Annotated in this window: 45 protein-coding genes and 5 pseudogenes (1 of these 50 cut by a window edge); 26 read left to right on the plus strand and 24 right to left on the minus strand. The window is 55.8% G+C overall.

The genetic code is table 11. The annotated features are described in order from the left end of the window. From C6A40_RS03765 to C6A40_RS03795, 7 genes and pseudogenes are all read right to left on the minus strand, one after another. Positions 1-287, minus strand: the beginning of a protein-coding gene (locus tag C6A40_RS03765) for a DUF2955 domain-containing protein (protein ID WP_045335580.1). It extends 790 nt beyond the left edge of the window; the window shows 287 of its 1,077 coding nt (coding positions 1-287); it begins with the start codon at positions 285-287; its stop codon lies beyond the left edge, outside the window. Beyond that, on the minus strand, positions 277-1,344 hold the full coding sequence (locus C6A40_RS03770; protein WP_102135182.1) for an HlyD family secretion protein: 1,068 nt from the start codon (positions 1,342-1,344) through the stop codon (positions 277-279). The genes C6A40_RS03765 and C6A40_RS03770 overlap by 11 nt, the downstream gene beginning before the upstream one ends. Further along, positions 1,341-1,811 carry a MarR family winged helix-turn-helix transcriptional regulator gene (locus C6A40_RS03775; RefSeq protein ID WP_008501325.1) on the minus strand — a complete coding sequence of 157 codons (471 nt, stop codon included), beginning with the start codon at positions 1,809-1,811 and terminating at the stop codon, positions 1,341-1,343. Before C6A40_RS03775 ends, C6A40_RS03770 begins: the two co-directional genes overlap by 4 nt. Positions 1,812-1,957: 146 nt before the next feature. Beyond that, entirely contained in the window at positions 1,958-2,653 is a 696-nt protein-coding gene (locus tag C6A40_RS03780) for an ArsR/SmtB family transcription factor (protein WP_045335574.1), read from the minus strand. Continuing rightward, a pseudogene (locus C6A40_RS03785) lies at positions 2,646-2,762 on the minus strand (amino acid-binding protein); the annotation flags it as partial. The pseudogene C6A40_RS03785 and the gene C6A40_RS03780, both read right to left, overlap by 8 nt. Next, entirely contained in the window at positions 2,741-3,070 is a 330-nt protein-coding gene (locus C6A40_RS03790; protein ID WP_008501327.1) for an antibiotic biosynthesis monooxygenase family protein, read from the minus strand. The gene C6A40_RS03790 and the pseudogene C6A40_RS03785, both read right to left, overlap by 22 nt. A 151-nt stretch (positions 3,071-3,221) precedes the next feature. After that, the gene (locus C6A40_RS03795; protein ID WP_058657710.1) at positions 3,222-4,637 is read right to left on the minus strand and encodes an aldehyde dehydrogenase family protein; all 1,416 of its coding nucleotides are present in this window, start codon (positions 4,635-4,637) and stop codon (positions 3,222-3,224) included. A 100-nt stretch (positions 4,638-4,737) separates the two neighbouring features. On the opposite strand from C6A40_RS03795, the pseudogene C6A40_RS03800 reads away from it, so the two are divergent. Beyond that, positions 4,738-5,623, plus strand: a pseudogene (locus tag C6A40_RS03800) (LysR family transcriptional regulator). Here C6A40_RS03800 and C6A40_RS03805 read toward each other — a convergent pair. Further along, positions 5,610-6,089, minus strand: a complete 480-nt coding sequence (locus tag C6A40_RS03805; RefSeq protein ID WP_008501331.1) for a carboxymuconolactone decarboxylase family protein — start codon at positions 6,087-6,089, stop codon at positions 5,610-5,612. The pseudogene C6A40_RS03800 and the gene C6A40_RS03805 sit on opposite strands and share 14 nt — an antisense overlap. 101 nt (positions 6,090-6,190) lie before the next feature. Here C6A40_RS03805 and pdxR point away from each other — a divergent pair. Next, positions 6,191-7,578, plus strand: a pseudogene (gene pdxR / locus C6A40_RS03810) (MocR-like pyridoxine biosynthesis transcription factor PdxR). Between the two features lie 86 nt (positions 7,579-7,664). Here the strand turns inward: pdxR and C6A40_RS03815 are convergent. Further along, positions 7,665-7,826, minus strand: coding sequence for a DUF1127 domain-containing protein (locus tag C6A40_RS03815; RefSeq protein ID WP_008501333.1), 162 nt, complete (start codon positions 7,824-7,826; stop codon positions 7,665-7,667). 176 nt (positions 7,827-8,002) lie between these two features. On the opposite strand from C6A40_RS03815, the gene C6A40_RS03820 reads away from it, so the two are divergent. Further along, complete coding sequence (locus tag C6A40_RS03820; RefSeq protein ID WP_021240629.1) at positions 8,003-9,418, plus strand: aminotransferase-like domain-containing protein; 1,416 nt, start codon at positions 8,003-8,005, stop codon at positions 9,416-9,418. Between the two features lie 90 nt (positions 9,419-9,508). Here C6A40_RS03820 and C6A40_RS03825 read toward each other — a convergent pair whose 3' ends face one another. Further along, a complete protein-coding gene (locus C6A40_RS03825; RefSeq protein WP_021240630.1) occupies positions 9,509-10,630 on the minus strand; it encodes a ribosomal protein uL16 3-hydroxylase in 1,122 nt (373 codons plus the stop codon). Between the two features lie 136 nt (positions 10,631-10,766). Then, positions 10,767-11,375 (minus strand): annotated as a pseudogene (locus tag C6A40_RS03830) (ATP-dependent Clp protease proteolytic subunit); the annotation flags it as partial. A gap of 82 nt (positions 11,376-11,457) precedes the next feature. Here C6A40_RS03830 and C6A40_RS03835 point away from each other — a divergent pair. Beyond that, positions 11,458-11,844, plus strand: coding sequence for a VOC family protein (locus C6A40_RS03835; protein ID WP_023293372.1), 387 nt, complete (start codon positions 11,458-11,460; stop codon positions 11,842-11,844). A gap of 179 nt (positions 11,845-12,023) precedes the next feature. After that, complete coding sequence (locus tag C6A40_RS03840; protein WP_008501344.1) at positions 12,024-12,641, plus strand: response regulator transcription factor; 618 nt, start codon at positions 12,024-12,026, stop codon at positions 12,639-12,641. Between the two features lie 3 nt (positions 12,642-12,644). Here the strand turns inward: C6A40_RS03840 and C6A40_RS03845 are convergent, their stop codons facing one another. The 5 genes from C6A40_RS03845 to C6A40_RS03865 form a co-directional block, all read right to left on the minus strand. Continuing rightward, the gene (locus C6A40_RS03845) at positions 12,645-18,227 is read right to left on the minus strand and encodes a trifunctional serine/threonine-protein kinase/ATP-binding protein/sensor histidine kinase (RefSeq protein WP_058657711.1); all 5,583 of its coding nucleotides are present in this window, start codon (positions 18,225-18,227) and stop codon (positions 12,645-12,647) included. Between the two features lie 9 nt (positions 18,228-18,236). After that, the gene (locus tag C6A40_RS03850; protein ID WP_008501346.1) at positions 18,237-18,617 is read right to left on the minus strand and encodes a response regulator transcription factor; all 381 of its coding nucleotides are present in this window, start codon (positions 18,615-18,617) and stop codon (positions 18,237-18,239) included. A gap of 20 nt (positions 18,618-18,637) precedes the next feature. Next, positions 18,638-18,901 (minus strand): XapX domain-containing protein, encoded by a 264-nt coding sequence (locus C6A40_RS03855; RefSeq protein ID WP_008501347.1) that lies wholly within the window; start codon positions 18,899-18,901, stop codon positions 18,638-18,640. Then, positions 18,898-19,119, minus strand: a complete 222-nt coding sequence (locus tag C6A40_RS03860) for a DUF1427 family protein (protein ID WP_023326631.1) — start codon at positions 19,117-19,119, stop codon at positions 18,898-18,900. Before C6A40_RS03860 ends, C6A40_RS03855 begins: the two co-directional genes overlap by 4 nt. Before the next feature lie 61 nt (positions 19,120-19,180). Further along, on the minus strand, positions 19,181-19,867 hold the full coding sequence (locus tag C6A40_RS03865; protein ID WP_045335563.1) for a hydrolase: 687 nt from the start codon (positions 19,865-19,867) through the stop codon (positions 19,181-19,183). Between the two features lie 218 nt (positions 19,868-20,085). Between C6A40_RS03865 and C6A40_RS03870 the strand changes: the two genes are divergently transcribed. The 4 genes from C6A40_RS03870 to C6A40_RS03885 are packed head-to-tail and all read left to right on the plus strand — an operon-like array spanning position 20,086 to position 24,832. Continuing rightward, the gene (locus C6A40_RS03870; protein ID WP_045335561.1) at positions 20,086-21,957 is read left to right on the plus strand and encodes an amidohydrolase; all 1,872 of its coding nucleotides are present in this window, start codon (positions 20,086-20,088) and stop codon (positions 21,955-21,957) included. Continuing rightward, positions 21,957-22,364, plus strand: coding sequence for a DoxX family protein (locus C6A40_RS03875; protein ID WP_045335559.1), 408 nt, complete (start codon positions 21,957-21,959; stop codon positions 22,362-22,364). Before C6A40_RS03870 ends, C6A40_RS03875 begins: the two co-directional genes overlap by 1 nt. Further along, a complete protein-coding gene (locus C6A40_RS03880) occupies positions 22,361-23,980 on the plus strand; it encodes an MFS transporter (RefSeq protein ID WP_045335557.1) in 1,620 nt (539 codons plus the stop codon). The genes C6A40_RS03875 and C6A40_RS03880 overlap by 4 nt, the downstream gene beginning before the upstream one ends. A 30-nt stretch (positions 23,981-24,010) precedes the next feature. Beyond that, positions 24,011-24,832: an alpha/beta fold hydrolase gene (locus C6A40_RS03885; RefSeq protein ID WP_045335555.1), complete on the plus strand. Its 822-nt coding sequence runs from the start codon at positions 24,011-24,013 to the stop codon at positions 24,830-24,832. A 39-nt stretch (positions 24,833-24,871) separates the two neighbouring features. Here the strand turns inward: C6A40_RS03885 and C6A40_RS03890 are convergent, their stop codons facing one another. Both C6A40_RS03890 and C6A40_RS03895 read right to left on the minus strand, forming a co-directional pair. Then, the gene (locus C6A40_RS03890) at positions 24,872-26,266 is read right to left on the minus strand and encodes an MFS transporter (protein ID WP_058657712.1); all 1,395 of its coding nucleotides are present in this window, start codon (positions 26,264-26,266) and stop codon (positions 24,872-24,874) included. Between the two features lie 50 nt (positions 26,267-26,316). Next, positions 26,317-27,405: a cellulase family glycosylhydrolase gene (locus tag C6A40_RS03895; protein ID WP_045335551.1), complete on the minus strand. Its 1,089-nt coding sequence runs from the start codon at positions 27,403-27,405 to the stop codon at positions 26,317-26,319. A 185-nt stretch (positions 27,406-27,590) separates the two neighbouring features. Between C6A40_RS03895 and C6A40_RS03900 the strand changes: the two genes are divergently transcribed. Continuing rightward, positions 27,591-28,598 carry a LacI family DNA-binding transcriptional regulator gene (locus tag C6A40_RS03900; protein ID WP_045335549.1) on the plus strand — a complete coding sequence of 336 codons (1,008 nt, stop codon included), beginning with the start codon at positions 27,591-27,593 and terminating at the stop codon, positions 28,596-28,598. On the opposite strand, the gene fosA is transcribed toward C6A40_RS03900, so the two are convergent. Beyond that, positions 28,584-29,009, minus strand: coding sequence for a FosA/FosA2 family fosfomycin resistance glutathione transferase (fosA, locus tag C6A40_RS03905; protein WP_028015351.1), 426 nt, complete (start codon positions 29,007-29,009; stop codon positions 28,584-28,586). The genes C6A40_RS03900 and fosA overlap by 15 nt on opposite strands. A gap of 199 nt (positions 29,010-29,208) precedes the next feature. Between fosA and trpS the strand changes: the two genes are divergently transcribed. The 7 genes from trpS to C6A40_RS03940 all read left to right on the plus strand — a co-directional run bounded on the left by trpS (position 29,209) and on the right by C6A40_RS03940 (position 33,829). Beyond that, positions 29,209-30,210 (plus strand): tryptophan--tRNA ligase, encoded by a 1,002-nt coding sequence (gene trpS, locus C6A40_RS03910; protein WP_045335546.1) that lies wholly within the window; start codon positions 29,209-29,211, stop codon positions 30,208-30,210. Between the two features lie 251 nt (positions 30,211-30,461). Further along, positions 30,462-30,944, plus strand: coding sequence for a hypothetical protein (locus tag C6A40_RS03915; RefSeq protein WP_045335544.1), 483 nt, complete (start codon positions 30,462-30,464; stop codon positions 30,942-30,944). Between the two features lie 3 nt (positions 30,945-30,947). Next, the gene (locus C6A40_RS03920) at positions 30,948-32,489 is read left to right on the plus strand and encodes a colicin E3/pyocin S6 family cytotoxin (protein WP_021240644.1); all 1,542 of its coding nucleotides are present in this window, start codon (positions 30,948-30,950) and stop codon (positions 32,487-32,489) included. After that, complete coding sequence (locus C6A40_RS03925; RefSeq protein ID WP_021240645.1) at positions 32,489-32,740, plus strand: DUF7683 domain-containing protein; 252 nt, start codon at positions 32,489-32,491, stop codon at positions 32,738-32,740. Before C6A40_RS03920 ends, C6A40_RS03925 begins: the two co-directional genes overlap by 1 nt. Before the next feature lie 38 nt (positions 32,741-32,778). Then, complete coding sequence (locus C6A40_RS03930; protein WP_072050934.1) at positions 32,779-33,036, plus strand: colicin E3-like toxin immunity protein; 258 nt, start codon at positions 32,779-32,781, stop codon at positions 33,034-33,036. 50 nt (positions 33,037-33,086) lie between these two features. Continuing rightward, positions 33,087-33,344 (plus strand): bacteriocin immunity protein, encoded by a 258-nt coding sequence (locus tag C6A40_RS03935; RefSeq protein WP_391522971.1) that lies wholly within the window; start codon positions 33,087-33,089, stop codon positions 33,342-33,344. A gap of 113 nt (positions 33,345-33,457) precedes the next feature. Next, on the plus strand, positions 33,458-33,829 hold the full coding sequence (locus tag C6A40_RS03940; RefSeq protein WP_021240648.1) for a hypothetical protein: 372 nt from the start codon (positions 33,458-33,460) through the stop codon (positions 33,827-33,829). Between the two features lie 80 nt (positions 33,830-33,909). Here the strand turns inward: C6A40_RS03940 and C6A40_RS03945 are convergent, their stop codons facing one another. The 4 genes from C6A40_RS03945 to C6A40_RS03960 form a co-directional block, all read right to left on the minus strand. Continuing rightward, positions 33,910-34,383: a SymE family type I addiction module toxin gene (locus C6A40_RS03945; RefSeq protein WP_021240649.1), complete on the minus strand. Its 474-nt coding sequence runs from the start codon at positions 34,381-34,383 to the stop codon at positions 33,910-33,912. Between the two features lie 443 nt (positions 34,384-34,826). Further along, complete coding sequence (locus C6A40_RS03950) at positions 34,827-35,312, minus strand: Hcp family type VI secretion system effector (RefSeq protein ID WP_008501360.1); 486 nt, start codon at positions 35,310-35,312, stop codon at positions 34,827-34,829. A gap of 1 nt (position 35,313) precedes the next feature. Further along, positions 35,314-35,832, minus strand: a complete 519-nt coding sequence (locus C6A40_RS03955) for a hypothetical protein (RefSeq protein WP_021240650.1) — start codon at positions 35,830-35,832, stop codon at positions 35,314-35,316. Further along, complete coding sequence (locus tag C6A40_RS03960; RefSeq protein ID WP_071788967.1) at positions 35,813-36,328, minus strand: DUF2778 domain-containing protein; 516 nt, start codon at positions 36,326-36,328, stop codon at positions 35,813-35,815. The genes C6A40_RS03955 and C6A40_RS03960 overlap by 20 nt, the downstream gene beginning before the upstream one ends. A gap of 637 nt (positions 36,329-36,965) precedes the next feature. Between C6A40_RS03960 and C6A40_RS03965 the strand changes: the two genes are divergently transcribed. From C6A40_RS03965 to C6A40_RS04005, 9 genes are all read left to right on the plus strand, one after another. Then, positions 36,966-37,979, plus strand: a complete 1,014-nt coding sequence (locus C6A40_RS03965; RefSeq protein WP_021240651.1) for an HNH endonuclease domain-containing protein — start codon at positions 36,966-36,968, stop codon at positions 37,977-37,979. After that, positions 37,979-38,569: a class I SAM-dependent methyltransferase gene (locus tag C6A40_RS03970; protein ID WP_021240652.1), complete on the plus strand. Its 591-nt coding sequence runs from the start codon at positions 37,979-37,981 to the stop codon at positions 38,567-38,569. The genes C6A40_RS03965 and C6A40_RS03970 overlap by 1 nt, the downstream gene beginning before the upstream one ends. Positions 38,570-38,866: 297 nt before the next feature. Continuing rightward, entirely contained in the window at positions 38,867-39,469 is a 603-nt protein-coding gene (brxA, locus tag C6A40_RS03975) for a BREX-1 system protein BrxA (RefSeq protein WP_102135186.1), read from the plus strand. Next, entirely contained in the window at positions 39,466-40,068 is a 603-nt protein-coding gene (gene brxB / locus C6A40_RS03980) for a BREX-1 system protein BrxB (RefSeq protein WP_045335537.1), read from the plus strand. Before brxA ends, brxB begins: the two co-directional genes overlap by 4 nt. A gap of 11 nt (positions 40,069-40,079) precedes the next feature. Next, the gene (gene brxC / locus C6A40_RS03985) at positions 40,080-43,721 is read left to right on the plus strand and encodes a BREX system P-loop protein BrxC (protein WP_008501367.1); all 3,642 of its coding nucleotides are present in this window, start codon (positions 40,080-40,082) and stop codon (positions 43,719-43,721) included. A 45-nt stretch (positions 43,722-43,766) separates the two neighbouring features. After that, positions 43,767-47,348 carry a BREX-1 system adenine-specific DNA-methyltransferase PglX gene (gene pglX, locus C6A40_RS03990; RefSeq protein ID WP_045335534.1) on the plus strand — a complete coding sequence of 1,194 codons (3,582 nt, stop codon included), beginning with the start codon at positions 43,767-43,769 and terminating at the stop codon, positions 47,346-47,348. A gap of 189 nt (positions 47,349-47,537) precedes the next feature. After that, complete coding sequence (gene pglZ, locus C6A40_RS03995; protein ID WP_084832317.1) at positions 47,538-50,135, plus strand: BREX-1 system phosphatase PglZ type A; 2,598 nt, start codon at positions 47,538-47,540, stop codon at positions 50,133-50,135. 10 nt (positions 50,136-50,145) lie between these two features. Further along, entirely contained in the window at positions 50,146-52,230 is a 2,085-nt protein-coding gene (gene brxL, locus C6A40_RS04000; protein ID WP_045335530.1) for a protease Lon-related BREX system protein BrxL, read from the plus strand. A 121-nt stretch (positions 52,231-52,351) separates the two neighbouring features. Continuing rightward, a complete protein-coding gene (locus tag C6A40_RS04005) occupies positions 52,352-53,701 on the plus strand; it encodes a phospholipase D-like domain-containing protein (RefSeq protein WP_045335528.1) in 1,350 nt (449 codons plus the stop codon). Positions 53,702-53,762: 61 nt separating this feature from the next. Here the strand turns inward: C6A40_RS04005 and C6A40_RS04010 are convergent. Then, positions 53,763-54,077: pseudogene (locus tag C6A40_RS04010) on the minus strand (restriction endonuclease); the annotation flags it as partial. Between the last annotated feature and the right edge of the window lie 73 nt (positions 54,078-54,150).

Below are 54,150 nucleotides of genomic sequence, written 5' to 3' on the forward strand. Positions count from 1 at the left end.
GCCGGCCATTGCGACAAATAGCCGATGATAATTACCATTTCGACGCAGTTAAGCGATGCGCTGAAGATAAACTGCTTCGCCACGTGGCGGTTAAACACCGGCACCAGCGACAGCAGCATGATCGGGTAGACCACGAAGAACACGCCGTAGCGGGTGTTGTAGAAGCTCGAGATGCTCAGCGCAATCATCCCGGCAAAGACGATGCGCAGGGTCTGGCGAAAGTCGTTTGCCGTGTAGACGATGTTACCGTGCGGGGTAAATACTCGCGCCAGGGTGCTAATAGACATAGTGAAGCAGGCTCACCAGGTGGATCTGCATCCCGGAGAAGAAGCGCGCAAACGGCCCTTCGCTGTTGTAGAGCTGCACGGTCGCGCGGGCGCCGGTCGGCAGATGCTTCGGCAGCGGCTCGTCCAGCGAGACGTGAATGCGCATGCGCTGGGCATCGCGCACCCAGCGGTTGGAGGTTTCCGGCTCGGAGAGCTGGCCATTAACGGCCTCCTGACCGGCCAGGATCCCCGCGTCGCTGCTGGTGACGTGGGCGCGGAAAACGTGTCCCGGGAAGGCGTCAAACACCACGGCCGCATCGGTGCCCTGATGGGTATGGCGCAGGCTCTTCTCACGGAAATCGGCCACGATATCGGTCTGGTTGTTTACCAGCGCCAGCGCGGCCGAACCGGAGGAAGCGTAGAAGCCCGGGCTCAGCTGCAGGTTACTGACCGTGCCGTCCGCCTGGGCGTAGACCTTCGTCCAGCCGAGGTTCAGCTCCGCGTCATCGAGCGCGTTACGGTATTTTTGCAGCGTCACGTTGTGCTGCTCATCCCGCTCGCCGCGCTGGATGCGCAGGTTGCGGATGTTGGCCTGAATCGTGCTGACGGACTGCTCGCTGCTCTGCCAGGTGGTGCGAACCTTATCCAGATCCGCCTGCGAGACGTTCTGCAGGGTGCTCAGTTTCTGGTAGCGATCAAAGGTCACTTTGTCGTTACGCGCGGTCAGCACGGCGGTTTTCAGGCTGGCCTGCGCGGCGGCGATCTGCGCATCCAGCTGTTCGTTGGACAGGCGTGCCTGCTCGAGCGCGATTTGCGCCGCCTCTACTTTATTGCGAAACGGCGTGTCGTCGAGTTCAAACAGCAGATCGCCTTTCTTCACCTGGCTGTTGTTATGGACATGTACCGCCGCCACGTAGCCGGAGACGCGCGGAGACACCGGCGTCACCACGCGCATCACGGTGGAGTCCGGCGTCAGCGGGATCCAGATATCCGCGACGATAAAGTAGACAAACATCAGCAGGAAAGAGGCAATACTCACCCTTACCCAGCGGGCAAACTTTTGTTCAGGGGTCATTATTTTTCGGTCTTGTTATCTTCTTCGCGGATTGTCCGCAAATTGCAGGCGATTTGGTTCAACGTGGCGCTGAAAATGTCGAGATGTTCCGGCGCGATGTTTTGCGATACGCGCGCCTGATACGTCTCAATCACCTGAGTGAGCCTTTTTAATATGGCTTTTCCCTCAGGCGTCAGCGTCAGAAGCCGGATGCGCTTGTCATAAGGCGATGTGGTGCGCAGCAGGTAACCCTGTTTTTCCAGCTGTGTGAGGGTGCGCATCAGCGGCGGCAGTTCAATGCCCTGCACCTCCGCAAGCTCACTCATTGAGACGTTATCCCCGAGCTGATGAAGCTGCATCATCACCGTCCAGCTCGACTGGGTTAACCCGGTATCGAGAATGGCGTCGTCGATGACGGCACGCCACTGGCGCACGATCATCGCCATCCGCATGCCCATCGGCCTGCGGCAGAACAGTTCTTCTTCACTCATGGGGAAACCTCTCATTACACGCGGTCAAGATAATAGTTATCAGGGTAACTATCAAGAAACGAGAAGTTAAAGCGCAGGAATTGCGAAAGGTGTTACTGGAGGAAATGTACACGTAGGCCCGGTAAGCGCAGCGCCACCGGGCATTTTTAGCGGCTAAAAAGTCTTTTTACAGCGGCCTTCCCCGACGCCGTCACCACCACCTCCCGATACCCCGCCACCCGCTGGATCCAGCCTTTACTTTCCAGATGGTCGAGCAACAACGCACCGGCTTCTCCGCCCAGGTGAAACCGTCGCTCGCTCCAGTCCAGGCAGGCGCAGCAGGCCTTCCGGCGGGGATGCGCGCTTAACGGAATACCGAGCGCCAGGAACTGCTCCCGGCCATAGAGTGTCAATGCGGAACCGTCAGCCTCCAGCCAGCCTTCCGCCTGTATGAAATCATAGATATGCACCGCCACGGCGCCTGCGAGGTGGTCGTAGCAGGTCCGGGCTTCACGCATGGCTTTCGGCGCGCTGGTTTCCGGCGGGGTAATGCGGCTCCACGAAAGCCCCATCATCTGTTCCACCAGCGCCGCCACGTCGTGCCCGGCAAGACGATAATAGCGATGCCGCCCTTGCGACAGGCAGGTAATTAGCTGCCCTTCAACCAGCCGGGCAAGATGCCCGCTGGCGGTCGACGGCGCAACGTCTGCCGCCGCACTCAGTTCGGTGGCCGTCCATGCCCGCCCGTCCATTAGCGCACAGAGCATCTTCACGCGCGACGGATCGGCCATGGCAGCCGCCACCGCGGCAATCGCCTTTTCCAGCATCGCGCTGTTATCGGGGGGTAAACTCGTCTTAAGCATGGGCCGCCCAGGGTTCGGTGATCTCTGCGGCCAGCTTATCATCATCCGTCAGCAGAATAAGGTGATTCGCATGGTCGCTGTACTGAGTCAGGATAGACACGCCGCGTGCCCTCCGGTTTCGGAACTGTATTCCCGCACCAGCTGCGCCACCCGAATACGGTAGAAAGAAAAAATCGACGCCCGCCCTTCGGCCTGCGCCGCCTGATGAAAGACGTTCTGCTTCCAGCGGCGGACGGCCTCTTCATCCCGCCACCAGGAAAGGGACAGGATTTTGCCGTCGGTGGTCAGGCTCTGGAACCGTTCGATATCAATAAAGCCGTCGATGTCCGCCAGCAGCGGCTTAAGCTCTGCGGCAAGCTGAAGATAGCGCGCCTGATGGGCAGGCGCGGCTTTGGCTTCGAAAAGGACTGCGATCATGGTTTTCTCTCCGTTGTGATGTTGGGGAGAGAATGCAGGAGGGAAAAGCACAATGCTTCGGCAAGGAGCGAAGCGTTGTGCCGGATGGCGCTGCGCTTATCCGGCCTACGGCTCATGTAGGCCCGGTAAGCGCAGCGCCACCGGGCGGGTTTTAGCCCACCATCGACCTCGGCTCCATAAACGCCCGAATTCCCCACTCGCCCATCTCGCGCCCCACGCCGGAGTGTTTGAAGCCACCAAATGGCGCTTTCGGTTCATGAGTCAGGGTGTTCACCAGTACGCGACCGGAAACAATCTGCTGTGCCACGCGTCGCGCGCGGTCCACATCGCCGCCCAGCACCATCGCGCTCAGGCCGTACTCGGTGTCGTTGGCAATGGCGATCGCCTCCGCCTCGTCACGATAGGGGATCACGCACAGCACCGGGCCGAAAATCTCGTCACGGGCAATCGTCATCCGGTTGTTCACGTCGGCAAACAGCGTCGGACGCACAAACCAGCCGTCCCGCGTGCCGTCCGGTCGTCCTTCGCCGCCCGCCAGCAGGCGCGCCCCTTCTTCGATTCCTTTGCGGATATAGCCCTGCACCCGCAGCCACTGCTTTTCGCTGACCATCGGGCCGACGTCTGTCGCACTGTTGCGCGGGTCGCCGGATTTCACCGCCGCCACGGCCTGCGCCAACGCGGTTTCGATCTCCGCCTTGCGCGAGTAAGGCACCAGAATGCGCGTCCCGGCCACGCACGCCTGCCCGCTGTTCATAAACCCGGCCTGGATCACCAGCGGGATCGCCTGCGCCAGATCCACATCATCCAGCAGGATCGTCGGCGATTTACCGCCCAACTCCAGCGTTACGCGCTTAAAGCTTTCCGCCGCGTTGCGCAGGATCGCCTTGCCGGTATTCGTGGAACCGGTGAACGAGATTTTTGCCACGTCCGGATGACGGCTGATGGTCTCGCCCACCGTCTCGCCGCGTCCGGTGACGATATTAAATACCCCTGGCGGTAATTCAGCATCGCGCAACGCTTCAGTGACAATCTGCGTTTGCAGGGCGCTCATTTCGCTCGGCTTGATCACCGCCGTGCAGCCCGCGGCGAGCGCGGCCGCCAGTTTGCCGCAGATAAACCCGGCATCGCTGTTCCACGGCGTAATCAGCCCGGCCACGCCAAGCGGCGTCATCTGCACCGTTGCGGCACCTGCGGGGGTGACAAACTCAAACGCCTCCAGCGCCTCGATGGCCTGAGCAATCACCTCTGCCGGATAGCTGGCCATCCATGCCGAGCGCGAGGCGGGCGCGCCGTACTCCTCGACAATGGCGTCCAGCAGCGCATCGTGACGGGCGGCCACGGCGGCGTGCATGCGCTTCAGCGCGGCGATGCGTTCCTGCTTTGTGGTCTGCGACCACGCCGGAAACGCCGCTTTCGCCGCCGCGATAGCGCGTTCAGCGTCAACCTCATCCGCCAGGCGAACCTGACCCATAACCTGCGCCGTCGCCGGGTTGTACAAATCAAACCACTCGGTACCGTGCGGGGTAACAAATTCGCCGTTAATAAAGATCTGTTCGATAGTGTGCATATAAACCTCCTCAGGCTGCGTGAGACCAGTCTGTCACGGCTTCTCCGTTGCGATAATCCACGCTATGCTGCAATGGTTGTTTCGATTTTCAGGATAATCTATGCATCGTTCAGGTCTGACAGAGCTGGAAGTGGTGATGGCGGTGGTGCGGCGCGGCGCAGGAGCTGGGGATGTCCGCCACGGCGGTCAGCAACGCCATCGCCGGGCTGGAGAGCCGCCTTGAGACGCGACTTTTCAACCGCACGACCCGCAGCGTGGCGCTCACCGACGCCGGGCAGCGCTACGTGGCGCGCATTGGTCCGGCGCTGCAGGAGATCCGTCTCGCCGGGGAAGAGATCCACAGCGAAACCGGGGAACCCGCCGGCACGCTGCGCCTCAACGTGCCGAACCATATCGGCACGCTGTTTCTGGACCAGCTGCTGATCGACTTCATGATCCGCTACCCGAAAATGCGCGTGGAAACGGTGAGCGAAGCGAGGATGATCGACATCGTCGCCGAAGGCTATGACGCGGGGATCCGCCTCGAAGAGTCCGTTCCGCAGGACATGATCGCCGTGCCGCTGACCGGTGAGATCCGCCAGCTCGTCACCGCCACGCCGGACTATTTCGCCCGTCACGGCATACCCGAGACGCCGGACGATCTGCTTTCACATCAGGGGATCGGCATGCGTATGGCCCAAGGCGGGATCTACCGCTGGGAACTGGCACGTCGGGGTGAAACGTACGCGCTTGCCGTGCCGCCGCGCTTTGCGACGTCCGATCTTTTTGCCTCGATCCGCGCCGTAAAAGCGGGGTTAGGGGTGGGATTTTTACCGGAACTCTATATTCAGGACGAGCTGAAAAGCGGGGAGCTGGTGAGCGTCTTAAACGACTGGACGCAGCCGTTTGCCGGGCTGCGCCTGTACTACCCCGGCCATCGCCACGTCCCGCCAGGGCTGCGGGCGCTGGTGGCGATGATCCGCGAGCGCGGAATTATTCCAGGTTAGCTTTATTCAGCCCGTACGCCGCATCCAGCGAACCGGGCGCCATGCGGGAGGTGATCCCCAGACGGTTCCAGGCGTTGATCGCCACGATAGCGAAGTTCAGCTCTGAAATCTCCACGTCGGAGAAATGTTCCGCCACGCTGCGGTAGAGGGCGTCGCTGACACCGTGAACGCCAATCTGGGTCAGCGCTTCGGTGAACGCCAGCGCCGCTTTTTCGCGGGCGCTAAACAGCGGGGACTCGCGCCAGGCCGCCAGATGGTACAGGCGCAGCTCGCGCTCGCCGGCGATTTTCGCCTCTTTTGAGTGCATATCCAGACAGAACGTACAGCCGTTCAGCTGCGACACGCGAATGTCGATCAGGTGCTTCAGCGCCGGGTCGATGGAGGTTTTTGCCACCTCCATGCTCAGGGCAGACAGCGCGTTGGCGAGGGCAGGTGTAGCTTTATGGTGGTTAACGCGAGTGCTCATGGTCTTTCCTCTTTTTGTGCGGCATGTGTCATGCGATGAGGCAAATCTACGCCGTTCATGACATAGTAAAAAGATACAAAAAGCGTGAAACGAGGTAGGACATGAAGCCGGGCTATCACGAGATTTATTCCCGCTATCGCGACAACATTATGCGCGGCGTGCTGAAGCCGGGCGATAAGGTACCTGCCATCCGCGTGCTGGCGGAAGAGCTGAAGGTGGCGCGTAAAACCGTCGAAACGGCGTATGCCATTCTGACGGGTGAAGGGTATCTGGTGAGCCAGGGGCGCGCGGCACGCGGGTTAACCCGGACTTACTGTTGCCGGACAAGCATGCCCCGGCGGAGCAGCCCACCGGTACGCTTCCGGCCTCGCTCATCAGCCAGCGCGAGCGGGCGGGGTTTCTGCGCCCCGGCATCCCCGCCCTCGACAGCTTCCCGTATAAAAAGTGGCTGCTGCTGGCGGGCCAGGCGACGCGGGCCATGCGTCAGGAGGAGATGCTCAACCCGCCGGTGCTGGGCTGGTATCCGCTGCGCCAGGCCATCGCCAGCTACCTCAACATCTCGCGCGGCTTGTCCTGCACCGCTGAACAGGTGTTGATCACCAGCGGCTACAGCGGCAGCCTGCGGCTGATCCTCGATACCCTCGCCAGCCGCAGCGACAAGGTGGTGTTTGAGGATCCGGGTTATTTTATGGGCCAGCAGCTGCTGAAGCGGATCGTGCCGCGCCTGCACACGGTGCCGGTCGATCGCTGCGGCATCGACACGGACTACCTGCTCCGCCACCATCGCGACGCCCGTTTTGCCATCGTCACCCCGTCGCACCAGAGTCCACTGGCGGTCACGCTCTCGCTGCCGCGTAAACAGCAGCTGCTCGACTGGGCCAGCCAGAACGAGGCGTGGATTATCGAAGACGATTACGACGGAGAGTTTCACTACACCCGCAAGGTGCTGCCGTCGCTGAAAAGCCTCGACCAGCACGACCGGGTGATTTTTATGGGCTCCTTCAGTAAAACCATTATGCCGTCGCTGCGCATGGGCTACGTGGTGATGCCCGCCAGCACCGTCGGGGCCTTTACCGACTGCGCGGACATCACCACCAGCGGCCAGCCGGTGCTGACGCAAAAGATCCTCACCGCGTTTCTCAACGAAGGGCATTTTTTCCGTCACCTGAAAAAGATGCGCGCGCTGTATCAGACCCGCCGCGACTGGATGATTGCCGCCCTGCAGGAGGTATATGGCGATCTGTTTTTCACCGAGCAAAACGACGGCGGGATGCATATCGTGGCGTTCCTGACCAAAGGAAGTCGTGACCGGGAAATCGCGCGCTGCTGGCAGGAACAGCAGCTGCAGGTCAATGCGCTCTCGGAGTGGTATCGCGGGTCGGGCAAACGTTACGGGCTGGTGATGGGCTATAACAACGTGCGTTCGTATCAGAAGGCGCTGGATTTGCTGGAAAGGCCGAAGCGGCAGACGCTTGCGCTGTTGCGCTGAAAATCGCCCGGTGGCGCTACACTTACCGGGCCTACGGGATCGAGTAGGCCGGGTAAGGCGCAGCCGCCACCCGGCGACGACGTGGATCACACATCATATCGCGACAACCCGACGTCCTTGAGCTGCTCGTCGCTCATCTGGCTCAGGATGCGGCGGGTGCGGTTGATGCGATACCAGTTACGCAGCGTTTTCGCGATCCAGACAAACACAACAAACGGACGTTTTGAACGATTCTCGTAGAATTCCATGATGCTCTCCTCACTGTGTCAGTGGGGTTATCATCCCGGAAATCGGCCTGTGCAATACAGATGCAAAAACAACTTTTGTTTAACATACAGATCCGCTAAAACAGTATCTGCATGGCCATTTTCGCAGCAATCTGTACTGGTTTTATAATCTGTATGGTGAAAACAGAGGATACAGCATGACGCGCTATCAACATCTCGCCAACCTTCTGGCAGAACGCATTGAACAAGGGCTGTATCGCAGCGGCGAACGTCTGCCGTCGGTGCGCGCGCTGAGCCAGGAGCACGGCGTGAGCATCAGCACCATACAGCAGGCCTATCAGATCCTCGAGAACCTCCAGCTGATCACGCCTCAGCCGCGCTCCGGCTATTTTGTCTCGCCTCGCAAGGCCCAGCCGCCCGTCCCGGCGATGACGCGCCCGGTGCAGCGCCCGGTGGACGTTACCCAGTGGGATGAGGTGATGATGCTGCTGGACGCCCGCGCCGACAAAGAGATGATCTCCTTTGGCGGCGGTTCGCCGGACATTAACCAGCCGAGCCTGAAGCCCCTGTGGCGCGAGATGAGCCGCATCGCGCAGCATAACCCCGGCGAGATGCTGAGCTATGACGTGCTTGACGGGCGCCTGGAGCTGCGCGAGCAGATCGCCCGCCTGATGCTGGACGGCGGCTCCACCGTCTCGGCAAGCGACATTGTGATCACCAACGGCTGCCACGGCGCGCTGTCGATCGCCCTGCTGTCGGTGTGCAAACCGGGGGATATCGTGGCGGTGGAATCACCGTCGTTTCACGGCACGATGCAGATGCTGCGCGGGTTTGACATCAAGGCGATTGAAATTCCCACCGACTCTGAAACCGGGATCAGCATCGAAGCGCTAGAGCTGGCAATGGAGCAGTGGCCGATCAAGGCGGTGATCCTGGTGCCCAACTGCAATAACCCGCTCGGGTTTATCATGCCGGAGGCGCGGAAAAAGCAGGTGCTGGCCCTCGCCCAGCGGCACGATATCGTGATTGTCGAGGATGATATTTACGGCGAGCTGGCGGCGGAGTACCCGCGCCCGCGCACCATTCATTCCATGGATATCGACGGCCGCGTGATCCTCTGCAGCTCGTTTACTAAAACCGTGGCGCCGGGCCTGCGCGTCGGCTGGATTGTGCCGGGACGCTACTACGACCGGGTGATGCACATGAAATACGCCGCGGGCGGGTTTAACGTGCCGGGCACGCAGATGGCGGTGGCGGCGTTTATCCGCGACGGCCATTACCATCGCCACGTGCGGCGTATGCGCCAGATTTATCAGCAGAATATGGAAACCTACACCTGCTGGGTGCGGCAGTATTTTCCGGCAGAGATTTGCGTCACGCGCCCGCAGGGCAGCTTCCTGCTGTGGGTTGAGCTGCCGGAGACGGTCGATATGGTGTGCGTCAGCAAGCAGCTGTGCCGGCTGAAGATCCAGGCCGCGGCCGGGTCGCTGTTTTCCGCCTCCGGGAAGTACCGCAACTGCCTGCGGATCAACGTGGCGCTGCCGCCAACGGAGAAAAATCGCGAGGCGTTGAAGAAGATGGGTGAAGCGATTGTGATTGCGATGGAGGAGTAGTTTTTGCCGGGTGGCGGCTTCGCCTTACCCGGCCTACGTTCTCGCCGTTGTAGGCCCGGTAAGCGCAGCGCCACCGGGCAACAGGCCGCACTACTCGTCGAAGTACCAGTACCCCTGATTAATCAGCCCGGTGAGCTCCTCGACAAACGCCGGGTTTTTCAGCGCATCGCCCAGCTCGGCCTGGCCGAGTTCGGTGTAGCGGCACAGCGCATCCGCCGCCTTCGCGTCTACCGTCTCCAGCTGTTCGCTGTTGATGAAGAAGCTGCCGTTGATATTCAGCACGCGCAGCCCGCTCAGGCGAGACAGCGTTTCGCCGCCCTGCAGCGCATCCAGCACCTCTTCCGGCGCATACGGCGGCTCGGCGGCGGCGATATCCAGCTCGTGGCGCGGCGTGGAGACAAAGCTGCCGAACCATTTTGTGAAATCTTCCGGCTTGCCGATCATGTCGATCATCATCTGACGGATGCGATCGAGTTCGTACTGCTCCACGCGGCCCGGGTGTTCGCGGCAGGTCAGATCCGGATCGCTGTAGTGCTCGCCGCCCAGATCGTTTTCCAGCGCGTAGTCGGCGAAGCTGCTGATCAGATCGCGACCGTTCGGCCCGCGGAAGCCGACGGAGTAGTTGAGCGCCGTTTCATGGGTAAATCCGTCGTGCGGGAATCCAGGCGGGATGTAGAGGATATCGCCCGGAGCCAGATCTTCGTCAATAATCGGCTCGAACGGATCCACATGCAGCAGCGCCGGATGCGGGCAGAACTGACGCATCGGCAGCTTGTCGCCCACGCGCCAGCGGCGGCTGCCCATCCCCTGAATGATAAACACGTCGTACTGATCGATATGCGGACCCACGCCGCCGCCGGGCACGGAGAAGGAGATCATCAGATCGTCCAGACGCCAGTCCGGCAGAACGCGGAACGGACGCACCAGCTCCGCGGCGGGCATATGCCAGTGGTTCACCGCCTGCGCCAGCAGCGACCAGCCGGTTTCGCCCAGATCGTCGAAGTGCTCAAACGGACCATTGCTGGCCTGCCATTTACCGTTGAAATGGCTCACCAGACGGCTATCGACCTCCGGCTCCATCGCCAGCCCTGCCAGCTCGTCCGGGGTAATCGGATCGACAAAATTCGGGAAGGCATTTTTCAGCACAACGGGTTGTTTTTGCCAGTATTTCTCAAGAAATTCCGGCCAGTTCAGGTTCAGTTGATACGCCATGGGTAGCACCAGTGAGAGGGGAAACAGGCGCGATTATAGGTAAGAAAGCAGAGGGGGAACTTGTCATGGGTCAAACGAGGGCGTGTAGGTCGGGTAAGGCGTAGCCGCCACCCGACACGTACACGGCGGTAAAAACTTAGTCCAGCTTCAGCTCGTCATAATGGGTGATCAGCTTGCCCACGATGCCGTAGTCCAGCGCTTCCGCCGGGGACATCCAGAAGTTGCGGTCGGTGTCTTTTTTCACTTTTTCCAGCGGCTGGCCGGTGGCGTCAGCGATCAGCTTGTTCACGCGATCCAGCATGCGAATGATCTCGCGCGCTTCGATCTCAATATCCGTCGCCTGACCGCGCACGCCGCCCAGCGGCTGGTGGATCATAAAGCGGGTATTTGGCAGCGAGTAGCGGTGCTCTTTTTTCGCGGCCAGGAAGATGGTGATCCCGGCGCTCGCCACCCAGCCGGTGCCGATGACGTGCACTTCCGGGCGAATGAATTTGATGAAGTCGTGGATGGTGTCGCCCGCTTCCACATGGCCGCCCTGGCTGTTGATGTACAGCTTGATCGGATCGTTGCTGACGCTTTGCAGCAGGATCATCTGGGTGATCACTTTCTGCGCCAGCTCCTGGTTGATCTCACCGGAGATCACAATCGAACGGGACTCCAGCAGTTTTTGCTGCAGAGCGCCCGCGCCGTTTGACCCTTCCGCTTTATCCTTGTCGCTTTCTTTCAGTGTGTAGTGCATTGTCTTTTCCTCAGCTTGTCGCGCTCAAAACCAGAGTGTAGCCTGTTTTACCGGTGAAAGTCCTCACCGACACATCACGAGGGAACTTATGCATATTGCCCATGTTGCACTCTGGACCCGCAGCCTGAACGCCCAGGTTCAGTTCTGGGAAACGGTTTTTAATGGCCGCAGTAACGAACGCTACGTCAGTAAAAATCGTCCGGGGTTTGAATCACACTTTATTACGCTGGATGACGGTCCGACCATCGAGCTCATGACGCTGCCGGAGCTGCCCGACGCCCCGCTGCACCCGGAGTTTATCGGCTGGGCGCATATCGCCATCAACGTCGGCAGCAAGGCAAAAGTGGACAGCATGGCCGAGCGAGCCCAGGCCAACGGCACGCTGCTCAGCGCTCCGCGCCTGACCGGAGACGGCTTTTATGAGGCGGTGATCGCGGACCCGGACGGCAACCGCATTGAGCTTGTCGGTGCATAAAAACAGCGTTTCGTTCCTTCACCGCCCCCGCCCCGGCTCGCTATACTTCATACGGTTATCATATTGTTAAATGATAATGATAGTTAATGTGTTAAGATGAAAGGCAGCATAAACAGTCTCTTACGTCGCCGTAGTGACTGTTTGCATCCTCGACATGTCAATCAGCACCGGGGCGGTGAATGGAACACATTGTGTATGTGGTAGATGACGATGACGCCGTCAGACAGTCCGTGATCGGGCTGCTGGAATCGGCAGGCCTGAACGCCATCGGCTTTTCATCGGCAGAAGCGTTTCTGCAATACCGCTTTGAGGATCTGCCGTCGTGCGTGATCCTCGATATGCAAATGCCCGCCATTTCGGGTTTTGAGGTAGCAGACGCCCTCAAGGAAAGCGGGCGCGAAATCCCGATTATTTTCCTCACCGGCCACGGCACCATCCCGATGTCGGTGCGCGCCATCAAAGGCGGCGCGTACGAATTCCTCACCAAGCCCGTCGAATCTAACGCGCTGATAGACGCCATCGAATCTGCACTGCAGCTGGCGGAAAACAACGCCGAGCGCAATAAAGAGCACTACGCCCTGAAGCAGCGCCACATGTCCCTTACGCCGCGCGAGCACGAGGTGCTGACGCTGGCGATAAGCGGCATGCTGAACAAGCAAATTGCCGCCGAGCTGGGCGTCAGCGAGATCACGGTGAAGGTGCACCGCCGCCGCGTGATGGAAAAAATGCAGGTGCGCTCCGTGGCCGAGCTGGTCAGGGCCGTTGAGCGCCTGACCAAAAGCCAGCCCGCGGAATAACGTTTACGCTTCCTGCGCGGCCAGCGGCAGCGCGAAGGCAAATATCGTGCCGTGCGGCTCCCGGCGGCGCGCGCTTAGCTTCCCGCAGTGGCGCTCGATAATGCTGGCGCTGATGGTCAGCCCCATCCCCATTCCCTGCGGCTTGGTGGAGTAGAACGAGTCAAAAATCTGCTCCAGCCGCTCGGGCTCAATGCCGCTGCCGGTGTCGGCGATCTCAACGATCACCTTCCCGTCCGCGTTGCTGGTGCTGAGGGTGATGGTGCTGGCACGCTCCTTCACCTCGGCCATCGCCTCAACCGCGTTCATCACCAGATTCAACAGCACCTGCTGGATCTGCACGCTATCGCCGGTGATAAAGCTGTCGCTGGCGTTCAACAGATAATCAACGCTTATGTGTCGCTGCTCCAGCTCGCTGCGCGAAAGCGTGATGATATGGTGGATCAGGGAGTGCATGTCGATGCGCGAGAAGGTGGGATCCTGCTTGCGCGTCAGGGACTGAATGCTGCGAATGATCTCCCCCGCCCGCGCGCCTTCGGCGGCGATCTCCTCCAGCCCTTCCCGCACTTTATCCAGCCGGGCGGGCTCGCGGCTGAGCCAGCGCAGGCTCGCTCCGGCGTTCGAGACGATCGACATCAGCGGCTGGTTGATCTCATGGGCGATGGAGGAGGTCAGCTGTCCGACGGTGGTGGCCCGGGACACCCGCGCCAGATCCGCCTGCGCCACCCGCATGGCATCCTCCGCGGCGCGCTGGCTGGTGATATCGGTGATGATGCCGTAATACTCGTTCACCTCGCTGCCCACGCCCACCGGATCGCCAATGCCGAGGATGTAGCGCGTTGAGCCGTCGGGACGCTTAACGCGAAACTCCGCGCGCATCGAGAGCCCGTCGCGCACGCTTTGGGTAACGATGGCGCTGATGCGGGCGTAATCGTCCTCATGGACGAAGGTCAAAAACTCCGCCATGGAGATCGTCTTTTGCTGCTCGGGCAGGCCGAGAATGCGGGCGTATTCGTCCGAGACAAACATCAGATCCTGCTCCAGCTCCCAGCGCCAGCTGCCGGTGTGGCTGATCTGCTCGCCCAGCATCAGCGAGGTCTGGCTGGCGCGCAGCTCTTTCTCCACCCGGCGGCGCTGGATGTTCTCCGCCAGCAGCTCGGCGTACAGCCGCGCCGTCTCCAGGGAGACCGCCGCCTGCGCGCCCAGCAGGCTGACCACGCGCGAGTGCTCGGCGGTAAACACTTCCGGCATCAGGCGGTTTTCCAGGTACAGCACGCCCACCAGCCGCGCCTGTTTGAACATCGGGACGCACATCACCGCCGCCCCCGAGGTCACCAGATAGGGGTCCTGGCTGAAGGGGTGAAACTCCTCCGGCCTGCCGGTGCGGATCTCCTGCCCGGTGCGGATCACCGCCGCGAGCACCGACAGCGGCAGGTCGGTCGCCGTCGGCACGTCTTTCAGGATCCGCACCCGCACGCCGTCGGTGCTGGTCCAGGCGCTGGCCTCGATCTCCGGAATCAGGCTATCGCTCACGCGAAGCAGCAGGCCGCGCTGCGCCCCGGCGCGTTCGAGGAGGATCGTCATCAGGTTTTCGATTAAGCGCTCAAGGTTGATCTCTTCCGACAGCGCGCGGGAGGCTTTGATCACGCTCTGCAGATCGCGGATGGTCTCGTTCTGGGCGAACGCTACCGTGTCATAGGCGCTCGCCTGCCCGGAGGCCAGCAGGTGCGGGAAATCCTGCTCCAGCTGGCGCACTTTGGCCTGCGCGCCCGCCCGACCCCAGGCGGAGATGGCCCCGCGGAAGTGTGCGTCCGAGGCGGTTGGATAGCCGCAGGCCAGCGCAAAGCGGCCCGCCAGCTCGTGGGCCAGGGCGTTAATCGGATTAAACCCGCCCTCGCGGGAGAGCCGGACCGCCTTCTCGTACTGCTCAAGCGCGATGCTGTTCATCCCGTCCAGACGCACGATTTCGGCGTAGATCAGCGCCTCTTTATCCGCGAAGGTGCCGGGATTGATGCGCGCCCAGAGGGCGATTTTGTTGTAGTGGGCGTGAATGCTGCGGCGGTGGTTCGCCGAGAAGGTCTCCGGCGTCAGCTGACGCGAAAGCGCCAGCGCGCTGTAGAGATGGTAATCCAGCAGATGGATGTGCCCCGGCGCGGACCACGCGTACCACCCCGCCATCTCCAGATCCGCCTGTGCGTCGGCGTACTCGCCGCAGGTAAAGTGCGCCATGCCGCGATAGAGCCAGTACCAGAACAGCATGGTGGAGGTCTGCTCCGGGGCCTGCTCCGGCGACGCGGGAAGCAGCGCCTCGGGCAAGACCTGCGACGCGGTCCAGGTGCCGATGACCGGCGTGCGCAGGAACTCAACGTAGCCGCGCTGCACCATCAAAATGCTTTCCACGTCCTGGAAGTGGGTTTTACGCACGAACGCCAGGCCGCGATCGATGCTGGTCAGCACCCCGTCCAGGTGATCGCCCCGCGAGAGGAAATTAATGACCTGGTGGCAGGCCGCAAAGCAGGCCATCGTCATATCCCCGTGGGTGACCGCCGCGCTGAAGCAGGCTTTCGCGCACTCGATGGTGAACGACAAAGGCTGGGTCCAGACGCTGAGCTGGTCGAGCGGCAGCAGGGTCTTGGCTTCAAAGGCATCGTAGCCGTGGCGGGTCACCAGCTCGCGGGCCAGCGTGCCGTACTGAAACCCGAGGCGATACTCGGCGTAGCGGTGGCCCATTAGCACGCCAAACCAGGCCATCGCCGTGGTGGAGGCGCCGGTGATGCCGTGGTCGAGGGTCAGGTGCATCATGCGGCAGAGCAGTAAGAAATGCAGGCGCGGGCAGATGAAGCTGGCGCAAATGCTGGCGCTGTAGAGCAGGTTCATCACCGCTTCGGTTTCCGGGTTCTCCATCCGCGAGAGCGGGGCAAAGAGATGTTGCGGCGCATCATTTGCGCGGTTGCAAAAGCGTTCCCAGGCCTCGTCGCAGTCGGCATCTTCCGGATAGCGGCCAATCTGGATGCCAAACACCCCCAGCCAGCAGAGCGCCGCTTCCAGCGCCAGACGGCTGTCCGACTGGCGAATGTACACTTCCACCAGCAGGTTGGCCGCCAGCGCCTTTTCGGTCAGCCCGCCGGGGCAGCCGAGGATGGCGTCACATAGCTCGCGGGTCCGCTCCAGGTGCCCCAGCGCAAACTCGCAGCCCGCCTCTTCGATATCGAGCATAAAGTCCGACACCGTCCCGGCGTTGCCCAGCGCTCTGGCGGTCTGGATATAGCTCAGCGCCGAAAGATAATCTCCCGAACGCTTCGCGCGTCGCGCGGCCAGCAGGCTCAGCTCGCGGAACCGCTGGCGCTGCGGGGCGGGCTGGATGCTGTCCAGCGCGGCCGTGACGTGGTGAACGGCGCGGAACAGCAGCTCATTCCCCGCCGCCTGGCGCGCGGCGTCGGCCAGCAGGCTGGCGGTCGTCAGGTGAATGTGGCTTTTCTCATGCCGATCCAACAGCGCAAAGGCGGCCTCCTGCACCCTGTCGTGGGTGAAGGCGTACTTTTTTTCCGTCAGCACGATGAGCTGGGCCATCACCGCCGGATGCAATGCATAGCGCATCTCCGCCATCGACAGGCCAACCACGCGGCACATCATCTCCATCTCGCCCGTGCCGCCGAGACAGGCAATGCTGCCCAGCAGGCGGCGCGTCTCGTCGGGCAACTCTTCGAGCTGCTCCAGCACCAGGGTGACCACGTTTTCGGTGTAATGCCGGGCGCGGATCGCCTGCAGATCGTAATGCCACTTGTCCTGGTATTTGTTATGCACCACCAGCCCGTCGTCGACGATGCGGCGGAAAAATTCATGCACAAAAAGCGGGTTGCCGCCCGTCTTCTCGTGGATCAGGGTGGCAAGGTCGGTCGTCGCCGCGCTGCGGGTGCGAAACACCGTTGCCAGCCAGCGCGCCACGGCTTTAACCGAGAGCGCCTGCGGGACAATCTCGCTCGCGTGCTGTGCCGCCTCCGGCAGGCTCGCCAGCTGCTGTTGCAGCGTGGGGTCGGACAACGAGCCGATATCGCGGTGGGCGACAACCACCAGCAGCGGGATGGCGCCGCAGTTCACCAGCAGCGCGTTGAGCGTTTGCAGGCTGGCGGCGTCGCTCCACTGGAGATCGTCGAGCACCAGCACCAGCGGGCAGCCCTGCGAGGCAAAGGTTTTCACCAGCGCCAGCACCATATGGCTGAAGCGCGCCCGGGCATCAATCGAAAACGTATCCGCCGAGAAGCGCGGCTTGCTCTCAAGCAGCAGGCCCAGCTCGGGCACCAGGCTGACGGCCAGTTCTTCATAGCCTTCAAGGGCGCGCGAGAGGCGGATTTTCCACTTCGCCACCTCGTCTGCCGGCAGCCCCAGCAGGTGCAGCGTCAGGGTGCGGAACGCGGAGCTTAATACGCCGTAGGGCAGCGACGGTGAAAACTGATCGACTTTGCCCACCGCCAGCAGCACCGCGCGCTGCTGCAGCGTTTTAAGCGCCGTCGCAATGATCGAGGATTTGCCGATCCCCGACGGCCCGCCGATGGTCACCAGCTCCGGCACGCGGTTCTGCCCCACCCGCTCAAACGCGGCAATGACGTCGTTCGCCTGCGGATGGGTCGCGAACAGGGAGTCCGCCAGATGGATCGCCGGGGTACGGTCCTGCTGGCCGGGAGTAAAGGCGACGATGTCGCCCTCGCAGGTCAGCGTCGCCTGGCAGCGGCGAAGGTCGGCAATCAGCCCGTCGACCGTCTGGTAGCGGTTATCGGGGTGCTTCTCCAGCAGCTTCAGGATGATGGTCGACAGCATCCCCGGCACGTCCGGGCGTATCGCGTCCGGGGCCAGCGGCGCCGAGGCGATGTGGTAATGCGCCCAGTTGGTCTGGTCGTCCTCTCCCAGCTCAAACGGCAGGCGGCCGGTCAGGAGTTCATACAGCACCATGCCGAGGCTGTAGAGATCGCTGCGGTTATCCACGGGACGCTGGGTGCGGGAGGTGTGTTCCGGCGACATCCAGGCAGGCGTACCGCCCGAAACGGCAAGCCGGGTCTGGGAGAAAGCATCGGAGAGCGTGCAGGAGAGGCCAAAGCTGCCCAGGCGGCAGGTGGCATCGTGCTGAACAAAAATGCTGCCGGGCTTGATATCGCCGTGGATCAGGTTTTGCAGATGCATCTGGCGCAGAGGGACGCAGATCTGGATCGCCAGCTCGATAAAGCGCGCGATCCCCGAGATCGCCCTGCCCGCGCGCCGCGCCAGCAGCTCAAAGGAAAACGGGGCGTACACCAGCGCGAAGCGTCCCCGGTACTGGGTGGAGGCGACGGCGCGAATGGCCCAGCTGTCCTGCAGCATATCGCGCAGCGCAAACTCGTTTTTGAGCAGCCGGGTGGCCCGCTCTTCCTCTTCGTCGCTGACCGCGGTGGCGATAATGAACGAGCCGCCGGAATGAGGATGTCGCGCGTGCATCCAGGCGATTCCGCCCTCCTGCGCCAGCACGGTAAAAATCACATCCTCTTTAAGGACAAAAACCCGCCCCTGGTGAAGATTCCCCTGGGCGGGCCAGAATGCAGGCTGCTCGTTTTCGTTCATCCGCGATCCTTATTGTCGGCGGGCCAGCTCCCGCTGGATATGATCCAGCAGAATATCGATGTTAATGGGCTTACGCAAAAAAGCAGCGGCGCCCAGACCGAGAGCGTACCGCTGCATATTTTCATCAGCATGACCGGAGATAAAGAGCACGGGCGGCGGCGGTACGGCCAGCAGCCGCAGCTTGTCAAACAGCTCAAGGCCGCTCATGCCCCGCAGCTTGATATCGGTGATCACCAGCGCCGCGCCGGACAGGGCGAGCGGATGGCTCAGAAATACCTCTGCCGAATCAAACGTATCGGTCGAATAGCCTTCCGACTCCAGGAGATTACTCAACCCGCTGCGGACGGAACGTTCGTCATCAATGATGGCAATGCGCCACGGCAGCGTCATGCTGTTATTCCTCTAACCAGTCATTTAACGTCGCGGGTATCCTTCGCGGGCGCAGGGGGCGCCGTGCCGCTGATTTTCGGTACGCATTCGTGACGAAACCAGGCGAGGGTAAGCGGTTCGCGACTCAGTAAACGCCGTCCCACCGGGATGAGCTGTTCACCCACCAGCATGCCAAACAGGCCAAGCAGGGCGACAACCGGCGGCGCCGGGGAATGGACGTCGAGCAGAGCGTAAATTACCCCAGCACCCACGCCGCACACCAGCGAAATTATCCATGCTTTCATGACGACGCTCCCGTCTGCGAACTGGCCTGCGGAACGGTCACCTGAGGCGGCGGCGCGCCGTCGCGGGATAAGAGATGGCGAGTCGCCTGTTCACCCGCCAGCATCCCCAGCAGGCCAATCAGCGCCAGCGCGGGCGGCGCGGGGGAGCGCACCTTCAGCACGGCATACATCAGGCCAATCAACACGCCTGCCGCAAGGGATATCAGCCCAGTACTCATCGTGAACTCCAGAGAAAGAGGCAGCGGCGAGCCGGATGAGGGACCAGCCCGCCGACGGGACTTAGCGAGCCGGAACCGGCGCTAAGGTGCGGTGCTCGCTCTTCTGGCGAGACGGCGCTTTGTGCACCATGGTGTAGGCGTAATCCACGCCCATGCCGTACGCGCCGGAGTGCTCGCGCACGATGTCCATCACCGCGGTGTAGGTCTCTTTACGCGCCCAGTCGCGCTGCCACTCCAGCATCACCTGCTGCCAGGTCACCGGGATCACGCCCGCCTGGATCATGCGCTGCATCGCGTAGTCGTGGGCTTCTTTTGAGGTGCCGCCGGACGCGTCCGCCACCATATAAATTTCGTAGTCGCCTTCCAGCATCGCGCACAGGGCAAAGCTGTTGTTGCACACTTCGGTCCACAGACCGGCAACCACGATCTTCTTCTTGCCGTTGGCCTTCAGCGCGTCGCGCACCTTCTGGTCGTCCCAGGAGTTCATGGAGGTACGCTCCAGAATGTCCTGGCCCGGGAACACGTCCAGCAGCTCCGGATAGGTGTTACCGGAGAAGCTTTCGGTCTCTACGGTGGTGATGATGGTCGGGATGTTGAACACCTTAGCCGCTTTCGCCAGCGCCACGGTGTTGTTTTTCAGCACCTGGCGGTCAATCGACTGCACGCCAAACGCCATCTGTGGCTGGTGATCGATAAAGATGATCTGACAGTTCGCAGGGGTTAACACTTCGAGCTTTGAAGAGGTCATAGCATTTTCCAGTGGTTAAGGGTAGAAATCGCCGCGAGCGCCGCGACGATAAAGTCACCCTCATCCTGCGGTTTTCCCTCTCCGCGCGTAATTATCTCTTCGTATAGTTAACCTTAGGTATAGTTATACTTTGGTATACCTATCCTATTGTATAACTGGATCTTTGCCGAAACCGGTTCCCATAATCCTGACCATTCCCCTCTCAGTCAGGAGCAGTTATGGTTACCCTCGGTAAAGCCGATCTCATTCTGGTTAACGGCCAGTTTCACACCGTCGATCGCGAGAATCCTGTCGCGGAAGCCGTTGCCGTGCGCGATGGAAAATTTCTGGAAGTGGGTACCGTCGCCGAGGTGATGCAGCACCACGGCGACGGCACCAAAGTGGTCGATCTGAAAGGCCACACCGCCATCCCCGGCCTGAACGACTCGCACCTGCACCTGATTCGCGGCGGGCTGAACTACAACCTCGAGCTGCGCTGGGAAGGCGTGCCGTCCCTGGCCGACGCCCTGCGGATGCTGAAAGAGCAGGCGCTGCGCACCCCGTCGCCGCAGTGGGTGCGCGTGGTGGGCGGCTGGACCGAGTTCCAGTTTGCCGAGCGCCGCATGCCGACCCTTGACGAAATTAACGACGCCGCGCCGGACACCCCGGTCTTCATCCTGCACCTCTACGACCGCGCCCTGCTCAACCGCGCCGCGCTGAAGGTGGTCGGCTACACCAAAGACACGCCAAACCCGCCGGGCGGCGAGATCCAGCGCGACGCCAACGGCAACCCGACCGGGATGCTGATTGCCCGTCCGAACGCCATGATCCTCTACGCCACGCTGGCCAAAGGGCCGAAGCTGCCGCTGGAGCAGCAGGTGAACTCCACCCGCCAGTTCATGCGCGAGCTGAACCGTCTGGGGCTGACCAGCGCCATCGACGCGGGCGGCGGCTTCCAGAACTACCCGGAAGATTACGAGGTGATCGCCGAGCTGCACGCGAAAAAGCAGATGACCATCCGCATCGCCTACAACCTGTTTACCCAGCGTCCGGGCCACGAGCTGGAAGACTTTGAAAAATGGACCGACATGCTCACGCCGGGCCAGGGCAGCGACTTCTTCCGCCACAACGGCGCGGGCGAGATGCTGGTCTTCTCTGCCGCCGATTTTGAAGATTTCCTCGAGCCGCGCCCGGATCTCGCGCCGGGCATGGAGGACGAGCTGGAGCGCGTGGTGCGCCATCTGGTGGAGCACCGCTGGCCGTTCCGCCTGCACGCCACCTACAACGAGTCCATCAGCCGCATGCTGGACGTCTTCGAGAAAGTGAACCGCGACATTCCGTTCAACGGCCTGCACTGGTTCTTCGACCACGCGGAAACCGTCACCCAGGCCAACATCGACCGCATCAAAGAACTGGGCGGCGGCATTGCCGTGCAGCACCGCATGGCCTTCCAGGGGGAGTACTTTGCCGAGCGCTACGGCATCGAAGCCACCCGCCACACGCCGCCGGTGGCGAAAATGCTCGAGACCGGCGTGCCGGTAGGCTTAGGAACGGACGCCACCCGCGTGGCGAGCTACAACCCGTGGACCGCGCTCTACTGGCTGGTCTCCGGCCGCACCGTCGGCGGGATGCAGATGTACGATCACAGCGCCCGACTGGATCGCGATACCGCCCTGATGCTCTGGACCCAGGGCAGCGCGTGGTTCTCCAGCGAGCAGAACCAGAAGGGGCAGATCAAGGTCGGCCAGCTCGCCGACCTGGCCGTGCTGAGCAAAGACTACTTCCGCGTGCCGGAAGAGGAGATCAAGGGCATCGAGTCCGTCCTGACGGTGGTCAACGGCGATATCGTCTACGCCGCGGGCAGCTTTGGCCCGCTCGCGCCGCCGGCCATCCCGGTCCTGCCCGAGTGGTCCCCGGTGGTCAAGGTGCCGGGCCACTACCGCAGCGCGCCGCCGCAGGCCGCACGCGTCGGCATGAGCCCTATTCACCACTGCAGCGGCCCGTGCGGGGTTCACAGTCACCAGCACGATTTCGCCCGCACGTCAGCGATGCCGGTGTCCGACGATAACGCTTTCTGGGGGGCGCTGGGCTGCAGCTGCTTTGCATTCTGATGAAAAACACCACTATGCCGCCCCGGGTCGACCTGGGGCTGTTCTTCCTGCGCCTGACCGGCAGCCTGCTGCTGCTCTATGTGCACGGCCTGCCGAAGGTGCTGCACTTCAGCGAAGAGCTGACGCGCATTGAAGATCCGTTCGGCTTCGGGCCTTACGCGAGCCTGATCCCGGCAATATTCGCGGAGGTGATCTGCCCGCTGTTGATCATTGCGGGCGTCTACACCCGCCTGGCGTGCCTGCCGATTATCGCCGTGCTGCTGGTGGCGATGCTGGCGGTCCACCCGAACTGGTCGATTGCCGAAGGGCAGTTTGGCTGGCTGCTGCTGATTATCTTCACCACTCTCGCCCTCACCGGGCCGGGCCAGTGGCGGCTGCAGCGTAGGGCAACGGAGAGGTTCGCATGACCCAGGTTAACGACGTTCGCGACGCACACGTCGAGACGACGCCCGCACCAACGGTTTCGCCTTGGCAGCCGCTGAGCCAGCCGGTGTTCCGCATGCTGTGGATCGCCACGGTGGTCTCTAACGTCGGCTCATGGATGAGCGACGTCGGCATCAACTGGAGCATGCTGACCCTGAGCGCCGATCCGCTGGATATCGCGCTGGTACAGGCGGCCAGCAGCCTGCCGATGTTCCTCTTCGCCCTGCCGTCCGGGGTGATGGCGGACATCGTCGACCGACGTAAATACCTGCTCTTCTCCCAGCTGTGGGTATTCATCGCCGCCGCCGGGCTGACGGCGCTCTCCTTCACCGGACACGTCACCCCCACCGTGCTGCTGGTGGCGACGTTTCTGCTGAGCGTGGGGGCGGCGATGAGCTCGCCGCCGTTTCAGGCCGTGGTGCCCGATCTGGTGAGCAAGCCGGAGCTGGGCGCCGCCGTGGCGCTGAACTCGCTCGGGGTGAACATCAGCCGGGCGATTGGCCCTGCGCTGGGTGGTTTTCTGCTGTCACTGGCCGGGCCGTGGATGGTGTTTGCCCTGAACGCGCTGTCCGTGGTGGGCGTGGCGTGGGTGCTGTGGCGCTGGCGTCCGGCTCCGTCCATTCAGCGTCTGCCGCCGGAGCACTTCTTCTCCGCGGTGCGCTCCGGGATTCGCTACGTGCACGCCGCGCCAGTGCTGCGCAACGTGCTGGTGCGCACGGTGGCCTTCTTCGTTTTCGGCAGCGCGGGTTGGGCGCTGCTGCCGCTGGTGGCGCGCCGCGAGCTGGGTCTGGGCCCGGCGGGCTACGGCGTGATGCTGGCATGCATCGGCCTGGGCGCCATTGCCGGGGCGATCCTGCTGCCGCGCCTGCGCCAGCGGCTGAACGCCGACCGGCTGATGGTAGCCGCGAGCCTGGTCTTTGCCCTCACCATGCTGGCGCTGGCGTTTGTGCGCCACGTCTGGCTGCTCAACCTGTTTGAGTTCTTTACCGGCTTCGCGTGGATTGCGGTGCTCTCGACCCTCAACCTCGGCGCCCAGCGCAGCGCCGCCCGCTGGGTGAAGGCCCGCGCGCTCGCGGTCTACCTGACGGTGTTCTTCGGCTCGATGACCACGGGCAGCGCCATCTGGGGGCAGATCGCGTCGCAGTTCGGCACCCCGACCGCGCTGGTGGTCGCCACGCTGGGGATGGTGCTGGCAAGCGCCACCGTGTTCCGCTGGAAGCTGGAGAAAGATCCTGATTTAAACCTCGACCTGAGCGGCCAGCCGCTGGACGGCGTGGAGATCGACCTGCCGAACGAGCGCGGCCCGGTGCTGGTGTCGCATGAGTACATCATTGACCCGCACAACGCGAAAGCGTTTTTGCAGGCAGTGCACGAGCTGCGCCGGGTACGCCGCCGCGCCGGAGCGATGAGCTGGGCGGTGTATGAGGATATCGAACGTCCCGGACTGTTTATCGAGACCTTCCTGATGGGCTCCTGGATTGAGCATCTGCGCCAGCAGGAGCGCCACACCATGAATGACCTCCTGCTGCAGAGCCGCGTTCTGGCTTTTCATCAGGGCACAACATCACCGGCCATTCGCTATCTGGTCGCGCCGGTATAACCCTAACCATCACCTGTACAGGAACACACTATGGCAACGTTTAAGGCAAAAGACGGCACGCAGATTTACTACAAAGACTGCGGCGCGGGCAAACCGGTTCTCTTCAGCCACGGCTGGCCGCTGGACGGCGACATGTGGGACAGCCAGCTGAACTACCTGGCCGAGCGCGGCTTCCGCACCATCGCCTTTGACCGTCGCGGCTTTGGCCGCTCGGATCAGCCGTGGAACGGCTACGATTACGACACCTTTGCATCCGACATCAACGACCTGATTACCACTCTGGATCTGCAGGACGTGACGCTGGTGGGCTTCTCCATGGGCGGCGGCGACGTAACCCGCTACATCAACAACTACGGCAGCGCGCGCGTGGCCGGTCTGGCGCTGCTGGGCGCGGTCACGCCGATCTTCGGTAAATCCGACTCCTTCCCGCAGGGCGTGGATCAGAGCGTGTTCGACGGCATTCGCGACGGGCTGCGTAAAGATCGCGCCCAGTTCATCAGCGACTTCGCGACGCCGTTCTACGGCATCAACGCCGGGCAGACCGTCTCCGCCGGTGCCCTGACCCAGACGCTGAACATCGCCCTGCTGGCGTCCCTGAAGGGCACCATCGACTGCGTGACCGCGTTCGGCGAAACCGACTTCCGCCCGGATATGGCGAAAATCGACGTGCCGACGCTGGTCATTCACGGCAGCAACGACCAGATCGTGCCGTTTGAAAGCACCGGCAAGCTGGCGGCAGAGATGATCAAAAACGCCACGCTGAAGGTGTACGACAACGCGCCGCACGGTTTCGCGCTAACCCACCAGGATCAGCTCAACGAAGATCTGCTGGCGTTTGTGAAGTCGCTGTAAGTCATTACGCGAAGCCTGATGGCGCTTCGCTTATCAGGCCTACAAGGGCTGGTCCTGTAGGCCGGGTAAGGCGCAGCCGCCACCCGGCGCTTTCGCAGACGCGTTCCGCTCCGCCAGCAGCCGACAAATCTCCGCGTGCTTCTCTTCGGTAAAGGTAAAGCGCGACATAAAGCCCATGCGGATCAGCGACCCTATTGCCGGCAGCAGACAAATCCCGAAGAACAGCCCCGACAGTACGCTCTCGCTCTGAATTTGCGCCTGCGGCACGTAGCCGATCATCGTCAGGAACACGCCGATTAACCCGCCGCCCACCGCTACCGACATCTTGCCGGTGAAGGTCTGCCCGGAGAAAGTGATCGCCGCGCAGCGCTTGTTCGTGTGGTACTCCGCGTACTCGATGGTGTCGGCAATCATCGACGAGGTGAGGATGTTGGTCATCATCACGAACAGCGTGCTCAGGCCGAGGAGAATAAACAGCATCGTCACCTGCTGATACCCGACAAACCACATCACCACGCGCACCGCCACGTCCAGCCCGCAGAGGATCATAAACAGCTTCCGCTTCTGCATTCGGCGCGTCAGCATCGGCGCGACCAGGCACAGCACCGCCGCCACGATCCCCATCACGCCAATCGCCATTTGCAGGCTGCCGTCGCCCAGATTGTTGATAAAGAAGTAGATATACAGCCCGCCCGCCACGTTGTGGAACACGCAGAAAAAGAACGACAGCAGGACGATAAACAGCGGCTTGTTCTGGCGCAGGTTGTGGAAGGTGTCGCGGATGGTCACCTTTTCCGGGCTCGGCGGCACGCGCTCTTTGATCTGCATAAAGCCGTTAAGCATCAGCGGCAGGCCCACCAGCATCATCACCAGCGCCGCCATAAAGTAGCCTTTGTCATTGCTGTACTGGGCGAAGAACGCCGCCAGTTTCGGGAAGAAGATGTTGGCGCAGGCAATCCCGGCGTTCACCCCGAGCATCGCCGCCGTCACCGCGCGGGTGCGCTGCCCGGAGTCGTTGGTCATCACCGACGACATCGACCAGAACGGGATATCGGAGATGGCGTACAGCGTCCCCCACAGGATATACGTCACCCCGGCGTAGAGGATTTTGGTGGTCATGTCCGCTTCGATTTTATAGAACGACAGCAGCGTGACGCCGGTGATCAGCAGCGGGGCGATCAGCAAAAAGTGGCGAAACTTGCCGAACCGGCTGTTAATGGTGTCCATAATGCTGGCAAACAGCGGATCGTGAACCGCGTCCCACGCGCGGGCAATCAGGAAGATGGTACTGGCCGCCAGCGCCGAGATCCCCAGCACGTCGGTGTAAAAATAGTTAATAAACGAACCCACTAAACCAAAGCTAAAACACTGACCTAAACCATAGCCAAAATAAGACCACAGCTCGCGAGACGGTATTTTCATTGTCATTGCCATTGTTATATGCCTGCCTGGTTGCCCGGCGGTGGTCCGCCGGGTCGATATTATTAGTCCTGCGCCTGCGGGGCGATCTTGCGCAGCTGCTGCATCAGGGCGATTTCACGGCGCGAGAACGGAATGCCGTTCTCCTCAAACACGTCGTGGAACCAGAGACGGCAGTAGTCCGTGGACTCCTTCATCACCACCGGCCACGGCAGCCACGTCTGGGTTTTGCCACGCACCAGCCCCCACTGGTATGGCGCGACCTTCGCCGCGTACATCAGCGGAAGCTGCTCTTCGATGGTGCTGCCCACGTGGCGCGCCAGCCATTCGGTGCAGAACAGCGGCCGACCGAGCTTTTGCAGCTGCTGGATAATCGCCGTCATGCGCCCCGTGTGGGTGTAGGCGTGGAAGCTCACCACGTCCGAGAGCGCCAGTGCGGTCTGGTCCAGCGGATGCTGGAAGAACGTCTCCCCCTCCTCTTCCGGCGGCAGGCGCCACGCGCAGACGGTGAGCGGCTGGGTTGGGTCTTCTTCGCGCACCCACTGGAATGCGAGCTTCATCAGCGCGTGGGCGCAGGTCTCCAGCTTCGCGTCGTACTGCACCTCCTGCGTGCCGGTGGCGAAAATGCCGCGGTTGCCCGGCTCGTTGTAGAGATCCCACAGCAGCACGCGCCTGTCGTCGCGGAACTGGCGGACAACGTCGCGGATATAGCGCTCAATGTCTGCCCAGCAGTCGGGATCGCACACCTTGTCGCGCCCCGGGCTCGCCGCCGCCTGGCTGTTGTGCTTGCCCGGTACCGGCGGCTTTTGCGGGCCGAGGTACGGCTCGTCGCCGGAGAAACCGCAGTCGTCCATCAGGGTTAGCATGGTGCTGAACCCGTGGTCGTCGGCAATCGTCAAAAAGCGGTCGATGCGCGCCATCAGCCCGTCGCGGTCGTGCTCCCAGACGATAAACGGCAGATTAATGCGCAGGGTGTTATAGCCCGCCTCCGCCGCCCAGCCCAGCTCGCGCTCGATGGTGGCGGCATCGAAGGTCTCTTCCTGCCAGATATCGGTCCAGTTCACCGCCGTCGACGGCAGGTAGTTAAACCCGCACAGCCAGCCTTTTTGCTGATACCACGCCTGTGCCTGCTCCCTGCTCCACTGCTCTTTCATTACGCATCCTCTTACTGATAATATTTAGCTAATAAATATTAGTTGCAGGATAAATGCGCAAATCACGGCGTTTAGAAAAGCGACGGCCCTCACAAAGTTCACGCTTCGATGAATGAGAAACGTGATCGACGGCGCTAAAGCGTGCGGTTAGGGTATGATGCGAAGTCGCGAAAGGGAGAGGACGGATGAAGCGAAAAACAAAAGTGACGATGAACGATATTGCGCGGGCGGCAGGGGTGTCGCAGGCAACGGTATCGCTGGTGCTCAACCAGTCCCGCAACATCAAGCTCAGCGACGACACCCGCCACAGGGTGATTAGCGTCGCCACCGAGCTCGGCTACGACCGCCTCCCCGCCGTTCACGCCCCGCGCAACCAGGAAGAGATCGCCCTGTTGGTCAGCTCGCTGCAGAGCTTTGACCCGTTTATCGACGCCATCAGCCAGGCGCGGGAAGCCGCGTGGCGCAACGAGACCCTGCTCACCGTCTACGACTACGGCGACGACATCGAGCTGGCGCTGAACATTATCCGCCAGCTGGAGAAGCGCAACTGCATCGGGATTATCCTCGCCTCACCGGTCACCACGCTGGTGGACATGACGGCCTTCCAGGACTGCACCCGCATCCCGCTGGTGCTGCTCAACCAGCGCGACCCCGGCTCGCCGCTGCTGCCGTCGTTTATCCCGGACGACTACGCCAACGCCTTCCAGGTGACTAAACACCTCATCGCCTGCGGGGCGACGCGCATCGCCCACATTACCGGCGAGAGCTGGATGGAGGCCTCGCGCCAGCGTCTGGCGGGCTACCAGGCCGCGCTGCAGCAGGCCGGACTCACGTGCGACGACGGCCTGGTGCGTCAGACCAACTGGCAGTTCAGCGAGTCCTTTACCGCCACCACGGCCCTGCTGGAACTGACCGAGCGCCCGGACGCCATCTTCTGCGCCAGCGACTGGCTGGCGATTGGCTGCTATCAGGCGCTGGCGGTGAACGGCGTGCGCATCCCGCAGGATATGCTGCTGGCGGGCTACGACGACCAGAAGATCTCCGAGCAGCTCACCCCACAGCTGACCAGTATCCAGCTGCCCTACAGCGAGCTGGGACGGCTGGCGGTGGAGTACCTGTGCAATCAGGAAGATGCCGCCACGCACGTGACGCTGGCGGGCAGGCTGAAGGTGCGCGCCTCAAGCCTCGTCTGAGGTAAACACCATGCCCGCGTAGGGCTTCTCGCGACACGCCGCCAGCCGCGCGGCGAGGCTGCCCACGTGCAGCTCCAGCTTGTGCCCGTCCGGGTCGAGAAAATAGAACGACGCCCCCTCGCTTTTGTTCTGCTTCCAGACGGTGACGCCCGCCTGCTCCAGCCTGTGCGAGAACGGTTCAAAATCTTCTTCCGCCACGGTAAACGCGTAGTGGGTATAGTCGCTCTCCTGCGGCGGCACGTACTGGCGCGCCTCGTCGTACGACAGGCAGACCCACAGATCGCCGCAGGTGAGATAGGCCCCGGTATTCCAGCGGGCGTGCAGCGCTAGCCCCAGCAGCTCGTGCCAGAAGGTGACGCTTTTTTGCAGGTCGCTGACCGCGAGGGTCAGATGGTTGAGTGATTGCAGCATGACGTGCCCTTTTGTTTTTCGCGCCGGACGTGGTACGGTAAAGAGATGAACATAAACCACGCCGTCCTCACCGTAAACCGCTGGTGGCTGCCTTCTTAAAGGCGGCACGGAGTTGTTTTCCCCATTTTCAGATAGCCGCCGAAAGGCGGCTTTCACATTTCTAAGACCCCTTTCGGCAACTGCACATTAAGGAGTCTTTATGAACGCACCCACCATCCTCACCGGCGACCGCCCAACCGGCCCGCTGCACCTCGGCCACTTCGTCGGATCGCTGCGCCAGCGCGTGGCGCTCCAGCAGACGCACAGCCAGTTTGTGCTGATTGCCGACCTGCAGGGTCTGACCGACAACGGCAGCAACCCGCAGAAAATTCGCGACAACATCCCCGAAGTGCTGGCCGACTACCTCGCCGCCGGCATCGACCCGAACCTGACCACGATCTGCCTGCAGTCCGCCCTGCCCGCCCTCGCCGAGCTGACGATGCTGTATATGAACATCGTCACCGTCGCCCGCGTGGAGCGTAACCCGACGGTGAAGAACGAGATTGCGCAGAAGGGCTTCGCCCGCTCGCTGCCGGTCGGGTTTATGGCCTACCCCATCAGCCAGGCGGCGGACATCACCGCATTTAAGGCCGAGTGCGTGCCCGTCGGCGACGACCAGCTGCCGATGATTGAGCAGACCAACGAGATTGTGCACAAGATGAACAGCCTGCTGCCCGCCCCGGTGCTGCGCCACTGCAAGGCGATGCTGAGCGACACCAGCCGCCTGCCCGGCATCGACGGCAGCGCCAAGATGTCGAAATCGCTGGGCAACACGCTGCACCTTTCGGCCAGCGAAGAGACCATTCACCGTGCGGTGAGCGCCATGTACACCGACCCGAACCACCTGAAGGTGGGCGATCCGGGGCAGATTGAGGGGAACGTGGTGTTTACCTACCTCGACGCGTTTCATCCGGACAAAGACAAAGTGGCGGCGATGAAGGCGCACTATCAGGCAGGCGGGCTGGGTGACCGGGCGTGCAAGAACGAGCTGGAGGCGTGCCTGCAGGAGCTGATTGCGCCGATGCGGGAGCGGAGGGGGATGTATATGCAGGACAAGGGGGAGCTGATGGCGATGCTGAAGCGCGGGACCGAACGGGCGCAGGGGGTGACGCAGGAGACGTTGAGGGAGGTGAAGGTTGGGCTTGGGGTGCCGGTGTTTTAAAATAACGTTATGCAGCGTATGTATTCAAATATCACATGCGCCGCATAATATTATTTATCGGCAATTCAGCGAATATTACATTTATAATTAACAGGAACCATTGTTATACCTTCTTTAAAAGATGACCAATGTCAATCTGGATATTTATTTCGGATTTTAGCCCGACTTAATAACCACTTTATGTATATTCGCCTTACAGTCTAAAACCTAGCATTGCTGCATTTACTCTTCTGCCCCTACAAGGAATTGTCATGCAGCTTTATACCAATGAATTCACCGCTGAGTTAAAAGCGGAAATAGAACGTTCGCCCTTTTCCGATGACGAACTGGCCGCCATGCCTGAGGACGCACGCTCCATCATTGCCGAACAGGAAGCCTTTCACCGACAACACCCCGTCACCGCCATCTGGCGGATCGCCACGGCTGGCAGCCAGACCCGAATGGGCGGCATGGTACTTCCCGTCGAACGTGAAGCCACACTGCTCATGGACGATGGGAGTTACACCAGCGTGATCGTCGAAGGCGACTGTGTGGCCTATCCGGATGGAACGCTCGCCACGATTATGACCTCAGCTGGCGAAGCGTTTTCCTGGAGACGTCAGGGCGTTGCCCTGGTCGGTAGCCTGCTTGATAACGATGACGAGATTATCAGCACACCGCTCGGCAGTACTTATCTGGTCACCCGCGAAGGTATTCCACCTCAAGAGGATTTCTTAACCTGGCCCGGAGAATAGGCTATGGGCTACCGTTCTACGAACTACGGCCGCGGTCAGGCGCTGCACGGCGACAGAACGACCACCGGCGCAATATGTTGTAGCACCCTGCCCAACTGCACCGAGCACGGTCGCGGCGTTATTCGCGTTGGTGATAAAACCACAACATGCCCTAAATGCGGCAAGCAGGGTGTTGTTGCAGACGGCGAACCTCGCGTTAACTGGATGGGACAAACCTCAGCCGTTGATGGTTCTGTCGTCATTTGTGGCTGCCCGCACGGAACCAACCGCGTGATCGCCCCATCGGGAGAGTGGCTCGGCTCTGGCCCCTCTCCTGAACAGATCGCACAGGAAAAGCATCAGGCCATGCTCGCTGCGCGCCGAAAAGAGCAAGAGGCCGAAGCGCAGCGACAAGCAGAAGTACGCGATCGCAACCGGGTCTTTGCGAAATCCTGCCTGCGTGGAGAAGGCTGTAACGATGCAGGCACCGGAAGTGAGCCGCACACCAACTTCGCCGAGATGGCATTTTACCAGGCCATGCCCAACGACGCCGCGCAGCACGCTCAGGCGGCAAAGCGTAAGGCGATCCCAAAGCCGAAGCAACGCAGCGCACTTTATCGTTGGTGGAACGGGCATCACGAGGAGATAGAGTATCAGACAGCCGTTGCGTCTGAAGAGAGGGCCTGGATTGCGCGAACCGCGATCGCCGATGCCAGCGAACTTTCCCTGGTTGGCGGGCGCACAATCACTCCTGGCACCTGGGCCGTACGCGGTGCTGCACTTGGCGAAATAGCCACGGGAGGCATCGGTGCCCCTGTCGCAGGGCTGCTGATAGGGATGTTTCCCGGCAAGCTGAACGACGGCGAGCAGGATTTTATCGACAGGATGCGCGCCGAGCAGATGCGGGAAGCCCCTACCCGCGTTCGCTTCACCTGGGAGAACGACGCCAGCGGTAACCCGACACCGCGCGGCTGGCATACGCCGCCGGGCAAGGACAGCGTGCGCGTTCGCAGGATGGAGTGGGATAGCCGACGCCAGGCGTACACCTTTACTACCGAAGAAGCCCCCGGCATCACCCTCATCTGGACACCGGACCGCACCGGAGAGAGTAAGCCATGGGATACGGGCAATCACAACCCGATACGGATACCGAACCCGGTTGTGGTTGATCCGCTGCCGGAGGATACGGGGATTGGTGTGACGACCAGCCCGACACCGGAAGAGAAGACGTTTGCGGATTATATTCTGATTCTGCCGGTGGGCGGGGTGCCGCCGATTTATGTCTATATTAATTCAGATCACAAATACCATTCACCTCCTAAAGGAAACCCTCCTTTATCTGCATTTCCTGATGCTAAGAAAGCTCAAGCGAAAACACCAATTAAAGGGGGAGGAAAATTGCGTACACGTTGGAAGGATTCAAAAGGTAAAATTTACGAATGGGACTCTCAACACGGTACAGTTGAGGTCTATGATCGTTCAGGACGCAATCACCTCGGTGAGTTTGATCCCTCTACTGGTAAGCAAACTAAACCAGCAGACCCAACCAGAAAGGTAGAAAAATAATGATCGTTTACACAATTGATGCATACAGCAAAACAGATGAAAATTTGCTTTTCGAAATCGAAGTACCTCATCATTACCTCAATGATCTATGTATGATTATGGGAATGAATGCAGAAGATAGAAGCGATTTTTCGCATGGAATTGGCGTCTATAATATCAATGAGCATCAGGCACATCGTTTAGAAAGCCTTCTTGGAAGAACATTTTATTCTGATGATTTAAACTTTCAGCTTTCTGGAGGGGAGATTTAACCTAAATGTAGACTCGATAATTTAAAAAGAGGGCTACCGTGGGTTTGAAGATTAGATTGCAATGGTATGATATGAGGACTGAACTAGGTGAAAGCACAGAATTTTCTAACAATTTCGGCGATAACATGGAGATCATAACCATATGTCTTCGTATACCGACTAAGAACAATGTGAATAATGGTTTTTTTGATGTTGAAGCCGAATGGATACCAATTCTTCAGCCCCACTTCGTACATAAAATAACCCCCACTATTTATGACTATCAGGTTTCTTTCGACTATAGGGATAATTGGTGAGAGGCATTGCCCGATAATCGTATAGGGCATACTAAAAGATCTCATCTAAGATGAAAAAAATGGATAAAATTGAAGATTACACAGAAGAACTATTTTTGGAATTTGTAAGAAAATTGTTTGATGTCACTGCCACCACTGAAGCTGAAGATATAAAAAATATCCTCGAATTCAAACGATTGACTGAGCACCCTGATGGTTCCGATCTTATTTACTATCCACGAGAAGATAGAGAAGACAGCCCCGAAGGCGTAGTTCAGGAAGTAAAGGAGTGGCGTAGGGCAAATGGTAAACCCGGTTTCAAACCATAGCAAAGATAATCATGCTTTCTGGACCCGTACCCTACTTCACGCCTTATCGAATAGCGGGTGACTGTTAAGTTCCGGATAGCCAATTGAAACTAACGAATACGGAATTTTTTTAAATGGAACCTACTCTCGCACAAGTTATTGAGGTTGTTCGAAACTCCTCCGGTGAGCATCGTAAACCTATCGATAGCAATACGTTGATTGAGGCCGATTTGCATATTTGCGGTATCGACGGCGAAGACCTGCTGGAAGACTGCGAAGAAGCGTTTGGCGTTCAGCTTGCCACGGAAGAGGATGGCTACAGGAAAACGTTCTCTCTCGCGGAGAACGAGTATCTGTTTACGGGTGAAGGTATAGACTTTTTTGGCATCTGTCGTTTTATGCGCTGGATGCGTGGCATACCCGAACCTGTGATACGCGATTTAACCGTTGGCGAACTCCATGCTGTACTGGTTAAGGCTGTGAAAGAGCAGGTAAAGCACGAGTGATTTCTGATTAATACGAGCATGGGATGACATGCTCGTATCGTTTTATTGCTCCAAGGATACATTAGGTAGGAAGCCAGAAATTACTCAGGCATCGCTTGCCCGACTCCCCGCTTCACAACGGGTATATCCCCGGTATCATTCAGCGCCCCCGGAAACGTCTTCAGCCACTGCGCGACTTTCTGTTTATTTATATTCACCACACTCATCCCTTCCAGGCATCCCCATAATTCTCTTGTATGCTGTGGCGTAATCACAATGCAGTCTTTCATGGCGCGGATTTTCACCGGCATACCGTTGATAAAACCTGCACGGGTTAACCAGTCTCCGCCCAGCAGAAGGTATTTCATGTCTATGCGTGCATACAGTTCGCAGCAGGCGGCACTGTCCTGAGGCGTTTCCGCGCGGGGATGAACAGGCGCCGCGTTAGGCTGGTTGCCGTGAAGACGGCGGGCGCTGTTTTTGCGTACCAGCTCGCGGTTTTCAATCATGCCGGTGAAAGCGTCTGATTCTGTTTTGCAAACAGTAAACTCTGGCTTAAAATTCGTCGCAGCCATTTTCAACTCCTCATTAGTTGTTTGTGGTTAGCGGTATGGGGGTGTTGCAGCACCTTCATATCGCGAATTCCTCGTTTAAATTTCTTTGATACTTCCTTTCGCCGGTTGGCGTAATTTCTGGTGTTTATTATACAGGGCTGAATATAAATACAGCGGTTTGGTGTGGGGTAAATTTGGAATTTGCGAGGGAGATTCAGGAAAAGGGTTAGGTCAGGGAAATTACGCTGCGAGGACTATCAGAATATACGGTGAGCGCCCGCATGGACCTTAGAGCAACCATTCGCCGATCTGCGGGCTGGCAATGAGTCGTTTTATTATCAAGTTCGGTGACCGACTGAGCGATCACCTTTAATACGATGGCAGTTACACAGATTTACGGACAGGCTCCCTTGAGAGAATAAGCGTTAATAAAGAGGAGGCACTCAATGCCTCCTTTCGATTTGTTACGCTCTTACGTTCCAATCGTCCGTATACTGGACATTACCATCAACATAACGCCAGGTGATTTTGTCATACATCAGGGAAACAGATTCCATGTGGTTGATCTGCGAGTTTCCTGCCATTTTAGCGTTTGGCATCCCTGGGTTAATGCCCGTCACTTTCACGCCCTCAATGGTCATGACGAAGTAGCACTCTTCTTGTCCTGCATGGTTAATGCGATACCAGCGAATCTCCGCACTTTTCAACGTTTGACCGGTGGCAACGGCTTTGTATAGATACGGGCTGGAGCTATCAAACTCCTTTTCAATCATCATCGGAGAATGTGAACGTTTGCCAGTAATCTTCCCGTTGGCACTGTCTACTGGAATGTTCAGACCATGACTAAAGCCAACAATCTCTATACTCCCCTCACGATCCTGAACGTCTACAGCTCCTTTAATGTCTGCACCGCCATCGTCCTTAAGCCACATGTAAGCCGGAATAGGCATTTTACAAACTCCTTTTAGTTGTGATTTTCTTCGTGATGAACCAGTAGCAAACAATCGTTAAGAGCAACTGAAAGCCCACAATCGCCGCCAATGTGAAATTTGAATACGTTTGATCCGGGAATAAAGACTGATAAGGCAGCAAGCGAAATAACGCCCAAAACAGGAAGGTAAACCCGAAGATTTTAGCTAACCGTCGCAACGTGGAACTGAACCACTCTCTGGGGATGCCAGCTGGACTAACTTTGTGTGTCGCGCCACTGTACGCCGTGGTAATGGCGCTCATGACAGGTACGCTGATTAATGTATTGATTAAGATGCTAAAATAGCCGTCTAACGATTCCCAAACTTCTAAATCAGGTTCACCCAAAATGAAGCGGGTAAACTTGTCGGCGCTTTGGAAATCGAAAAGCCCCGTAATAGAATTAACTAATCCATCATACGGAACCATTTCAGCAACGAGCAGCGCAACAACAGCGAACAGCACTATCTTGATGAATAAACTAAGGGCATGTTTTGCCATTGGAGATCACCTCAATCGTGCCGTATGCCTGTAGTTTCCTCATGCAAGGAACATCTATTCTCTGGCTTCTCAACAGAGCATTACGCAACATGGCAAAATCAGAATCATGTGGGAGAGTGATACAACCTTCTGATAGTACGCCTGGATGCAAACGGAAATTGCCACGCTTAACGCTTTCAATCCAAGTGTAATCGTCGATCCCCCAATCATCACGCCATAATGCGAACCATTCAGAATGTTTGAATGTTGCACCATTGGCGAAGTGATTATAAATGTCTCTTCCCACTGTGTTTAGCTGTGACTTGAGTCCACCCTGAGGGCGGTCAACAATCCAGTATTTACCCGCTGGTACTGGCCCCTCTTTGGGGATCATTCCACATGCCCCACGATTACGGTAAGCACCATTACCAGAGAAAGCTAAAAAAGTGCCTATACCAGGAAACGATAACGGGGAGTAGTACGCATCATTAATTACGAACTTTCCATGTAGAGCCATAGATAACCCTTTTATCTATAATGATTTGTTGGCTTATCGTACTCCTGCGCAATCGGACATAAGAAGGTTTTCTTCCGAGAGACCTCTGATTTTCAGATAATAGCCCGTTGGTGGTAAGACAACGTGTAAGGCCGTTGCGGTAACATCAGAGGTGTATCAGGAAGCGAAGTTTATCAAGTTGACCTGTACCCTAAGGGGCGAGACCGAACCGCTGGCAGAGTGACCTGCTCCATGATGTTAGTAATGTCTTCATAAGCCACATGAGGATATCCCTATGAAGAGGCGTTTTTCCGACTGGCGTAATTACTGCTGCCATATTATACACAGCTGAATATAAATACAGCGGTTTTGCGATGGGTAAATTTGGGAAATACGAGGGAGATTCAGGAAATAGGGTTTGGTGTGATACTGAAAATCGCAGGTTTGAAAATCATTTCTATGTGCCTCATCCAGAAATCTATTCTTTCGCTAAATTGCCTTTAACGACAAATCCGTCGCATCCAGCCCTTCTTCTCAGATCCCACAAAAATTCATCAAACCTATAGATTAACGATTTACATCACCCTGATTTTGTTATGTGATCCTGTTACAGGCTTTAGTAACGCCCTGCCCAGCCAACCGTAACAGGACTTCATCAATGGAATTTTATCAGGCCGATCCGACGCTTGAGAACTACTGGCGTGGTGTGATCCTCTTTGGAAGGAACGTCGCATCTTACAAATTTGCGCTGGCATCAGCGTTGTATGAAGTGGATAAGACGGGCAGCGATTTGATTACGCTCGACCAGCTTGCTGTGCCGTTCAGCCGCTATCTTTGCGAGCACCTGAAGCATGCGCCAAAACAGATCACCTCCCGCAGCAGCCAATTTCTGGAAACCTGCCTGAAGTTCAACAGAGGTGAAATCACCCACGCCCAGCTCATTGAAGCGACGGTGCGCCTTGGCTTTAACAACGTGATTGATGCTTTTCATTACGTGAACCAGGGCGAGATCGAAAAACGTTTTTTCCTTGATGAGCGCAAAACCCACAACGGGATCCGCCTGACGGATAACTTCTATTTACTGGGCGAACGCCTGCAGTATAAAAACCTCGCCTTTGAAACTAATGCCCGCTGGAACCTGGTAGAACAGGCCTGGTCGATGGGGATTTCACGTAACCTTGTGGGCGTGGAGTTCGACAAAGATAATCAGCTGTTGTTCACGAGGGTAAATGCGCGTCGCGTAGACATCACCAGCTGTCGCGATAGCCTGAATGGTTACCAGAAAGGACGGTGTTTTTACTGCTTCAAGCCCATCAGTCTGGTACCGGGAGACGCAGAACTGGCGGACGTCGACCACTTTATTCCCTGGGCTGCCCGCCATGAAGTGAGCAATATTAACGGCGTATGGAACTTAGTGCTGGCCTGTCGGTGCTGTAACCGTGGCGTCGAAGGCAAGTCGGCACGCATTCCCGAGCTCAGGCTCCTGCAGCGGTTGCACACCCGTAATGAGTATTTTATTCAGAGCAAACTGCCGTTACATGAGACGATTGTTCTACAGACGGGGCAACGTCCTGAAGCACGGAAAAGCTTTCTTCAGCGCAACTGGCAGGCTGCGCTGGACAAACTTATCCATACCTGGAAACCCAACGCGGAAGGCGAGGCAACGTTTTAATGACACTTCACTACTACCAGAACCACGCACAGGATTTCTTCGATGGCACGGTCAATGTTGATATGACCCCGCTTTACGAGGCCTTTACACAACATCTTCCTCACGGCGCCCGGGTTCTGGATGCGGGCTGCGGTTCTGGTCGGGACGCAAAAGCCTTTCATGAGATGGGTTATCAGGTGGATGCTTTTGATGCTTCTTCCGCGATGGTGGAGCTGGCAAAACAACATACCGGGTTACCCGTGCAGTTGATGACGTTTTCAGAGATCGACTGTAAAACAAAGTACGATGGGATCTGGTGCTGTGCCTCTTTGTTGCATGTCCCCTCTTCTGAGCTGCCTGCGGTGATGCAGAAGCTTGCGGATGCGCTTAAGCCTGGCGGTGTCTGGTACGTGTCCTTTAAGTATGGCAACGGTGAGCGTGTGCAGGGTGAAAGACGGTTTACGGATCTGGATGAAGAGGGGCTGCGGGCGTTGGTGAAGGCGGTTCCGGGCGTCGTGATCAATATGCTATGGATTACAAAGGATAATCGTCCTGGAAGGATTGAGGTTTGGCTGAATGGGACATTAAGAAAAGAACCCATTAATTTGTAAGTTTAAGCTAGCAGACTATTGGATCCTGTCATTAATTATCTGTAGCTGACCCATAAATTAAAGGCGATCGCTCAATCAAGCACGGTCTCTTAGTCTAACCGGTTCTGGCCGTGCGCACTCAAACAAAAGAGCCTATTCTTACCCATCGGGGAACCAGGAAGTGATAAGCACTCTATCATTCGGACCTTGCCCTCTCACAAATTGCCTTTTCTCATGGCATCCGGCCCCTTCCCCCATTACAATCATTGTTTGTTTTTTTGCGAGCTGCATAGCAGTCTTCAGAGGGTAGATATGACGATGAAAAACGACAAGGCATGGATTGGAGACCTGCTAGGCGGGCCGCTGATGAGCAGGGAAAGTCGAATCATCGCTGAGCTCATGCTTACCGCTCCCGATGAACAGACCTGGCAAGAGCAGATCGTGGGTCATAACATTCTCCAGGCTTCCTCTGCCAATACTGCAAAGCGCTATGCCACAACGATAAAACTACGCCTGAATACGCTTGATAAAGCCGCGTGGTCACTTATTGCGGAAGGGAGCGAGCGCGAGCGTCAGCAATTGCTATTTGTCGCTCTGGTACTCCATTCACCGGTTGTTAAAGACTTCCTGGCTGAAGTGGTAAACGATCTGCGCCGACAATTTAAAGAAAAGCTCCCTATAGATAGCTGGGATGAGTTCGTGACCAGCCATCTTCGTCAGCAGCCCGTACTCACTAGTTACTCAGATTCATCCATCAAAAAAATGGGTAACAACCTGATTAAAGCACTGGCTGAGGCGGGTTATCTGGATACGCCACGCCGACGTAATCTCCAGTCAGTCTTTCTTTTACCAGAAACCCAGGCAACCTTGCAGCGCCTCGGGCAACAAGAATTGGTTTCTATTCTGGAGGGGCAACGGTGATCGATCCCGTGCTTGAATACCGCCTGTCACAGGTTCAGAGCCGCATTAGCGAAGAGCGCTTTCTCAAAAACAACGGCTCAGGTAATGAGATTGGGTTCTGGATTTTTGATTATCCTGCTCAGAATGAGCTACAGGTACGTGAACACCTGAAGTATCTTTTCCGTAATCTGGAAAAGGACCACAAGTTCACGCACCTCAACATCTTTCAGATCATTATCGGCATGCTCACCGAACGTGGGCTATTTGAGCGCGTCTGTCAGCAGGAAGTGAAAGTCGGTACCGAAGCGCTGAAAAAACAACTCGTTGGCTTATTGAATCAGAAAAAAATCGTGGATTACATAGCAAAAAAAGTCGATCTTCAGAATCAAGAATTTGTCATCCTGACAGGCATGGGGAATGCCTGGCCGCTGGTTCGTGGCCATGAGCTGATGAGCGCCTTGCAGGACGTAATGGGTTTTACCCCTCTGTTGATGTTTTATCCGGGAACCTATAGCGGACACGATCTCTCCCCCCTGGCGGGTATTGATTCCCGAAATTATTATCGCGCCTTCAGGCTGGTACCCGAAAGCGGGCCTGCGGCGACATTGAATCCTCGTTAAAGAGCACAGCAATGAATATTGAACAGATATTTGAGAAACGTCTGGACCGAAATATTAATGGCGTTGTGAAAGCCGAACAGACGGACGATGCCAGTGCCTGGATTGAGCTTGATGAATACGTCATCACCCGGGAACTGGAAGGACATCTTCGCCATTTCTTCGAATCTTATGTTCCGGCAACCGGTCCGGAGCGCATACGCATGGAAAACAAAATTGGCGTATGGGTTTCAGGGTTCTTTGGCTCAGGTAAATCACACTTTATCAAGATTCTGTCGTATCTATTGTCTAACCGCAAAGTCAGCCATAACGGTACAGAACGTAATGCATACTCCTTCTTTGAAGACAAAATCAAAGATGCTCTGTTCCTCGCTGATATCAACAAAGCGGTCCATCATCCGACGGAAGTGATCCTGTTCAATATTGATTCTCGTGCTAACGTCGATGACAAAGAAGACGCCATCCTTAAAGTCTTCCTGAAGGTGTTTAACGAACGGGTTGGCTACTGCGCTGATTTTCCGCACATCGCTCATCTGGAGCGTGAGCTGGCTAAACGCGGCCAATACGACGCGTTTAAGACCGCATTTTCCACTATCACTGGTTCAAGCTGGGAAAAAGAGCGCGATTCCTACTATTTCATCAGCGATGAAATGGCAGAAGCTCTAAGCCAGGCCACAGGTCAAAGCGTTGACGCCTCGCGTCAATGGGTGGAACAGCTGGATAAGAACTTCCCATTAGATATCAATAATTTTTGCCAGTGGGTCAAAGAGTGGCTGGATGAAAACGGCAAAAACATCCTCTTCATGGTGGATGAGGTCGGCCAGTTCATCGGTAAAAATACGCAGATGATGTTGAAGCTACAGACTATCACTGAAAACCTGGGTGTGATCTGCGGTGGACGCGCATGGGTTATTGTTACCTCCCAGGCGGATATCAATGCGGCCATTGGTGGGATGAGCAGCCGTGACGGACAGGACTTCTCTAAAATTCAGGGCCGTTTCTCTACCCGTTTGCAGCTTTCAAGCTCCAATACATCCGAAGTTATCCAAAAACGTTTGCTGGTGAAAACTGATGCTGCAAGACCCGCGCTGGCGAAAGTCTGGCAGGAAAAAGGCGACATCCTGCGTAACCAGCTTGCCTTTGATCCTACAACCACCGCTTCTTTGCGCCCCTACACCAGTGAAGAAGAATTTATTGATAACTACCCGTTTGTCCCGTGGCACTACCAGATTCTGCAGAAGGTTTTTGAGTCTATCCGGACCAAAGGTGCCGCCGGTAAACAGTTAGCCATGGGTGAACGATCACAGTTAGAAGCGTTCCAGACTGCGGCACAGCAGATCGCCCCGCGAGGTCTGGATTCTCTGGTTCCGTTCTGGCGTTTCTATGCCGCAATTGAAAGCTTCCTGGAGCCTGCCGTCAGCCGTACCATTACTCAGGCCTGCCAGAATGGTATTCTTGATGAGTTCGATGGCAACTTACTGAAAACGCTATTCTTGATCCGCTATGTCGATGTTCTGAAAAGTACACTCGATAATCTGGTCACCCTTTCGATAGATAAAATCGATACCGATAAAGTCGAGCTTCGCCGCCGAGTTGAAAAAAGCCTGAACAAACTGGAACGGGAAATGCTGATAGCACGTGTTGAAGACAAATACGTGTTCCTGACCAACGAAGAAAAAGAGATCGAGAACGAGATCCGCAACGTCGAAATCGATTTCTCAGCGATCAATAAAAAACTGGCGTCGATCATCTTTGATGACATTCTGAAAAACAGAAAATATCGCTATCCAGCGAATAAGCAGGACTTTGATATCAGCCGCTTCCTTAACGGGCACCCGTTAGACGGCGCAATGCTTAACGATCTGGTGGTAAAAATTCTTACCCCCAAAGATCCGACCTATACGTTCTATAACAGCGATGCCGCCTGCCGTCCTTATACTTCGGAAGGTGATGGCTGTATTTTGATTCGCCTCCCAGAGGAGGGGCGCACCTGGACCGACATTGATTTAGTCGTTCAGACCGAAAAATTCCTCAAGGACAACGCCGGACAACGCCCGGAACAGGCCAGCCTGCTTTCAGAAAAAGCCCGCGAGAACAGCGTTCGCGAAAAAATGCTGCGCGTCCAGCTAGAGTCGCTTATTGCCGAAGCAGACGTCTGGGCGATTGGCGAGCGTTTACCGAAGAAATCTTCGACGCCGTCCAGCATCGTGGATGAAGCCTGCCGCTATGTGATTGAAAATACGTTTGCCAAGCTAAAAATGCTGAAGCCGTTCAACGGCGATATCGCACGTGAAATCCATGCGCTGCTTACAGTAGAGAATGATACAGAGCTGGATCTAGGCGAGCTGGAGGAATCTAATCCTGAGGCGATGCGGGAAGTGGAAACCTGGGTCAGTATGAACATCGAGTACAATAAACCGGTCTATTTACGCGATGTCCTGAACCACTTTGCTCGTCGACCTTATGGATGGCCAGAAGAAGAAGTGAAGCTGTTGGTTGCTCGCCTGGCACGTAAAGGCAAATTCAGCTTTAGCCAGCAGAATAACAATATCGAGCGTAAGCAGGTGTGGGAACTGTTCAATAACAGTCGTCGCCACAGCGAGCTGCGTCTGCACAAAATTCGTCGTCACGACGAATCACAAATTCGCAAAGCCGCACAACTTATGGCGGATATTGCCCAACAGCCGTTTAGCGAACGTGAAGAACCCGCACTGGTCGAACATATCCGTCAGGTCTTCGACGACTGGAAGCAAGAGCTGAATGTCTTCAGAGCAAAAGCGGAAGGTGGAAACAATCCAGGCAAAAATGAGATTGAGTCAGGTCTGCGCCTGCTGAATTCCATTTTGAATGAAAAAGAAGATTTTGCCCTGATTGAGAAGGTCACCAGCCAGGCCAATGAACTGCTGGATTTCAGTGAAGATCGTGAAGATTTGGTCGATTTCTACCGCAAGCAGTTTGCCACCTGGCAAAAACTGGGTGCTGCACTGAATGGCAGTTTTAAATCCAACCGCAGCGCGCTGGAAAAAGACGCCGTGGCGGTAAAAGCGCTGGGTGAACTGGAAAGTATCTGGCAGATGCCGGAGCCTTACAAGCATCTCAATCGCATCACGCCGCTGATTGAACAGGTTCAGAACGTTAACCATCAGTTAGTTGAACAGCACCGCCAGCGCGCCCTGGAACGAATTGACGCCCGCATCGAAGAGAGTCGTCAACGTTTGCAGGAAGCGCATGCCACATCGGAGCTGCAAAACAGCGTTCTGCTGCCGATGCAAAAAGCCAGAAAGCGCGCTGAGGTCAGCCATTCGATTCCGGAAATTCTGGCGGAACAGCAAGAGACGAAAGCGCTACAAACGGATGCAGAGAAGAAGATTAACCAGTGGATCGACGAGCTGCGTAAAAAGCAGGAAGCCCAGCTACGAGCAGCGAATGAAACCACACGCGCTGCAGAATCACAACAGACCTATGTTGTGGCAGAAAAACCCGTTATCCAACCGGTACCGAAAAAAACGCATCTGGTCAATGTCGCCAGCGAGATGCGCAAAGCCACCGGTGGTGAAGTGCTGGAAACCGCCGAGCAGGTGGAAAAAGCGCTTGATACGCTTCGCGCTGTGCTGCTGGCAGCCATTGAGGCAGGTGACCGGATTCGTCTTCAGTAACCCCCATTTCAGGGCAGCGCTCTGCTGCCCTTTGCAGGATTTTCTATGAATACCAATAACATCAAAAAATACGCTCCACAGGCCCGTAACCAGTTCCGCGATGCGGTGATCCAGAAGCTGACCACGCTGGGGATTTCCGCTGATAAAAAAGGCAATCTGCAAATTGCGGATGCCGAGCTCGTCGGCGAAACCGTGCGCTATGGTCAGTTCGACTACCCCAAATCCACCCTCACCCGCCGAGATCGTCTGGTAAAACGCGCCCGCGAGCAGGGCTTTGACGTGCTGGTTGAGCACTGTGCCTACACCTGGTTCAACCGCTTATGCGCCATTCGTTATATGGAAATCCACAGTTATCTTGACCACGGCTTCCGTATGCTCTCGCACCCGGATAACCCAAACAGCTTTGAAGTGCTGGACCACGTGCCGGAAGTCGCGGAAGCTTTGCTGCCAGAGAAAAAGGCGCAGCTGGTCGAGATGAAGCTTTCCGGCAACCAGGACGAAGCCATCTACCGTGAATTGCTGCTGGCCCAGTGCCACGCCCTGCACCGCGCGATGCCTTTCCTGTTTGAAGCAGTCGACGATGAAGCTGAACTGCTGCTGCCGGATAACCTGACCCGCACCGACTCCATTCTACGCGGTCTGGTGGACGGTATTCCGGAAGAAGACTGGCAAGAAGTTGAGGTTATCGGCTGGCTATATCAGTTCTATATATCTGAGAAAAAAGATGCGGTTATCGGCAAAGTAGTAAAGAGCGAAGATATTCCTGCTGCCACCCAGCTGTTTACCCCAAACTGGATTGTGCAGTATCTGGTACAGAACTCCGTCGGCCGCCAGTGGTTGCAGACCTATCCGGATTCGCCGCTGAAAAGCAAAATGGACTACTACATCGAGCCTGCGGAGCAAACGCCGGAAGTGCAGGCGCAGCTGGCGGCGATTACGCCTTCCAGTATTGAACCGGAAAGCATCAAGGTACTCGACCCGGCCTGCGGCTCCGGACATATTTTGATTGAAGCCTATAATGTGCTGAAAAATATCTACGAAGAGCGCGGTTATCGCGCCCGCGATATTCCGCAATTGATTCTGGAACATAATATTTTTGGTCTCGATATCGACGACCGCGCTGCCCAACTTTCCGGTTTTGCATTATTAATGATGGCCCGTCAGGATGACCGACGGATATTCACCCGCGACGTGCGCCTGAATATTGTCTCCCTGCAGGATAGTCTGCATCTGGATATTGCTAAGCTGTGGCAACAGCTGAACTTCCACCAGCAGAGCCAGACCGGCAGCATGGGAGATATGTTTGCGGAAAATACCGCATTAGCTCATGCCGATAGCGCGGAATACCAGCTGCTGTTGCGCACGCTGAAGCGCTTTGTAAATGCCAAAACGCTGGGCTCGCTGATTCAGGTGCCACAGGAAGAAGAAGCGGAACTGAAGGCGTTTCTCAATGCGCTGTATCGACTGGAACAGGAAGGAGATTTCCAGCAGAAGGCAGCGGCGAAAGCGTTTATTCCGTATATTCAGCAGGCGTGGATCCTGGTGCAGCAGTATGATGCGGTAGTGGCGAATCCGCCGTATATGGGCAGTAAAGGAATGAATGGTGAGCTGAAAGAGTTTGCCAAAAATAATTTCCCGGATAGTAAAGCTGATTTATTTTCGATGTTTATGCAGCATGCTTTTTCTTTGCTTAAAGAAAATGGGTTTAATGCACAAATAAATATGCAAGTCTGGATGTATTTATCAACATTCAAAAAATTAAGAAAACATATCCTTATAAATCATACTATAATTAACATGCTGCACTTAGGCGCACGAGCTTTTGAACAGATATCTGGTGAAATAGTTCAAACAACTGCTTTTGTAATTAGCAAAACTAATTATTATGATTACAAACCAAAATTTATAAAATTAACCTCACTGAATGCGTCCAGTAAAGCTGTTGCACTTTACAATAATGAATTCCATTATAATATATACACCCAAAAAGATTTTTTCTCTATTCCTTCAAATCCTATTTGCTATTGGATATCCCCTGACATTTTATTAGGCTTTAAAAAATGGGCGGCTATATCTGATTATGCTTGTTGCTTGAGCGGATTGATCACAAAAGGAACAGATGAATTCATTCGATTTAAGCATGAGGTAAATGTGAATAAAATCAATGAATTTTTAACAAACTCACGCGAACCCATCGGTAATAAAAAATGGGTACCTTTAATTCATCAAATAAGTAATATGGCTTTCCTAGGAGAGAGTGATTCCCTAGTTGATTATAAAGACAATGGTTCACATTACTCCAAGCCAGGCAATGGTTCGCTAAGAAATAAAGAAAGTTATTTTCAAGAATGTATTTCTTGGGCTGACGTGAGCTCAGGGAACTACTCTTTCGCAAAGTTTCCAAAAGGTTATATCCCTAATTCCACATCGCATTTCATGATATTAAAAAATAACAAAGATAGCAATTTTTTATTAGGGTTTCTGAATTCAAATTATGCAAGATATATTTTTAATATAATAAACCCATCTATTCACCTTAATCCTGGAGAAGTGGCATCTTTACCTATACCTCAGAATGCGCAGGCACAAGACTGGAGCCATATAGATAAAATTTTAATCCTCAAAAAAGAAATTTCTCTATTTGATGAGCGCTCAATTTTTTTCAATGCACATAAGTTGCTTTGCAAGAAACTAAAAATGAAAGATTCTTTTAAATTTAATGAAGAAGAGTTAACAAAAAAAGAAAAAGAAATAAATGACCTAATAATATTAAACGAAGAAAAAGTTTGCAATATTGTAGGAATAGCCTACTCAAAACCTAAAGCGATTGTGAATAGTATATTGCTTAAAGAGCTCATTATACGTTACATAAGTGTGAACATCGGCTGCATGATGGGTCGCTACTCCCTCGATCGCGAAGGCCTAGTCTACGCCCATGAAGGCAACAAAGGATTTGCCGAACTTGTCGCTGAAGGCGCATACAAAACCTTCCCTGCGGACAATGACGGTATCCTGCCGCTGATGGATGACGAGTGGTTTGACGACGACGTCACCTCTCGCGTCAAAGAGTTTGTCCGCACCGTCTGGAGCGAAGAACACCTGCAGGAAAACCTAGACTTTATCGCTGAAAGCCTCTGTTTATACGCGCTCAAGCCGAAAAAAGGAGAATCTGCGCTGGATACCATCCGTCGCTATCTTTCCACCCAGTTCTGGAAAGATCATATGAAGATGTATAAAAAGCGGCCGATCTACTGGCTGTTCAGCTCCGGTAAAGAGAAAGCGTTTGAGTGTCTGGTCTATCTGCATCGCTACAACGACGCGACGCTGGCGAGAATGCGTACCGAATACGTGGTGCCGCTGCTGGCGCGCTACCAGGCCAATATCGATCGTTTGAACGAACAGGTCGATGGTGCCTCCGGCGGCGAAGCCACCCGTTTGAAGCGCGATCGCGACAATCTGAGCAAGAAATTCAACGAACTGCGCAGCTTCGACGATCGCTTACGCCACTATGCTGATATGAGAATCAGTATTGATCTCGACGACGGCGTTAAGGTTAACTACGGTAAGTTTGGCGATCTGCTGGCGGATGTGAAAGCCATTACCGGCAATGCGCCTGAGGTGATTTAATCGAATAACTTACCTTCCCACACCACCGGGCTTCAGCCTGGTGGTGATCTCGATACGGGAAACCGGCCTTATTCAGGCATCCGTCACCTCCAGTTCATGATAAAATGCGGCTTTGTGTCAGAACGCGGAACATGGTTTCCAGGCGTTCAGACATCTTCGAACTTACCGAATCAACATGGGATTGTGACCTTGCAAAATCAGGAATTTATTGCCGGCCTTAAAGCAAAATTCGCCGAACATCGCATCGTTTTCTGGCACGATCCCGATAAGCGTTTCCTCGAAGAACTGGGTAACCTCCAACTGGAGAACGTCACGTTGCTCAATATGGCCGACCAGTCACAACTGGCGGTTAAAAAGCGCATTGAAATCGATGAGCCTGAACAGCAGTTTTTGCTGTGGTTCCCCTACGATGTGCCCCCGCGTGAGCTCGACTGGCTGTTGGATATTCGTCTTTATAGTACGGAGTTCCACGCCGATTTCGCTGCCATCACACTGAATACGCTAGCTATTCCGCAGCTTGGCCTACGCGAGCATATCCAACGTAGGAAGGCATTTTTCAGCACGAAACGTCTTTCTGCCCTAAAAGGCCTGGTCACTGAGCAGGAAAACGAAGCCTCCCTTGATAAGAAGATGGTTGCGGTCATCGCTGGCGTAAAAACAGCAAAAACGGAAGAGATTCTGTTCAGCCTGATTACCCAGTACGTCAATCAACAGAAAGATGACGACAGTGACCTCGAAAACACGCTGGCGATGCTTAAACGCCACGACCTGGAAGGCGTGCTGTGGGACATTCTGAATCAGGAAATGGGCTATCAGGCCGAGCATCCTTCGCTGGAAAACCTGATCCTAAAGCTATTCTGTACCGATCTTTCCGCGCAGGCAGACCCGCAGAAACGCGAATGGCTTGAAAAAAACGCACTGACCACGCCGTCAGGCAGAGCCTCCGCGTTAGCCTTTATGGTCACCTGGCGCGCCGACCGTCGCTACAAAGAAGCCTATGATTATTGCGCACAGCAGATGCAGGATGCGCTGCGACCAGAAGACCAGTACCGTCTCAGCTCGCCGTATGATCTGCACGAGTGCGAAACCACACTGAGCATTGAACAGACCGTTATTCATGCGCTGGTGACGCAGCTTCTGGAAGAGAGCACCACGCTTGACCGTGAAGCCTTCAAAAAGCTTCTGTCCGAACGCCAGAGCAAATACTGGTGCCAGACGCGTCAGGAATACTACGCCATCTATGACGCGCTTCGTCAGGCTGAGCGGCTGCTGAATCTGCGTAATCGTCATATTGACGGTTTCCACTATCAGGACAGCGCAACGTTCTGGAAAGCGTACTGCGAAGAGCTGTTCCGCTTTGACCAGGCCTACCGCTTATTTAACGAATACGCGCTGTTGGTTCACAGCAAAGGTGCAATGATCCTGAAAAGCCTGGATGACTATATCGAGGCGCTGTATTCCAACTGGTACCTAGCAGAATTAAGCCGGAGCTGGAATAAGGTTCTGGGAGCCGAAAACCGTATGCAGGAGTGGCGTATTGCGGGCGTTCCACGGCAGCAGAACTTCTACAATGAGGTGGTTAAGCCACAGTTTAACAATCCACAAATCAAGCGTGTGTTCGTGATTATCTCCGACGCGCTGCGTTATGAAGTGGCAGAAGAGCTGGGCAACCAGATCAATACCGAGAAACGCTTTGCTGCAGAACTGCGTTCCCAGTTGGGCGTGTTACCCAGCTATACCCAGCTGGGAATGGCGGCATTGCTGCCACATGATGAGATATGCTACCAACCGGGTAGTGGTGACATAGTTTATGCGGACGGGTTATCCACCTCAGGTACGCCTAACCGCGATACCATTCTGAAGAAATATAAAGGGATGGCAGTAAAATCCGACGATCTTCTGAAATGGAAAAATCAGCAAGGACGAGATCTTATTCGCGATTACGAAGTCGTTTATATCTGGCATAACACCATTGATGCCATGGGTGACAGCGCATCTACGGAGGAGAAGACCTTCGAAGCGTGCCGTAACGCGGTGGTTGAACTGAAGGATTTAGTGACCCGTGTGATAAACCGTCTCCACGGTACACGCATTATCGTCACCGCGGACCACGGCTTCCTGTTCCAGCAGCAGCCCCTTTCCGGGCAGGATAAAACCACGCTGCAGATCAAGCCAGACAATACGATTAAAAACCACAAACGCTTTATTATCGGCCATCAGCTTCCTGCCGATGATTTTTGCTGGAAAGGAAAAGTGGCAGATACCGCAGGCGTCAGCGATAACAGCGAGTTTCTGATTCCGAAAGGGATCCAGCGTTTCCATTTCTCAGGTGGAGCGCGGTTTGTCCACGGTGGTGCCATGCTGCAGGAAGTCTGTGTTCCCATATTGCAGGTGAAAGCGCTGCAGAAAACTGCTGCCGAGAAGCAACCTCAGCGTCGTCCGGTAGACATAGTGAATTACCATCCGCTGATCAAACTCGTCAATAACATTGATAAGGTCAGCCTGCTGCAAACCCATCCGGTAGGTGAATTATACGAAGCGCGAACTCTGAACATCTTCATCGTCGATAACGCCAATAATGTGGTATCCGGTAAAGAACGAATCTGCTTTGACAGCGATAACAACACAATGGAAAAACGTGTGCGTGACGTTACGCTGAAGCTGATTGGCGCGAATTTTAATCGCCGTAATGAATACTGGTTGATACTGGAAGATGCGCAAACGGAAACGGGTTACCAGAAGTACCCTGTGATTATCGATCTGGCATTTCAGGATGATTTCTTTTAAGTGAGGCGATATGCAAACCCATCATGACTTACCCGTTCCAGCCGTCTCCGAAGGGGAACTCGTCGCAGAAGGTTACGATCTGGACGCCTTACTGAATCAGCATTTTCGCGGTCGGGTGGTGCGTAAAGATCTGACCAAGCAGCTCAAGGAAGGGGCTAACGTCCCGGTCTATGTGCTGGAGTATCTGCTCGGTATGTACTGCGCTTCCGACGATGACCAGATCGTCGAGCAAGGGTTGCAGAACGTTAAGCGCATTCTGGCTGATAACTACGTCCGCCCTGATGAAGCAGAGAAGGTGAAATCGCTCATTCGTGAGCGAGGATCCTACAAGATCATCGATAAAGTGTCGGTAAAGCTCAATCAGAAGAAAGACGTTTACGAAGCCCAGCTCTCCAACCTCGGCATTAAAGATGCACTGGTTCCTCCGCAGATGGTCAAGGACAACGAGAAGCTGTTGACCGGTGGCATCTGGTGCATGATCACCGTGAACTACTTCTTTGAGGAAGGACAGAAAACGTCCCCCTTCTCTCTGATGACGCTTAAACCTATCCAGATGCCCAATATGGACATGGAAGAGGTATTTACCGCACGTACGCACTTCAACCGCGACCAGTGGATTGACGTCCTGCTACGTTCCGTGGGTATGGAACCTGCCAACATTGAGCAGCGAACTAAATGGCATCTGCTAACCCGCATGATCCCTTTCGTGGAAAATAACTATAACGTCTGCGAACTGGGCCCACGCGGTACCGGTAAAAGCCACGTCTATAAAGAATGTTCGCCAAACTCACTGCTAGTTTCCGGCGGACAAACCACGGTAGCAAACCTGTTTTACAACATGGCCAGCCGCCAGATTGGCCTGGTTGGTATGTGGGATGTGGTCGCGTTTGATGAAGTGGCGGGGATCACTTTCAAAGACAAGGACGGCGTGCAAATCATGAAAGATTACATGGCGTCTGGCTCGTTTTCCCGCGGCAGAGATTCGATTGAAGGCAAAGCATCAATGGTATTCGTCGGCAACATCAATCAGAGCGTTGAGACGTTAGTCAAAACCAGCCATCTGTTAGCCCCCTTCCCTGCCGCGATGATCGATACGGCGTTTTTCGACCGCTTCCACGCCTATATACCCGGCTGGGAAATCCCGAAAATGCGCCCGGAATTCTTTACCAATCGCTACGGCCTTATCACGGATTATCTCGCCGAGTACATGCGGGAAATGCGCAAACGCAGCTTCTCCGATGCGATTGATAAGTTCTATAAGCTGGGTAATAACCTCAACCAGCGAGATGTTATCGCGGTAAGGCGCACGGTTTCTGGTCTATTGAAACTTCTTCATCCCAATGGTTCTTACAGTAAAGAAGATGTCCGTGTTTGCCTGACCTACGCCATGGAAGCCCGTCGTCGAGTCAAAGAACAGCTTAAAAAGCTGGGCGGTCTGGAGTTCTTCGATGTGAATTTCAGCTACATCGATAACGAGACGCTGGAAGAATTCTTCGTCAGCGTGCCAGAACAGGGCGGCAGCGAATTAATTCCTGCTGGCATGCCAAAGCCAGGCGTAGTGCATTTGGTTACACAAGCGGAAAGTGGCATGACGGGTCTGTATCGCTTTGAAACTCAGATGACCGCTGGTAATGGTAAGCATAGCGTTTCTGGTCTGGGATCAAGTACCTCTGCTAAGGAAGCTATCCGGGTTGGATTTGACTATTTCAAAGGCAACCTCAACCGCGTTAGCGCAACAGCGAAATTTTCTGAACATGAGTACCACCTGCACGTAGTCGAATTGCACAATACCGGACCAAGTACCGCGACCAGTCTGGCAGCACTTATTGCCCTATGTTCCGTTTTACTGGCGAAACCCGTCCAAGAACAAATGGTCGTATTAGGCAGTATGACGCTCGGTGGAGTGATCAACCCTGTTCAGGATCTGGCGGCTAGCTTACAACTCGCCTTCGACAGCGGCGCAAAAAAGGTACTTTTGCCGATGTCCTCTGCAGTAGATATTCCGACAGTGCCAGCCGAGTTATTTACCAAATTCCAGGTCAGTTTTTACTCTGAACCTGTGGACGCGGTTTATAAGGCGTTAGGGGTGAACTGAATATATCGAGGAGTGTGTCACACTCCTCGGTTAAATAATCTGTCAGCCTTTTATTGTTATTTTTTTGAACTATATTCCTCAATCTCTCTTTTCATCTGGAATGATGTACGGTTAGATAATAATGAAACTAATTGCAAATGGATTGAATAAGCAGTTTTTTAGTTCTTTTCTACCTCCATCGAATTGTGAAATTGACGGTGTCGTAGCAGCAATAGCCTATGCTGATGATAAAACTACGCTTCTTGACCATTGTCTAAAAAATCACCATCGCCTTGATATCTGGATGCGATATGATCATACTGTTCCGGTTGCACCCTCTTTTTTATCTAAATTGCTTATTAATACGAAGAACAACATCTTTTGTAAGCTGGTACCCGACTGCCTTCATAGTAAAGTCATCTGGTGGAAGGGCTATGGGGCATACATTGGTTCAGCAAACCTTACCGATCGCGCATGGAATATGAACATTGAAGCGGGTGTCTTCTATACTGAAAGTGATTTGTACAACTCGGACTTAATCTCGCAATTAGAAGATTTTTTCGATAATTTAGCATTTCTTGATTGTTGTATTGACCTCAGTCAGGAAATCATCGACGAACAAAAGAAGCTACAAAAATTAAAAATAGAGAAAGATAAAAAAGAACTAGAGCTTATAAAAAAACGTCGTGTACCTGTTTGGGGCGGTGTGAGTAATTATGACAAGCCAAAAGCAAATGATAAAAGAAAAGATAGTTTCCATAAAGAATGGGACAGTACACTTTCCGTAATACGAAATATATCCAGCCAAATAAATGACTTCAGGCCTAATTGGGTCGCTAAGGACACACCTGCATTTTGGCAAACCGATCAGTTTTTACATGCGTATTATTACAATCAAGTCCATCAAAATGATAAAACTTATCCTTTTGAGGATTATCACCAAGCCAATAGTAAAGACCCCCAAGCTGCACTTATGAATATGTTGTCATGGTGGAAGAGCCTCTCTGGGCCTCCATCTAATGAAGATATCAACCTAGGAATTTACGCTCCTTATATTCGTGAGCACTTATCAAAAAGCAAAATTAGTTCATTGACTGAGGATAATCTTCATAACATATTCTTCTATACGCATGCAACGATGGACCATGTGATAAAAATGAGTACTGAAACGTTTGGCCTGCCTGCCCAAAATTCCATAAACAGGGAAGAACGTGCCATTTTATTCACCAAATGGATCATGAGCCAGACCAATCAAAAAGGTATGACTATTGCTGAATTACTCAACTATGTCCTCTACGGTGGAAAACCTGCATTAATGTGGGAAAGGATCTATCTGGCAGGAAAAGACGAGGAGTACAAATTCCAACATTACGGTATTAACTCTATTGCTGAAGTGGTCGGTTGGGCAAGGCCAGAAGATACGCCTCCCAGAAATGGCAGAACCAATAAAGCCTTGCGAGCATTAGGCTATCCAGTTCGCGTAAATATTTAGCGGTCCCTCATCGTAAGAGCCTACATCGCCGCCTGTTTATACAGAAACAGGCGGCGAAAACTCATGCAGGCAAATACGTTTTCTTTAGCGGAACCAACAATTTAGTCTCAATATCCACTTGCTCATAGTTTTCCACTAACGCACGTACCAAATCGTCCAGCGTCCATAGCGTCAACGGGATTGTAGAACGATCGGCCTCATAGCGCGCATCCTTGCTGAATCCACCGGTGCTGACATACAGCCCGCGATCGTCTTTATGACGGCCACCTATAAAGCTACGGATTTGCTGGCTGCTCATCTGTTCCCGTCGGTGCTTCACCTCAACAATAATGCGCGGATTTTCGAATCCAAAACCGTCAGGCGAAGCAATGATGTCAACAACGGGTAAAAAGTGATCCACTTACCGCCACCACCAACGGTTTAATATTGATCCACCTTGTTTACTCAGG

It is taken from the genome of Enterobacter sp. GER_MD16_1505_Eko_090, assembly GCF_003331015.1.
GTDB classification, from domain to species: Bacteria; Pseudomonadota; Gammaproteobacteria; order Enterobacterales; family Enterobacteriaceae; genus Enterobacter; species Enterobacter roggenkampii.

Excerpts from the sequence above, each read along its gene's own strand:
- fosA (WP_028015351.1), bottom strand. The coding sequence starts at position 29,009 with ATGCTGCAATCACTCAACCATCTGACCCTCGCGGTCAGCGACCTGCAA.
- C6A40_RS03900 (WP_045335549.1), top strand. The coding sequence starts at position 27,591 with ATGAAGCGAAAAACAAAAGTGACGATGAACGATATTGCGCGGGCGGCA.
- C6A40_RS03835 (WP_023293372.1), top strand. The coding sequence starts at position 11,458 with ATGCATATTGCCCATGTTGCACTCTGGACCCGCAGCCTGAACGCCCAG.
- brxL (WP_045335530.1), top strand. The coding sequence starts at position 50,146 with ATGCAAACCCATCATGACTTACCCGTTCCAGCCGTCTCCGAAGGGGAA.
- C6A40_RS03875 (WP_045335559.1), top strand. The coding sequence starts at position 21,957 with ATGAAAAACACCACTATGCCGCCCCGGGTCGACCTGGGGCTGTTCTTC.
- brxA (WP_102135186.1), top strand. The coding sequence starts at position 38,867 with ATGAAAAACGACAAGGCATGGATTGGAGACCTGCTAGGCGGGCCGCTG.
- C6A40_RS03955 (WP_021240650.1), bottom strand. The coding sequence starts at position 35,832 with ATGGCAAAACATGCCCTTAGTTTATTCATCAAGATAGTGCTGTTCGCT.
- C6A40_RS03925 (WP_021240645.1), top strand. The coding sequence starts at position 32,489 with ATGATCGTTTACACAATTGATGCATACAGCAAAACAGATGAAAATTTG.
- C6A40_RS03855 (WP_008501347.1), bottom strand. The coding sequence starts at position 18,901 with ATGAAAGCATGGATAATTTCGCTGGTGTGCGGCGTGGGTGCTGGGGTA.
- C6A40_RS03865 (WP_045335563.1), bottom strand. The coding sequence starts at position 19,867 with ATGACCTCTTCAAAGCTCGAAGTGTTAACCCCTGCGAACTGTCAGATC.
- pglX (WP_045335534.1), top strand. The coding sequence starts at position 43,767 with ATGAATACCAATAACATCAAAAAATACGCTCCACAGGCCCGTAACCAG.
- C6A40_RS03775 (WP_008501325.1), bottom strand. The coding sequence starts at position 1,811 with ATGAGTGAAGAAGAACTGTTCTGCCGCAGGCCGATGGGCATGCGGATG.
- C6A40_RS03885 (WP_045335555.1), top strand. The coding sequence starts at position 24,011 with ATGGCAACGTTTAAGGCAAAAGACGGCACGCAGATTTACTACAAAGAC.
- C6A40_RS03940 (WP_021240648.1), top strand. The coding sequence starts at position 33,458 with ATGGAACCTACTCTCGCACAAGTTATTGAGGTTGTTCGAAACTCCTCC.
- C6A40_RS03920 (WP_021240644.1), top strand. The coding sequence starts at position 30,948 with ATGGGCTACCGTTCTACGAACTACGGCCGCGGTCAGGCGCTGCACGGC.
- C6A40_RS03950 (WP_008501360.1), bottom strand. The coding sequence starts at position 35,312 with ATGCCTATTCCGGCTTACATGTGGCTTAAGGACGATGGCGGTGCAGAC.
- C6A40_RS03895 (WP_045335551.1), bottom strand. The coding sequence starts at position 27,405 with ATGAAAGAGCAGTGGAGCAGGGAGCAGGCACAGGCGTGGTATCAGCAA.
- brxC (WP_008501367.1), top strand. The coding sequence starts at position 40,080 with ATGAATATTGAACAGATATTTGAGAAACGTCTGGACCGAAATATTAAT.
- C6A40_RS03790 (WP_008501327.1), bottom strand. The coding sequence starts at position 3,070 with ATGATCGCAGTCCTTTTCGAAGCCAAAGCCGCGCCTGCCCATCAGGCG.
- C6A40_RS03965 (WP_021240651.1), top strand. The coding sequence starts at position 36,966 with ATGGAATTTTATCAGGCCGATCCGACGCTTGAGAACTACTGGCGTGGT.
- C6A40_RS03970 (WP_021240652.1), top strand. The coding sequence starts at position 37,979 with ATGACACTTCACTACTACCAGAACCACGCACAGGATTTCTTCGATGGC.
- C6A40_RS03935 (WP_391522971.1), top strand. The coding sequence starts at position 33,087 with ATGAAAAAAATGGATAAAATTGAAGATTACACAGAAGAACTATTTTTG.
- C6A40_RS03820 (WP_021240629.1), top strand. The coding sequence starts at position 8,003 with ATGACGCGCTATCAACATCTCGCCAACCTTCTGGCAGAACGCATTGAA.
- C6A40_RS04005 (WP_045335528.1), top strand. The coding sequence starts at position 52,352 with ATGAAACTAATTGCAAATGGATTGAATAAGCAGTTTTTTAGTTCTTTT.
- C6A40_RS03945 (WP_021240649.1), bottom strand. The coding sequence starts at position 34,383 with ATGGCTGCGACGAATTTTAAGCCAGAGTTTACTGTTTGCAAAACAGAA.
- C6A40_RS03915 (WP_045335544.1), top strand. The coding sequence starts at position 30,462 with ATGCAGCTTTATACCAATGAATTCACCGCTGAGTTAAAAGCGGAAATA.
- trpS (WP_045335546.1), top strand. The coding sequence starts at position 29,209 with ATGAACGCACCCACCATCCTCACCGGCGACCGCCCAACCGGCCCGCTG.
- C6A40_RS03845 (WP_058657711.1), bottom strand. The coding sequence starts at position 18,227 with ATGAACGAAAACGAGCAGCCTGCATTCTGGCCCGCCCAGGGGAATCTT.
- C6A40_RS03870 (WP_045335561.1), top strand. The coding sequence starts at position 20,086 with ATGGTTACCCTCGGTAAAGCCGATCTCATTCTGGTTAACGGCCAGTTT.
- C6A40_RS03815 (WP_008501333.1), bottom strand. The coding sequence starts at position 7,826 with ATGGAATTCTACGAGAATCGTTCAAAACGTCCGTTTGTTGTGTTTGTC.
- C6A40_RS03805 (WP_008501331.1), bottom strand. The coding sequence starts at position 6,089 with ATGAGCACTCGCGTTAACCACCATAAAGCTACACCTGCCCTCGCCAAC.
- C6A40_RS03890 (WP_058657712.1), bottom strand. The coding sequence starts at position 26,266 with ATGGCAATGACAATGAAAATACCGTCTCGCGAGCTGTGGTCTTATTTT.
- C6A40_RS03860 (WP_023326631.1), bottom strand. The coding sequence starts at position 19,119 with ATGAGTACTGGGCTGATATCCCTTGCGGCAGGCGTGTTGATTGGCCTG.
- C6A40_RS03840 (WP_008501344.1), top strand. The coding sequence starts at position 12,024 with ATGGAACACATTGTGTATGTGGTAGATGACGATGACGCCGTCAGACAG.
- C6A40_RS03850 (WP_008501346.1), bottom strand. The coding sequence starts at position 18,617 with ATGACGCTGCCGTGGCGCATTGCCATCATTGATGACGAACGTTCCGTC.
- C6A40_RS03825 (WP_021240630.1), bottom strand. The coding sequence starts at position 10,630 with ATGGCGTATCAACTGAACCTGAACTGGCCGGAATTTCTTGAGAAATAC.
- C6A40_RS03780 (WP_045335574.1), bottom strand. The coding sequence starts at position 2,653 with ATGCTTAAGACGAGTTTACCCCCCGATAACAGCGCGATGCTGGAAAAG.
- C6A40_RS03960 (WP_071788967.1), bottom strand. The coding sequence starts at position 36,328 with ATGGCTCTACATGGAAAGTTCGTAATTAATGATGCGTACTACTCCCCG.
- C6A40_RS03880 (WP_045335557.1), top strand. The coding sequence starts at position 22,361 with ATGACCCAGGTTAACGACGTTCGCGACGCACACGTCGAGACGACGCCC.
- C6A40_RS03795 (WP_058657710.1), bottom strand. The coding sequence starts at position 4,637 with ATGCACACTATCGAACAGATCTTTATTAACGGCGAATTTGTTACCCCG.